The following is a 53,717-nucleotide window of genomic DNA, read 5'->3' as shown; positions in this document are numbered from 1 at the left end:
TCACCTCGGGGTGGCCGTGGCCCAGGATCATCGGACCCCAGGAGCCGATGTAGTCGGTGAACTGCTGGGCGTTCTCGTCCCAGAAATGCGCGCCCTGGGCGCGGCGCACGAAGCGCGGCGTGCCGCCCACGGCGTTGAAGGCGCGCACGGGTGAATTCACGCCGCCGGGGATCACGGCCTTGGCGCGTTCGAACAGGGGAATATTCAGGTCAGTGGTCATAGTGCAGAGAGCCTTGGCGAAACTGGCGAGATCCAAGCGCGGGACACCGAGCAAGGGCCGCCCCGCCGCGAGGGTGTCGTCCCCTTCCGCGCAGCGAGAGAGGGGAAGCGGCGCAGCCGCTCAGGGGTGGCTCATTTCAATGCTTGGTGTCATGGGGGGGCATCACGAAGCCTTCGATGGCTTGGGTGTCGGAGTCGAGTTCGGTGAGCGGCTCGGCGGCATCGGCGTCTTCGTCCTCGGGCTCGGGCTGGGCCCAGAACATGCGGTCCGGGATGAAGTGGCCCATGCCGGGGCGAAAGCCGCTGTCCAGGCTGCGGTCCAGGTACTCCAGCGCCTCCTGCGTGGCCAGCCCCAGGTCGTTGCCGCTGGCCACCAGGGCCGCCAGCGCGGCCGACAGGGTGTCGCCAGAGCCGGTGAAGGTGGCGTCGAACATCTCGTACTTGCTGTTGCCCAGCACGGACTGCGCCGTGGCCAGCACGTTGTCCACGAACTGGTCGGGCAGCGGGATGCCGGTGACCAGCACGTAGGGCACTTCCAGGGCCTCGGCCGCCATGGCGATGTCGCGCGCCGTGGGGCTGCGGCTGTTGCTCCAGTCGGGCAGCAGCCAGCGGCACAGCGTACTGTGGCTTCCAACCAACACCGAGGTTTGCGGCAGCACAAGCTCCTTGAGGGCGTCCATGTACTGGTCGAGCGGGTCTTCCTCCCACCACGACAGGTCCGGCATGTAGCAGACGATGGGGATGTCGGGATAGTCGGAGGCAATCTCGGCGATCGCTGCCAGGTTGCCCGGGCTACCCACGAAGCCGACCTTGATGGCGGACACGGGAATGTCCTCCAGCACGGCGCGCGCCTGCTCGGCCACGGCCTCGTCGTCAAAGGGGAAATGCTCGAAGATCTTGGCCGAATCGCGCGCGTAGGCACCCGTGACCACGGGCAGCGGATGACCGCCGACCGAGGCAATGGTGGCAATATCGGCCGACAGGCCACCCGCTCCGCTGGGGTCGCTGGCGTTGAAGACCAGCACGCAGACGGGAGCGGTTTCGTCCACCAATTCGGTGTCGGGACTGGGGGAGTTGGAGGGGTTCAATGCCATGGCTCTGCCCAGTTTGCGCCCCGCCAGCGAAGGCCGTGGCGGGTGGTTATGACTAGATACAATCGTTGCATTCTATGTGAAGGCCCTTTAAGCTGTGACCGACCCTAAAACTTGGATGTGCTTGATCTGCGGGTGGATCTATGACGAGGCGCAAGGCTGCCCCGAGCATGGCATCGCACCCCAGACGCGTTGGGATGACGTGCCCATGAACTGGACCTGTCCCGAATGCGGTGCACGTAAAGAAGACTTTGAGATGGTCGAAATCTGAGCGCGGGACCACCCGCGCCGACTCATACATTTCCGGGAGGTTTCTCAGTGACGACATCGGGCGCACCCTTGCGCGTACTCGTGGTGGATGACAGCAATACCATCCGCCGCAGCGCAGAAATCTTCCTCAAGCAAGGCGGGCACGAAGTGCTCCTGGCCGACGACGGCTTCGACGCGCTGTCCAAGGTCAACGACTACCAGCCCCAGCTGATCTTCTGCGACATCCTCATGCCCAAGCTGGACGGCTACCAGACCTGCGCCATCATCAAGCGCAATGCGCGCTTCGCTGATACGCCCGTGGTCATGCTCTCGTCCAAGGACGGCGTATTCGACAAGGCGCGCGGGCGCATGGTGGGCTGCCAGGACTACCTCACGAAACCCTTCACCAAAGACCAGCTGCTGCAGGCCGTGGAGCAGTTCGGCAAGCAAACCATAGGAGCACTTTGATGCCCATCCGCAAAGTCCTGGTCGTGGACGATTCCAAGACCGAACTGATGTTTCTGTCCGACATGCTGCAAAAGCAGGGACTGCAGGTACGCACGGCCGAGAACGGCGAGGAAGCCCTGCGCAGCCTGGCCGAAGATCGGCCCGACCTGATCCTGATGGACGTGGTCATGCCCGGCCAGAACGGCTTTCAGCTCACGCGCGCCATCACGCGCGACCCGCTGTACGCGGACCTGCCCATCATCATGTGCACCAGCAAGAATCAGGAAACCGACCGGGTCTGGGGCATGCGCCAGGGCGCACGTGACTACATCACCAAGCCGGTGGATGCAGGCGAGCTGCAGGCCAAGATCGCGGCGCTGAACTGACGCGGTGCGCTGCCCATGGCGAACCGTGAAGCACTGCGCGATCTGCAATCCCGTCTGGCCGGCCGCCTCCAGGCCGCACGCAGCGAAGGCGTCAAGGTGGCCGCCTGGCTGGCCGTACAGGCCGGCGGGCGCAACTACCTGATGCCGCTGGGTCAGTCCGGCGAAATCTTTCCCTGGGCCGGCGTGCAGCCCGTGCCCTATACAAAGCCCTGGTTCCTGGGCATTGCCAACCTGCGCGGCACCCTGGCCGGGGTGATCGACCTGGCCAGCCTGCTGGGCCACGGCGTGGCACGCAGCGAACCGGCGCTGGCCGAGTCCAGCCTGCTGGCCTTCAATGCCGCGCTGGAAGTGAACGCCTCCCTGCTCGTGGACCGCCTGCAGGGCCTGCGCAGCGCCGACGCCTTTGTGCGCACCGAGCCTGCGCCCGAGCAATCTCCCGCCTTTTTCGGCCCCGTGCATATCGATGAAGCGGGCCACCGCTGGCAGGAGCTGCAACTGCAGCGCCTGTCCCAAACCTCCGAGTTTCTGAGCATTCGCGCCTGAGTTTCTGAAGGTCGTCCCATGTCATTCTTGCAACGTCTTGCAAATCGCTTCCAACGCAAGCCGGCCGACGCCGGCTCGGGCGCGGACAACAGCATGCTCGGAGACACCGTCTCCCAGGATATGTACGCACTCGATGCGTCCATGACCGTGCAGGGCGCGCCCGACGCCATGCCGGGCGACGCCAGCGCAGCCCTGGACCAGGACATGGTGGTCCTGCCGCTGCTGGGCCGCGCGCCTGCCGCGCGCCACCAGCGCACGCTGTCCACCTTGCTGGGCGTGTCGGTGCTGGCCCTGGTGCTGGCTGCGGCCTGGGCCCTGCGCCAGGCCGACGGCTCGGCGCAGCAGCTGGCCGCCACCGGCCAGGCGCTGATGCAATCGCAGCGTCTGGCCAAGTCGGTTTCGCAGGCGCTGACAGGCGCGGCATCCTCCTTTGCGGACGTGCAGGACAGCGCCGGCGTGCTGGCGCGCAACGTGCGTGCCGTTGTCTCGGGCGACGACTCCCTGGGCGTGCGGCCGCTGGGCGGCGCCTATGCCGATGAACTGGGTCAGATCACGCCGCTGATGGAGCGTGCCGAGCAAAGCGCCAAGGTGGTGATGGACCAAAAGCAGATCCTGACCCAGGTCGGCGACGCGCTGCGCACCATCAACCGCCAGTCCTCGGATCTGCTGGAGATCGCCGAAACCATCTCCTCGCTCAAGCTGCAGCAGGGTGCCAGCCCGGCGGAAATCTCCGCCGCCGGCCAGCTCGTGATGCTGACCCAGCGTATCGGCAAGTCGGCCAACGAATTCCAGACTGCCGAAGGCGTGAGCCCCGAGGCGGTGTTCCTGCTGGGCAAGGACTTGAACTCGTTCAAGGAAATCTCCGAAAGCCTGCTGGGCGGCAGCAGCGAACTGCGCCTGCCTCCCACGCGCGACGCCCAGACCCGCGAGCAGATCGAGGCGCTGATCAAGCTCTACGAAGAGACCCGTAGCCAGGCCAGCGCCATTTTGGGCAACCTGCAGGGCCTGGTGTCCGCCCGCGAGGCCCAGACCGCCATCAATGCCGACAGCGAACCGCTGCGCCGCCATCTGGAAGATCTGCAGAACAAGCTGCAAAGCGGCGCCGGCATCGGCTCGCTGCCCATGGGCCTGCTGGCCCTGGCCACCGTGCTGGTGCTGCTGTGCGGCGTGGGCCTGTCCCGCGTGCAGCTGCTCGACAGCCGTCTGCGTCAGGAAGCTGCCGAACGCCGCCAGGAAGAGTCGCGCGTGCAGGAGCATGAAGCCAAGCGCATCAACGACGCCAACCAGGCCGCCATTTTGCGTTTGATGAACGAGCTGCAGTCGGTGGCCGAGGGCGATCTGACTCAGGAAGCCACCGTGACCGAGGACATCACCGGCGCCATCGCCGACTCGGTGAACTACACGGTGGAAGAGCTGCGTGCCCTGGTGGGCAGCGTGCAGAACACGGCAACGCGCGTGGCGCAGACCACGGCCGAGGTGGATGCCAACTCCACCGAGCTGCTGGCCGCATCCACCGAACAGCTGCGCGAGATCCGCGAAACCGGCCGCTCCGTGCTGGACATGGCCGGCCGCATCAACGAGGTCTCCACCCAGGCGCAGGAATCTGCCCAGGTGGCGCGCCAGTCGCTGGAAGCTGCGGACCTGGGCCTGAAGGCCGTGCAGAACGCCATCGGCGGCATGAACTCCATCCGCGACCAGATCCAGGAAACCTCCAAGCGCATCAAGCGGCTGGGCGAATCCTCGCAGGAGATCGGTGAAATCACCGAGCTGATTTCCGACATTACCGAGCAGACCAACGTGCTGGCGCTGAACGCCGCCATCCAGGCCGCATCGGCCGGTGAAGCCGGTCGCGGCTTCTCGGTGGTGGCCGAAGAAGTGCAGCGCCTGGCCGAACGCTCGGCCGACGCAACGCGCCAGATCGCGGCGCTGGTGAAGGCGATTCAGACCGATACCCAGGATGCCGTGGCCGCCATGGAGCGCTCCACCCAGGGTGTGGTCGAGGGGGCCCGCCTGTCCGACTCCGCCGGCACCGCGCTGACCGAGATCGACTCCGTGTCGCGCCATCTGGCCGAGCTGATCGAGCTGATCTCCTCGTCCACCTCGCGCGAAGCCGTTCTGGCCAACGACGTGGCCGAGAACATCCAGCACATTTTCGCGGTGACCGAGCAGACGGGCGAAGGCACGCGCACCACGGCACAGCAGGTGCGCGAACTCTCGCACATGGCCGAGGAACTGCGCCAGTCGGTGGCGCGTTTCAAGATTGCCTGACCCGGTCCAACATAGCTATGCACAGGCCCTAGGGGCTTGGGGAACTGTCCATGTCAGTGGTTGACGAATCGCAAACGGGCGCGGCGCAGGCCGCGCACACCGAACAGGACCTGGGCCCGCTGGCCTGGGTGCTCGATGAGCTGCGCAAGTCGCTGGAAGGGGCGAGCAAGGCGGTGGCCCGTTTCGTGCGCGATGCCGATGCGGCACGCGCCTCGGACCTGGAGGAGCTTGACACCTCGGCCCTGCGCATCGCCCGCCAGCAACTGCACCAGGCCTGCGGCGCCCTCGAAATGGTGGGCCTGGGCTCTCCGGCCCTGGTGCTGCGCGGCATGGAAAGCGCCGTGCAGCGCTTTGTGCAGCGCCCCGAGCTGTGCACCGACCAGGCTGCGGCCACGCTGGAGCGCGCCAGCTTCGCGCTCATCGAATACCTGGAGACCGTGCTGGCCGGCAAGACCGTCTCGGCCGTGGCCCTGTTTCCCCAATATCGCGACACCCAGGCGCTGGCCGGCAACGACAAGGTGCACCCGGCCGACCTGTGGCCTGCCGAGCGCCGCGCGCGCGAGCCCGAATGGGCGCGCCAGCCCGAGCCGCTGGCCTACGGCCCCGATGCCCGGGCCCTGCTCGACGGCGTGGTGCTGCGCATGGTCAAGAGCGACGACCGCGAGGCCGCCGCCCAGATGCGCGACCTGTGCCTGCGCTTTGCCGTGGGCCAGACCGAGGATGTCACCGCGCGCAGCTTCTGGAAGGTGGCGGCCGGCTTCTTCGACGCGCAGTCGCGCGGGATGATCGTGGTCGACCTGTACGTCAAGCGCATGGCCTCGCGCGTGCTCATGCAGTACGCGGCCATGGCCAAGGGCGACCGCACGCCGCCTGCACGGCTGCTGCAGGACCTGCTGTTCTTCTGCGCCCAGGCCCGCCCTGCCGAGCAGGCTGGCGCGGCCCTGCAGGCGGTGCGCCAGGCCTATGGCATGCAGGCCCAGCCCCAGGTGGACTACCAGCAGACACGCTTTGGCCGATACGACCCGGCGGTGCTGGTGCAGGCGCGCAAGCGCATCACCACGGCAGCCGATACCTGGTCCGCCCTTGCCGGCGGCGACCGTGCCCGCACCAAGACCGTGGTGGACCAGTTCGCCCAGGTGGCCGAATCCCTGGTCAAGCTGCACCCGGCCAGCCATGGCCTGGCGCGCATGCTGATCAAGGTGGCCGAAACCGTGGCCCGCATCGGCGAGCCGCCACCGGCCGAACTGGCCATGGAAGTGGCCACCTCCGTGCTCTACCTGCAGGCGGCCTTTGCCACCATGGACATGGGCGACGAGGAACTGGCCGAGCAGTCCGCCAACCTGGTCCAGCGCCTGGAGGAATCCCTGCAGGGCGCGCCCGCGCGTCCGCTGGAGCCCTGGATGGAGGAGCTGTACCGCCAGGCCAGCGACCACCAGACCATGGGCTCGGTCGTGGGCGAGCTGCGTGCCACGCTGGCCGAGGCCGAGCGGCACCTGGACCAGTATTTCCGCAATCCTGCCGATGCCACGGTGCTGGCACCCGTGTCGGGCCAGATGGCGCAGATGCGCGGCGTGCTGTCCGTGCTGGGCCTGGACCAGGCCACGCAGGCCATGCAGCGAATGCGCGAGACCGTGGAACGGCTGGTACTGGGTGAGATCGACGACGCGGAACGTCCCAAGGTGTTCGAGAAACTGGGCAACAGCCTGGGCGCCATGGGCTTTCTGATCGACATGCTGAGCTACCAGCGCAGCATGGCGCGCAAGCTCTTCGTCTATGACGAGGCCGAAGGCGGCCTGCGCATCCTCATGGGCCGACGTGGCCACCGGGCCGACGATGCGGGCAAGGCGCCCGAGCAACTGCCCGCCCTGGACACCGCCGCCGTGCCGCCGCAGCGCGAAGCCGTTGCCGTGGCCCAGCCGCTGCCCGTGCCGCAGGACGCCATCGCCGAGCCGGAATCTGCCGCGCCCTCCACGCCACCCCCGGCTCCCGTGGACATCGCGACCGAGCCGCTGGCGCAGCCCGCCGCCGCCGAGCAGGACGCGCTGGCCGATGCCGCGGAACTGGCGCAGTTCGCCAAGGCCCTCGAAGCACCGGCCGAGCCGGTCTTCCAGCTGGACCAGCCCCTGGCCGGGCCAGGGCCCGCAGCCGAATCTGCGCCTGAAACCGTCTCTGAATCCGTTTCTGCATCCGTGTCCGAGCCCGTGCCCCCGCCGGCCGGCCTGTCGGTCTCGGAAGAAGACTCGGACGACGAACTGCTGGGCATCTTCCTGGAAGAGGCCCGCGAGGTGGTGGACAACGGCCTGCAGGCCCTGCGCGCCCTGGCCGACGAGCCGGGCAACCTCAGCGAGCAGACCACGCTGCGCCGCGCCTTCCATACGCTCAAGGGCAGTTCGCGCATGGTGGGCCTGGATGAATTCGGCGAAGCCGGCTGGGCCATGGAGCAGATGCTCAACGCCTGGCTGGCCGAGCAAAAGGCCATGCCCCAGCCCATGCAGGAGCTGGCCAGCGATGCACTGCGCGCCTTTGGTGCCTGGGCCTCGGCCATAGAGCGCCACCAGGCCGACGCCTGGCAGGCCACGCCTTTCCGCGCTGCGGCCGATGCCATGCGCCTGGAAGGCCTGCGTGCCGACGTGGCCCTGGTGCCGCGCACACCGCGTGCCGATCCCCTCGCACAGCCCGGACCCGAACCCGCGCCCGAATCCACTACCGCCGCAATCGAGGAATTCGCGCCCGTGGCCCAGGAGCCGCAGGCAGAACACCTGGATGCGCCCGAGCAGGCCGCGCCCGCCCAGCCCGTCCAGCCCTCTGGCGAGCTGGACTTTGCGCTGGACTTCGACCTGCTGGAACCGGACCCCCAGCCTTCGGCCGCCGCGCCGCAGGAACCCCTGGAGACACTGACACCGCACGCCGCCGAGGCACCTGCCGAACTGGCCACCGACGCCGTCGAGGAACTGGACTTCGCGGCCTTCGAGGCCGCCATGCGCGACAGCGAGCAGGAAGCCCTGGCCGTCGTCGCGGGCGACCCGCCCGCGCTGCCCGAGGCCGCCGCCATCGAAGCCGAAGCCATCGAGGCCGACGCTGAAACTGAAGCACCGCACGCCGCCGTGCCGCTGGCGCCTTTCGAGGGGCTGGACCTGGATCTGGGCCTGACACCGGCAGCGGCACCCGCCGAAGCGATCGAGATGATCACGGTGCCAGAAGCGGTTGAAGCAGTCGAGGCACCCGAGGCGACCGAGGCGGGAACCCCGCAGGCGCCGCAGACCGCAGCCGTGGTCGATGCCGCCGAAGCAGCCGAAGCGTCCGGCGACGAGGATCTGTCCGGCATCGACGCCGATGGCTTCAAGGTCGTGGATGGCCTGCGCATCAGCGCGCCGCTGTACAACGTCTACCTCAACGAGGCCGACGAATGGTCGCGCCGCCTGGACCTGACGCTGCAGCAATGGGCGACCGAGCCCGGCGAGCCCGTGCCCGACGATGCCGTCGCCTTTGCGCATTCGCTGGCAGGAAGCTCGGCCACCGTGGGCTTCAAGGCCTTGTCGGACCTGGCGCGCCTGCTGGAACATACGCTGACCCATCTGCAGCCGCAGCGCTGTGGCACGCCCGACCAGATTGCCGCCTGCGTGGCGGCCTCCGACGAAGTGCAGCGCCTGCTGCACCAGTTCGCCGCCGGCTTCCTCAAGACGCCCCAGCCGGGCGTGGAAGAAGCCCTGCAGGCCCTGCTGGCGCTGGACATCGAAGCCGCAGACGCGCCGGACAGCCGCCTGGACGCGCTGCTGCCGCTGGAGCAGCGGGACCAACTGGAGCCTCATGACGCCAGCGATGGCACGGACGCCGTGCTCGACGCCGGTGCCCAGGCGCAGACATCGTCGGTGGCGCCCCTGGCCTACTCCATGCGTCCCCTGGTCAACGATGCGCGCCACGAAGCCGAGCTGCAGCGCCGCATCGACGAGGCCATCGCCCATGCCGTGGCCGTGGGCAGCGACCTGGACGATGACATCGATGCGCTGGACGAGGTCGATCCCGACCTGTTCCCCATCTTCGAGGAAGAGGCCATCGAGCTGCTGCCCCGCCTGGGCGCCGCGCTGCGCCGCTGGCATGGCCGGCCCTCGCTGGACGAGGCGCGCCACGAAACCCTGCGCGCCCTGCACACGCTCAAGGGCAGTGCCCGGCTGGCGGGCGCCATGCGCCTGGGCGAGATGGCCCACCGCCTTGAGTCTGCCGTGGAGCGGGTCGATGGCGAATCTCCGACCGCCGAGCAGATCGAGCCCTTGCTGGGCAGCTTCGACGCGCTGCAGGCCGGCTTCGACGTGCTGCGCGTGGCCGGTGAGCAGGCGCAGGAAGCGCCGCTGGACCTGGGCGATGAAATCTCCCACGCCGAGCCCGCAGCGGCTGCGGCCTCCGACGCATCGGCGGCGGCTGGATCACCGGCGGCCGCGGCCCCTGTGCCAGCGCCTGTCACTGCGCCGCTGCGCGCCGGTGCCCAGCAGACGGTGCGCGTGCGCGCCCAGCTGCTGGACCGACTGATCAGCCAGGCCGGCGAGGTGCTGATTGCGCGCTCGCGCGTCGATGCGCGCCTGGCCCAGGCCCGCGGCTCGCTGGACGAGCTGGCCGGCAACCTGGAGCGCCTGCGCATGCAGCTGCGCGACATCGAGGTCCAGGCCGAAAGCCAGATGCAGTCGCGCCTGGCCCTGTCCAAGGACTCGGCCGTGGGCTTCGACCCGCTGGAGTTCGACCGCTTCACGCGCGTGCAGGAACTCACCCGCATGATGGCCGAGTCGGTCAACGACGTGGCCACCGTGCAGCGCAACCTGCAGCGCGACATGGCCGGCGCCGAGGACGACCTGGTCGCCCAGGGCCGCCAGGCCCGCGAGTTGCAGCGCGACCTGCTGCGCACGCGCATGGTGGAGTTCGACTCCCTGGCCGAGCGCCTGTACGCCGTGGTCCGCCAGACCTCCAAGGAGATGGGCAAGCAGGTACGGCTGAACATCCTGGGTGGCACCATTGAAATGGACCGGGGCATGCTGGACCGCATGATGCCGGCCTTCGAGCACCTGCTGCGCAACTGCGTGGCCCACGGCATCGAGTCGCCAGAGCAGCGTGCCGCCGCCGGCAAGCCCGCCATGGGCACCATTGAAATCATCCTGAGCCAGGAGCGCAACGACGTGGCGCTGTCGGTGGAGGACGACGGCGCCGGCCTGAACCTGCAGCGCATCCGCGACAAGGCCGTGGCCCAGGGCCTGTGGCCCGAGGACCAGACGCTGACGGAGCAGGACGCCGGCCGCCTGATCTTCGAGCCCGGCTTCACCACGGCCACCGAGGTGACCGGCGTGGCCGGGCGCGGCATCGGCATGGACGTGGTGCGCTCCGAAGTCAACGCGCTGGGCGGCCGCATCGAAACCCACAGCGAGGCGGGCCGGGGCAGTGCCTTCCGCCTCGTGCTGCCGCTGACGACTGCCGTCACCCAGGTGGTCATGCTGCGCGCGGGCCAGTTGCTGGTCGGCGTGCCCGCCAGCCTGGTGGAAATCGTGCGCCGCGCGCCGCTGGAGCTGCTGCAGCAGGCCTATGCCAGCCACAGCTTCGAAGATGGCAGCGAGACCCTGCCTTTCTACTGGGCCGGCGCGCTGTGGCAGTCCTCGCTGCGCAGCGAGGAAACCGTGGGCCGCACCCGGCCCGTGGTCATCCTGCGCAGCGCGGCGCAGCGCATTGCGCTGCACGTGGATGAAGTGCTGGGCAACCAGGAAGTGGTGATCAAGAACCTCGGCCCCCAGCTGGCGCGTCTGCCCGGCCTGACCGGCATGTCGGTGCTGGCCTCGGGCGCCGTGGTGCAGATCTACAACCCCGTGGCGCTGGCCAACGTCTATGGCGACGAGGTGCGCGTCCGGACCGAAGAGGCCGAACGCGCGGCCGGCCAGGGCGACGGCGAGGCCGTGCTGGCCAGCGCGGGACCGGCCTCGGTGCCGCTGGTGCTGGTGGTGGACGACTCCATCACCGTGCGCCGCGTCACCCAGCGCCTGCTGCAGCGCGAAGGCTACCGCGTGGCCCTGGCGGCCGACGGCCTGCAGGCCATGGAGCGCCTGGCCGAGGAGCGCCCGACCCTGGTGCTGTCCGACATCGAGATGCCGCGCATGGATGGCTTCGACCTGCTGCGCAACATCCGCGCCGACGAGGCCATGCGCGACCTGCCCGTGGTCATGATCACCTCGCGCATCGCCCAGAAGCACCGCGAGATGGCGCGCCAGCTGGGCGCCAACCACTACCTGGGCAAGCCCTACTCTGACGAGGAACTGCTGGGCCTGATCCAGCACTACTCCCTGCAGGGCGGCAGCATCAGCGGCGGCCCGCTGGCGCCGCAGTCGCTGCAGGCGCAGCAGGTGGACAGCGAGCCCCTGGGCGAAGGGGCTTGAAGGCTGGCGGCCTGAGCAAAAAAAGAGCAGCATCCGCTGCTCTTTTTTTATTCCAGCAGGTCTTTCAGCCGGCCTGCTTGACCACGCCGTAGCGGGCCAGCGTGCGCTCGCGCGCGGCTGCGTGGTCCACCACGGGATGGGGGTAGTCCGTGCCCAGCACCACGCCGGCCTCGGCCAGCTCCAGCGGCCGGGCCTGCCAGGGCGCGTGGCGCAGCGCGGCGGGCAGGCGGGCCAGTTCGGGCACGTAGCGCTCGATGAAGCGCGCATCGGCATCGAACTTCTGGCTTTGCGTGATGGGGTTGAAGATGCGGAACCAGGGCTGGGCGTCGCAGCCCGTGGAGGCTGCCCATTGCCAGCCGCCGTTGTTGGCCGCCAGGTCGAAGTCGTTGAGCTGGCGCGCAAACCAGGCCTCGCCCCGGCGCCAGTCTATGCCCAGATCCTTGACCAGAAAGCTGGCTGCCACCATGCGCAGCCGGTTGTGCATGTAGCCCGTGGTGTTGAGCTGGCGCATGGCGGCATCCACCAGCGGATAGCCGGTGCGGCCCTCGCACCAGGCGGCGTACAGCGCATCGGCCTCGGGGCCGGTGTCCCACACGATGGCGTCGTAGGCGGGCTTGAAGCTGGCGTGCACCACGTGCGGATGGTGGGCCAGGATCTGGAAATAGAAGTCGCGCCAGATCAGCTCGGACAGCCAGGTGGCGGCTCCCTCGGCATCATGGGGCTGGCTCTGCGTCTGCTCCCAGGCCAGCCGTGCCAGGCGGCGGATGGAGACGGTGCCAAAGCGCAGGTGCACGCTCAGGTAGCTGGGCCCCTTGACGGCGGGAAAGTCGCGCGCCTGCTTGTAGCGCGGCAGGCGCGGCACAAAGTCGGCCAGCAGTTCCTCGGCGCCAGCGCAGCCCGTGGGCAGGCGCAGCCCGTCCAGTGTGCCGGCTTCAAAGCCCAGTTCGGCTGCCGTGGGCACGGGGCGCCGCTCACCTTCGGGGCGCGGGGCCAGGCGCTCGGGCAGGTCGCGCTCGCTGGGATAGGCGGACAGGAAGAAGGGCGTGATCTGGCGCAGCCAGGCGTTCTTGTACGGGGTGAACACCGAGAACGGCGCGCCGGCCTGGGTCAGCACCTCGTCGCGCGCAAAGACCATGTGGTCCTTGAAGCTGTGCAGGGCCACGCCCTCGGCTGCCAGGGCCTGGCGCACGCGGGCGTCGCGGGCCAGGGCGTCGGGCTCGTCGTCCCAGTTGCAGAACACGGCCTGGGCGCCGAGCTGCCGGGCCAGGTCCGGGATCTGCCCTGCGGGCTGGCCGCGGCGCACGATGAGGCCGGTGTCGGCGCGGCCCGAGGCCTCGCGCAGCGCATCGTCCAGGCCCGCCAGGCTCTGGCAGATGAATTCCACGCGCCGGTCTGCACGGGGCAGGGGGGCGAGGATGTCGTCGTCGAACACGAACACGCAATGCACCTGCCGACATTGGCGCAGCGCATGGTAGAGGGCGGCGTGATCGGCCAGGCGCAGGTCGCGCCGCAGCCAGACCAAGCCCACAGGGTAAGAAGGTGGCATGGATCGCCGGTAAAATCCGTGGTTATGTCTGCTGAAACTGCGCCTATCAATCTGACGCACCACTTCCTGATTGCCATGCCTGGCCTGGAAGACGAAGCGTTCTCGCGCAGTGTGATCTACCTGTGCGAACACAGCGAGCGCGGTGCGCTCGGTCTGATTATCAACAAGCCCTCGCAGCTTACGCTGGAAGGCTTGCTGGAAAAGGTGGATCTGGCCCTGGGCCGCGAGGACCTTCGCGGCAACCGTGTCTTCAACGGCGGGCCCGTCCAGACCGATCGCGGCTTTGTGCTGCACGACCCCATGGTCATCGAAGGCGCGCCCGACGACGAGTCCGCCTACGCCTCGACCATGACCATTCCCGGTGGCCTGGAGATGACCACCTCCAAGGACGTGCTCGAAGCCCTGTCCGACGGCGCAGGCCCCAAGCGCCTGCTGGTCACCCTGGGCTATGCGTCCTGGGGCGAGGGACAGCTGGAGTCGGAACTGGCCGAAAACGCCTGGCTCACGGTGGGCGCCGACGCCAACGTCATCTTCGACACCCCGGTCGATGACCGCTATGACCGCGCCCTGGGCCTGCTGGGCCTGCAGCGCTGGATGATCTCGCCCGAAGCGGGGCGCGCATGAGCCTGCCCGCTCCCGAGTCCCAGGCAGCAGCGGCAGCCGGCACAGCCGTGCCGCCCACCGTTCCCTCCCATTTCCAGAGTTTCGTGGCCTTCGACTTCGGAGCCAAGCGCACGGGCTGCGCCGTGGGCACGCGCATGCTGCGCTCGGCCAACCCGCTGCCCACCATCCGCGCCGAGGCCGGCGAGGCCCGCCTGGCCCAGGCCGGCGAGCGCATCAAGGAGTGGCAGCCCGATGCGCTGGTCATCGGCGTGCCCTACCACCCCGACGGCAATGCGCACGAGAACACGGCGCGGGCGAAGAAATTCGGCCGCCAGCTCAAGAGCCGCTTCGGCCTGCCTGTCTACGAGGTGGACGAGCGCTACAGCACCACCGAGGCCCTGGCCGGCGGCGCAAGGGATGCCGATGCGGCTTCGGCCTGCATCATTCTTGAACAGTTTTTGAGGAGTCTTCCATGAGTGAAACCATTGCGGGAGCCGGCAGCCTGGTGCTGGACGCCGAGGCCCTGTACCGCGAACTGCTGCGCGGCGTGCGCAGCCTCATGGGGCCCCAGACGCGCCTGGCCGGCATCACCTCGGGTGGCGCCTGGCTGGTGGAGCGGCTGCACAAGGACCTGAACCTGCCCGGCAACCCCAGCGTGCTGTCCTCGGCCCTGCACCGCGACGACTTCGCCCAGCGCGGCATGGCCACCAGCGCCCAGACCCAGATCGACTTTGAGGTCAACGGTGCCGACATCCTGGTGCTGGACGACGTGCTCTACACCGGCCGCACCGTGCGCGCCGTGCTCAACGAACTCTATGACTACGGCCGCCCGGCCTGCGTGCGCCTGGCGGTGCTGGTGGACCGGGGCGGGCGCGAGCTGCCCTTCCAGGCCGACTTTGCCGCGGCGCGCATCGCGCTGCCGGCCGACCGCCTGCTGTCGCTGGCGCGCGATGACGCCGGCGTCTTCCAATTCCGCATCCAAGAGGCCTGACCGTGCTGTACAAGCGCAATCCCCAGCTCAACAAGAACGGCGAACTGATCCACCTGCTGTCCACCGAAGGACTGTCCAAGGACATCCTGACCCACATCCTGGACACGGCGGCCAACTTCGTCAGCGTCAATGACCGAGAGGTCAAGAAGGTGCCGCTGCTGCGCGGCAAGAGCGTGTTCAACCTGTTCTTCGAGAACAGCACGCGCACGCGCACCACGTTCGAGATCGCGGCCAAGCGCCTGTCGGCCGACGTGTTCAACCTGGACATCGCGCGCAGCTCGGCCAGCAAGGGCGAGTCGCTGCTGGACACCATCGCCAACCTCTCGGCCATGGCCGCCGACATCTTCGTCGTGCGCCACAGCGAGTCGGGCGCGCCCTACCTCATCGCCCAGCATGTGGCGCCCCATGTCCACGTGGTCAATGCCGGCGACGGCCGCCACGCCCACCCCACGCAGGGGCTGCTGGACATGTACACCATCCGCCACTACAAGAAGGACTTCGCCAACCTGCGCGTGGCCATCGTGGGCGATGTGCTGCATTCGCGCGTGGCGCGCTCCGACATCCATGCGCTGACCACGCTGGGCGCGGCCGAAGTGCGCGTCGTCGGCCCGCGCACCCTGGTGCCGCCGGACCTGTCGCAGATGGGCGTGCGCGTCTTCCACACGCTGGAAGAGGGCATCCGGGACTGCGACGTGATCATCATGCTGCGCCTGCAAAACGAGCGCATGAGCGGCGCCCTGCTGCCATCCAGCCAGGAATACTTCAAGAGCTTCGGCCTCACGGCCGAGAAGCTGCGCCTGGCCAAGCCGGACGCCATCGTCATGCACCCGGGACCCATCAACCGCGGCGTGGAGATCGACTCCGAGGTCGTCGATGGCCCGCAGGCCGTGATCCTGTCGCAGGTCTCGTTCGGCATCGCCGTGCGCATGGCCGTCATGTCGATAGTGGCCGGCAACGAGGCTTGAAATGAAGCACCCCCTGAGCGACTGCGTCGCTTCCCCCTCTCTCGCTACGCGGGAGGGGGGCGTACGGGCAGCTGGCGACGCCCTCGCTGCAGGGCGGCCTTTGCTCGGCGTCCCTGAGATGGGCCATGCTTTTTCCATGCCCGGTGTCCTGGACTGAGTCCAGGCGCTTTTTGTGAATGCAAATGTTTTTGATCGCCGCAGGCCGCAGCCCATGCGCAGCCTGCGGTCTACGGGGTAGCAAACCATGAAGATACTCATACGCAACGGCCGGGTGATGGACCCCGCACGGGGCTTTGACCAGCAGGCCGACGTGGCCATCGATGGCGGCAAGGTGCTGGCCATCGGCAAGGCGCCCGAGGGATTTGCCGCAGAACGCGAGATCGATGCCGCCGGCTGCTGGGTGCTGCCGGGCCTGGTCGATCTGGCCGTGCGCCTGCGCGAGCCCGGCCACGAGCACGAGGGCATGCTGCAGTCCGAGATGGCCGCCTCGGTGGCCGGTGGCGTGACCAGCCTGGTCTGCCCGCCCGACACCGATCCCGTGCTCGACGAGCAGGGCCTGGTGGAGATGCTCAAGTTCCGCGCCGAGAAGCTGCACCAGTCGCGCCTGTTCCCGCTGGGCGCGCTGACGCTGGGCCTCAAGGGCGAGGTGCTGACCGAGATGGCCGAGCTGACCGAGTCCGGCTGCATCGGCTTCAGCCAGGCCGAAGTGCCCATGACCAGCACCCAGACCCTGCAGCGCGCGCTGGCGTATGCGGCCACCTACGGCTACACCGTGTGGCTGCGCCCGCAGGAGCTGTACCTGGGCAAGGGCGTGGCCGCCAGCGGCCCGCTGGCCACGCGCATGGGCCTGTCGGGCGTGCCCGTGGCGGCCGAGACGATTGCCCTGCACACCATCTTCGAGCTGATGCGCGGCACCCAGGCGCGCGTGCACCTGTGCCGCCTGTCCAGCGCCGCGGGCGTGGAACTGGTGCGCCGCGCCAAGGCCGAAGGCATGCAGGTCACGGCCGACGTGTCCATCAACTCGCTGCACCTGACCGATACCGACATCGGCTACTTCGACAGCAGCGCGCGTGTCACGCCGCCGCTGCGCCAGCAGCGCGACCGCGATGCGCTGTCTGCCGCGCTGGCCGACGGCACCATCGACGCCCTGGTCTCCGACCACACGCCCGTCGATGAGGACGCCAAGGTCCTGCCCTTTGCCGAGGCCGAGCCCGGCGCCACGGGCGTGGAACTGCTGCTGTCGCTGGCCGTCAAGTGGTCGCAGGAAGGCGGCGTGCCCCTGAGCCGCGCGCTGGCCGCCATCACGTCATCGCCCGTGCAGGTGCTGGGATCGGCGCTGGGCGAGCTGCAGGAACAGCTGGGCCGCCTGGCCGAGGGCGGCGTGGCCGACCTGTGCATCGTCGATCCGCAGGCGGCCTGGACCGTGAAGCCCCAGGAGCTGGCCAGCCAGGGCAAGAGCACGCCCTTCGGCGGCTACGAGCTGCCGGCCCGTGTGCGCTGCACGCTGGTCGATGGCCGCGTGGCATTCGAACGCCGCTGAAATGAAGCGCCCCCTGAGTCGCTTCGCGACTTCCCCCTCTCTACTCGCTACGCGAGGGAGGGGGACGACACCCTCGGTGCGGGGCGGCGCGGCCGGCTTAGGCCCTTCCTCGGTGTCCCTGAGATGGAGCGTGCCTGTTTCACGGGCATGGGCGTTGCCAAACGCGCTGAATGGCTGAAATGAAACGCTTGCGTAATGGAGGGCGCGCCACGCTGCGCGCAGCGCGCCTGTTCGGCCATGTGTGCAAGGGGCTGTGGATCGTGGCCCTGCGCTTTCCGCAGCTGCCCGAGGCGCGCCAGCACGCCCATGTGCAGGCCTGGGCCCTGCAGTTGCTGGCCCATGCGGGCGTGCGCCTGGAGATCCAGGGCGAGCCGCCGCGCCAGGGCCCCATGCTCATGGTCAGCAACCATATTTCCTGGCTCGACATTCCCGTGCTGCATGCGGCGCGGCACTGCCGCTTCATCTCCAAGTCCGACGTCAAGGGCTGGCCGCTGATCGGCACGCTGGCCACGGCTGCGGGCACGCTGTACATCGAGCGCACCTCGCGCCGCGATGCGCGGCGCATGGTGCAGAGCATGGAGGAATCCCTGCAGCGCCGCGAGATCCTGGCCATCTTCCCCGAAGGCACGACGGGCGACGGCCGCAAGCTGCTGCCCTTCCATGCCAATTTGCTGCAGGCGGCCGTGCAGATCGATGCGCCCGTGCTGCCCGTGGGCCTGCGCTTCATCGACGGCGCCACGGGCCAGATCAGCCACGCACCCAGCTACGAGGGCGATGAAACCCTGCTGGGCTCCATCTGGCGCACGCTGTGCGCCGACGACCTGGTGGCCGTCGTCCACTATGGCCAGCCTCAGACGGCCGAAGGCCGCGACCGCCGTGTCTGGGCCCAGGACCTGCATGCCGAGGTGGACCGGCTGCGCCAGGCCTGAACGCTGCCAGCGACATGACAGACACTCTCACGCTTCGGCTTCGGCCCTCGCGGCCTGATGACCTTCCGGCCCTGAATGCCGTTCTCTGGGCCACCTACGACAGCACCTGGAAGCCGCAGCTGACGGCGGACAAGGATGCGCGGTTCCGCGCCTCGGGCCGCACTGCGCAGTACGTGCAGTCGCGCGGCCACCTGTTCCGGGTGGCAGAGTGCGATGGCGTGGTGGCCGGCTTCGTGGACCGCGTGGATGACTTCATCGGCGCCCTGCATGTGCTGCCGGCCTGGCAGGGCCGCGGCGTGGGCCGTGCGCTGCTGGCCCATGCGGAGCAGGCCATGCGTGACGATGGCCACGCGCAGGTGCGGCTGGAGACCGACAGCTTCAACACCCAGGCCCTGGGCTTTTACACCGCGCAGGGCTACGCCACGCTGGACACCTATCCCGACGAGGAATGGGACTGCGGCCTGACCACGGTGCTCATGGGCAAGCCGCTGGCCTGAAAGGCCGCCCCCTAGTTGCTGTACGGCTGTCGCTCCAGCACCAGGTTGGCGAAGTCCTCCACCAGGTCGGCGCCCAGTTCCTCGATGGCGTCGTCCTCCTCGTCGAAGGCCCAGACCACGCGGATGTCCGTACCCTTTTTCCCGGCCTGGTCCAGCAGCGCGAACAGCGAGCGCAGGCCCATGGTGGAGGCGCTGTTGATGTACTGCAGCTTCATCTCGGCCACGAAACGAGGCGGCTGGCTGGCCTCGAAATACCGGCCCAGCATGGACAGGATGGGGTTGAAGAAGGGCAGCGGGTTTTCGGGATAGCACTCGCCTTCGATGCGCAAAAGCTGCTCGGCCGGCGAGAAGACCACTTCGGGCGTGACGGAGGTGCGTTCGGATTTCAGTGCTTGCATGGCGGCAGTTCGGTTCGTTGAAGGACGCCCGGCGTTCAGATCAGCGCCTTGACGTGGAAAACGGCATGGGGCGCGGTCTCGGCGGCGTCCTCCCCCGTGGCGATGTGGTACTGCAGCGGTGCCGAGGCGTCGCGCGCAATGGTCAGCCAGCCCAGGCCCGCGCCCCGGCTGATGTCGTCGCTGGCGCCGTGGTCCGTGTTGTGCAGCTGGGCCTTGTAGGCCGCCTTGATCTCGGGGTGGCTCATGGCGCGCACGGCGTCCAGCTTGGCGGCCAGGCGCGGCACATGCTCGCTGCGCACGGCGTTGCTGCAGGCGATCCAGAAGCGGGCGGCCGCCTGATCGGTCCCTGCCTCTTGGGCACAGGCCTGCGCATCGATGCGGCCCACGCCGATGGCGCCCTGTGCCACGGGTTCGCCGAGTGCCTGGTGGGGCACGGCGTCAGGCGCAGGCAGGGGTGCTGCGTAGTGCAGCACGTTCTGCGCCATTTCGATGAAGGTGGAAAACAGCTTGCGCTTGGCGCTGCTCGATCCGTCCTCGCTGGCCAGGCGGCTCTTGAGCGTGTCGGCCGCTGCCTGGATCACGTTGGGGTTGAAGGTGCCCGCGTAGTACAGCAGCAGGCCGTTGTGCTCGGCCTGGGCGCGCAGCTGCGCGAATTCGGCCGGGCTCATGGCTGCAGGGCCTGGTTGCGCCAGACCAGCAGCGACACATCGTCGCGGCGGCGCTGCGTGCCCTGCCATTGGGCGAAGACCTGCCGGAACTCGGCGCAGGCCTGGGCGGCGGGGCGGTCCTGCTGCTCATGCAGAAAGCGCGCCAGGCGCTTTCTGCCGTGGGCGATATGGCGCGGGCCGCCCAACTGGTCGATGACGCCGTCGGTGGCCACCATCAGCAGCGAGCCGGGCGCGACCTCCAGCACCTGCGTGCCCCAGGCCGCGTCGTCGGGCGTGGTCGCATAGCCTATGCCCAGCTTGTCGCCGACATGGATTTGCACCTGGGCTGCCTCCTGCAGGCCGGGCGGCGCCACCAGCAGGTCCAGCCGGGCCGATGCAAAGCGCAGTTGCGTGCCGCAGGGCGACTGCAGGAACAGCACGGCGTCCAGGCCGTCGCTGGAGGCCTTTTCGGCGGGCAGGCCATCGGCGGGCGCTGCCGGTGCGCCCCAGGCGGGCTGGACGTCGCGGCTGCGCTGCTGCAGCACGCGCTTGATGTAGCGGTTCATCTGGCCCAGCAGGGCGCCGGGATCGATGGCGGCACCGGCACCAGCAGGCGCCACGGCCTGTTCCAGGAAGGACAACGCAATCAGCGTCATGAAGGCGCCGGGCACGCCGTGGCCCGTGCAGTCGAACATGCAGCCCAGCAGGCCCTGCTGCGTGGCGCGGAAGAAATAGGCATCGCCGCCCACCACGTCGCGCGGCTCCCAGAGCAGGCCGTGGTCGGCCAGCCGGCTGGCGAGCACGCGGTCGGACTCGACCAGGTGCGAGCGCTGGATCAGGCTGGCGTAGTCGATGCTGGCCATGAGCTGGCGTGTCTTGTCGGCCTCGATGTCGGACATGGCGGCCATCAGCGCGTGGCCCGTGCCTATGCCTGCGTAGCGGCCTTCCTCCACGGTGATGAAGCCGTCCTTGAGCACGCGGCTGCCGCTGGCCAGCGCCTGCTGCACCAGCTGGTCGATGGGCAGGCCGGCCGCCACCACCATGGGCGCGGTGTCGGTGAAGACCATGCAGCTGCGGCGGCCGAACACGTCGCGCGCAAAGGGCCGCGCGTACTGCTCCATGAAGCGCTGGCGGTTGATCAGGCCCAGCGGCCGGTCAGCGGCCACCACGGCCAGGGTTTCGAGCAGGGGCTGCTCGCTAAACAGCCGGTGCACATCCTCGTTGCTGGCCTCGGGGGGGATCGGTGCCGTGGGCTGGCTGAGCTGGCCTGCGCGGGCCACAAGGCGCGGCGCGGCGGGCGCCGGGGCCAGCGCGGGAACGGGTGCAGGATCAGGTACGTGATCAGCTGCGGGGTGCTGCGTGGAGGAGGGGTCCAGAGCAAACATGGGTGGCCTTGAATTGTCACAAGATGTGACTGATTCTGGGTTTCACCCATGACCGTCGGATGACAAAAGCCCGGACGGCGCGGCATCGGCCGCCTGTTCAGGCAGCTGCGGCCTGCGGGGTGCCCTGTGTTTCTCGCGGGAAGGCGACCACGTGATTCATGTCCAGCCGTATGCCCACCCACTCGCCCACCGCATGGTCGTGGTGGCTGGGCACATGGGCCATCACGCTGTGGCCGCTGGCCAGCTCCAGCGTGTAGAGGAACTCCGAACCGCGAAACGCCTTGCGCAGGATGCGCGCCTGCACGGGCGAGGCATCGTCGTGCACCACATCGTCGGCGCGCAGCAGCACATCGCATTCGCCGCCCGGAAACTGCGCGGGCAGCGGGCAGGTGGCCGGATCGACCAGATCGCCCAGCGCCGTGCGCGCCACCACGCCTCCGGCCCCGGATGGCGCCAGCGTGGCCGGCACGAAGACGCCGTGGCCGATGAAGTCCGCCACGAAGCGCGTGGCAGGGCGGTGGTACAGCGAATAGGCATCGTCCCACTGCTGCAGCTGCCCCTGGTGGACCACGCCGATCATGTCGCCGATGGCAAAGGCCTCCAGCTGGTCGTGCGTGACGAACAGCGCCGTGGCGCCAGCGGCCTTGAGGATGCCGCGCACCTCGTGCGCCAGGCGCTCGCGCAGGTCCACGTCGAGGTTGGAGAACGGCTCGTCCAGCAGCATCAGCTGCGGGCTGGGCGCCAGTGCGCGCGCCAGCGCCACGCGCTGCTGCTGGCCGCCCGACAGCTCATGCGGAAAGCGCTGGGCGCTGCCGGCCAGGCCCACCAGCTCCAGCACCTCGGCCACACGCTCGGTCTGGCGTGCCTTGGGAAGATGGTGGATACCGAAGGCCACGTTGCGGCCCACGTTCAAATGGGGGAACAGCGCATAGTCCTGGAACACCATGCCGATGCGCCGCTGCTCGGGAGGGAGCGAGAAATCCGCGCTGCCCACGAGCTGGCCGTCGATGCGGATCTCGCCCCCGCTCACCGGCTCCAGGCCGGCCACCGCGCGCAGCAGCGTGGTCTTGCCGCAGCCCGAAGGGCCGATGAGCACGCCGATGTCGCCAGCGGCCAGGTTCAGCGTGACGCCTTGCACGGCGGGCCGGTCGCGGCCCGGGTAGCGCACCTCGAGTTGGGAGACGGTCAAAAACATGCGGCGATTGTAGAACCGCGCAAATGAATAGAATTCGCATTTGCATTGGCGGACCAGGGGCATGCCCCGGCCGCCGATTCCAGCAGACCGGAGGTGCGCCCGGTCGCGGCGCACGGGCCTGGCGGCCTGCAGGCAGCCGCGACGGCCGCACCGTTCCGCAGCCAGATCCTCCCCTCATCCTCTAGCCGAGACCTCCGCTTTGCGCCGTCTGTCGTCCGTACTCCGCTCCCTTCCCCTGCTCTTGCTGGCCCTGGTGCTGATGCTGCCCGTGCTGGCCGTGCTCGGCTCCTGGCTGCCCGTGGGGCAGGGCGATGCCCTGGCCGGCTCCATCCTGCGCGAGATGGCGGCCACCGTGCTGCCCGGCTACCTGTGGACCACGGTCTGGCTGGGCCTGCTGGTGGCGCTGGGTGCGGCCATCGTGGGCACGGGCACGGCGGCGGCCGTGACGCTGTTCGACTTCCGGGGCCGGCGCCAGCTGGAATGGCTGCTGCTGCTGCCGCTGGCCATGCCGGCCTATGTCACGGCCTATGCCTATACCGACTTCCTGCAGTTCAGCGGCCCGCTGCAGACCTGGCTGCGCAACACCTATGGCCTGGAAGGCCGGCTGCTGCCCGAGGTGCGCAGCCTGGGCGGCGCGGTCTGGGTCTTCATCTTCGCGCTCTATCCCTACGTCTACCTGCTTGCGCGCACCGCGCTGGGCGAGCGCGCCGCGCACCTGATGGAGGCCGCGCGCCTGATGGGCGCGCCGCTGTCGCGGCGCATCGGGTCGGTGGCACTGCCGCTGGCGCGCCCGGCCGTGGCCGCCGGCGTGGCCCTGGTGGTGATGGAGACGCTGGCCGACTTCGGTGTGGTCAGCTACTTCGGCATACCCACCTTCACCACGGGCATCTACAAGGCCTGGCTGTCCATGGACAACCGCATTGCCGCTGCGCAGCTGGCGACCTTCCTGCTGGTGCTGGTCGTGCTGCTGCTGCAGCTGGAGCTGCGCGCGCAGCGGCGCATGCGCTTCGTCACCGGCAGCACGGGCCGTGCCAGCTCGGCCGAGGCTCAGCCACTGCGCCTGCGCGGCTGGCGCTGCGCGCTGGCCTGGCTGGTGTGCCTGCTGCCCGTGCTCATGGGATTCGTGGCGCCCGTGTTCTTCATGCTGCGCCCGCTGGCTTCCGACTGGTCGGTCCTGCCCTGGGACCGCTTCCTCGACTGGGCCGCCAACAGCGTGCGCCTGGGTGTCATCACCTCGGTGCTGGCCGTGGTCATCGCCCTGGCCCTGGCGTTTGCCGTGCGCCGCAACAAGGAGTCGGCCGTCACGCGCGGCGTGGTGCAACTGGCCAGCCTGGGCTATGCGGTGCCGGGCGCCGTGGTCGTCGTCGGCCTGCTGCTGCCCGTGGGCTGGATCCAGCAGATGCGGCCCGAATGGGGCTTTGCCGGCCTGGTCACGGCCACCGCCGTGGGCATTGTCTGGGCCTACCTGGTGCGCTTTTGCGCCGTGGCCCTGCAGTCCATGCAAAGCGGCTATGCGCGCATCGCGCCCAGCCTGGACGACTCGGCCCGCATGCTGGGCACGGGCGCCTGGGGCATGCTGTCGCGCGTGCACTGGCCGCTGCTCAGGCGCTCCACGGCGGCGGCGGCGCTGCTGGTCTTCGTCGATGTGATGAAGGAGCTGCCCGCCACCATGGTGCTGCGCCCCTTCAACAGCGACACCCTGGCCGTCGTGGCCTACCAGCTCGCGCGCGACGAACGCCTGGGCGAGGCCGCCCTGCCGTCGCTGGCCCTGGTGCTGGTGGGCCTGATCCCCGTGATCATGCTCAGCCGCACGCTGCGCGCCGAGCGCCCGGGCACGGCCCGCTGAGCCTGCGCTGCCGGGCGCTGCAAAGCGCGGCCTGGCAAACCCCGCTACGCTCGCGCCATGCACGCCAGAGTCCTGCGCTATCTCGACGAAGTGGTCCGCCGCGGCTCCATCCGCAAGGCGGCCGAACATCTGCACGTGGCCCCCACGGCCGTCAACCGCCAGATCCTCGACCTGGAGGCCGAGCTGGGCACGCCCCTGTTCGAACGCATCCACAAGCGATTGCGTCTCACGCCCACGGGCGAGATGGTGCTGGCCCATGTGCGCGCCACGCTGCGCGAGCATGCGGCGCTGCGCGAGCGCATTGCCGAACTGCAGGGCGCGCGCAGCGGCGAGATCACCGTGGCCGCGACCACGGGGCTGGCCGGCTCGTTGCTGCCCTCGCTGGTGCATGAATTCCGCCAGCGCCACCCGGGCATCGTGGTGCGCATCATCGACCTGCCCCTGAGCGACATCGCGGCCGCCGTGGAAGGCGGCGACGCCGACCTGGGCCTGGCCTACGACCTGTCCGAACGCCCCGCGCTGCGCGCGCTGGCCACCAGCGAATGGCAGATCGGCGCCATCGTGCCGCCCCGGCATGCGCTGGCACGCCAATCGTCCGTGCTGCTCAGCGAGTGCATAGGCCATCCGCTCATCCTGCCCGCGCCGCCACTGTCCATCCGCGGGCTGCTGGACGAAGCCTTTGCGCGCAACGCCATCGAGGTCACGCCCGTGGCCGAATCCACCTCCATGGCCCTGATCCAGCGCCTGGTCATGCTGGGCGAGGGCATTGCCCTGCTCAATCCGCTGGACGTGATGGAGGAGCGCAGCCGCAATGCCCTGGTCTTCGTGCCTTTGCGCGATGCGCATCTGCGGCGGCAGACTCTGGTGCTGACCGGCCGGGCCAGGGGGCAGTTGAGTGCGGCGGGGGAGCTGATGGCCCAGTCCATCGGCCAGGCGTTGGCGAGGCTGTTTGCCGGGGGGAAGTGAGTCTTAGTCACTGTCCACTTTTTGTGGACACATCAAGCGGAATTCAGCGCTATCGGCAATGACTTCTCCTTCCTAGACTGGCGGCTTTTCCATGTCAAAGAAGAGAACGCCATGACCTTGATCGCCCTGAACGCCGATGTACTCGTCACCATGGATGCGCAGCGCCGCGAGATCCGCGATGGCGCCCTGGTGGCCGACGGCCCGGCCGTGCAATGGGTGGGCGCCACGGCCGAGCTGCCGCCGCAGTACCGGCGCATGGTGGACGACGGCACGGCCCAGGTGCTGGACATGCACGGCCGCGTGGTCATGCCGGGCCTGGTCAACACCCACCACCACATGTACCAGAGCCTCACGCGCGCCGTGCCGGCCGCGCAGGATGCGGAGCTGTTCTCGTGGCTCACCAACCTCTACATGCTGTGGTCGCACCTCACGCCGGAGATGATCCACGTCTCCACCCAGACCGCCATGGCCGAGCTGATGCTGTCCGGCTGCACCACCACCAGCGATCACCTGTACCTGTATCCGAATGGCGCTCGGCTGGATGACTCCATTGCCGCGGCGCAGCAGATGGGCATGCGCTTTCATGCGGCGCGCGGCTCCATGAGCCTGGGCCGCAGCAAGGGCGGCCTGCCGCCCGACGCGGTGGTGGAGGAAGAGGAGGCCATCCTGCGCGACAGCCTGCGCCTGATCCAGCAGTACCACGACAGCGCACGCCACTCCATGCTGCGCGTGGTGCTGGCGCCATGCTCGCCGTTCTCGGTGACGCGCGAGCTGATGCGCGAGTCCGCCGTGCTGGCGCGTGCGCACGGCGTGTCGCTGCACACCCACCTGGCCGAGAACGACAACGACGTCGCCTTCTCGCGCGAGAAATTCGGCCTCACTCCCGCGCAGTACGCCGAAAGCCTGGGCTGGGTCGGCCCCGATGTCTGGCATGCCCACTGCGTCAAGCTCGATGCCGAGGGCATCGCGCTGTTCGCGCGCACCGGTACGGGCGTGGCGCATTGCCCGTGCTCCAACATGCGCCTGGCCTCGGGCATTGCGCCCGTGCGCACCATGCGCGATGCGGGCGTGCCGGTGGGCCTGGGCGTGGACGGCAGCGCCTCCAACGACGGCGCCCACATGCTGGGCGAGGCACGCCAGGCCCTGCTGCTGCAGCGCGTGGGCCACGGCCCGGCCGCCATGGGTGCGCGCGAGGCGCTGGAGATCGCCACGCTGGGCGGCGCGCGCGTGCTGGGGCGCGACGACATCGGCGCGCTGGCGCCGGGCATGTCGGCAGACTTCGTGGCCTTCGACATGTCGGGCGTGGGTTACGCGGGCGCAGGCCATGACCCCGTGGCCGCGCTGGTGTTCTGCACGCCCACCGACGTGTCCACCAGCGTCATCAACGGCCGTGTCGTGGTCCGCGACGGCCACCTGCTCACGGCCGACCTGCCGCGCGTGCTGACCCGCCACCGCGAGCTGGCCCGCACGCTGTTCGAGCGCGCAGCGGGCCACTGACATAACCCTGCAGCGCGGCAGGCCGGCACCCAGGCCATCGCGGGTGCTGGCCTGCCGTCCTGCGCCATTCCCCCGAAGCACCTCCAGGAGGCTCGAAGACCCAGGCAGCACTTTCAGGACCCCCACCCTTTTCCGGCACCACTGCCCCGACATACATACAAGCGCCTCTGAAGAGGCCGACGGCCAGGACACAAGGAGACAAGACAATGGAACAACTGCTTTACAAGGTGGAAGACCGACCGCCAATGCTCATCACCACGGTCCTTCTGTCGCTGCAGCACCTGCTGGCGGCGCTGGGCGGCATCATCGCCGTGCCCCTGGTCTTCGGCGGGGCGCTCAAGCTGCCGGCCGACCAGATCGTGGCCCTGGTGAATGCAGCGCTGCTGGGCTCGGGCGTGGTCACCATCGTCCAGTGCAGGGGGGTGGGGCCCGTGGGCATACGGCTGCCCTGCGTCATGGGCACAAGCTTCGCCTTCGTGGGCGCGGGCATCAGCGTGGGGCTGGAGCATGGCGTGGCCGGCATCCTGGGCTCCTCGCTGGTAGGGTCGCTGGTGATGATCGTGGGCAGCTATTTCATGCCCGTGATCCGCCGCTTCTTTCCGCACACCGTGACCAGCGTGGTCGTGACCATGATCGGACTGTCGCTGACCCCCGTCGCCGTGGACTGGGCTGCGGGCGGCGTGGGCCGCAGCGACTACGGCGCGATCGGCCACCTGGCCATCGCCGGCTTCGTGCTGGTGCTGGTGATCGGCTTCGTGCAGTGGGGCAGGGGCATCGTCTCTGCCTCGGCCGTGGTGCTGGGCATCGCCTGCGGCTATGTGCTGTGCCTGGCGCTGGGCCTGATCGACTTCACCCAGGTGAGCGAGGCCGCGGTCTTCGCCATCCCGCAGCCGCTGACCTTCGGCATGACGTTCCCGGTGGCCGGCATCGTCGCCATGTCCATCGCCTTTCTGGTGACCATCGTCGAGACCACGGGCACCTTCATGGCCCTGGGTGCGGCCACGCAGACGCGCATCGACGGCAAGCGCCTGTCCAGCGGAATGCTGTGCGACGGCGTGGGCTCGGCCTTCGCCGCCGTGATGTCCAGCCCTCCGCTGTCCACCTTCGCCCAGAACGTGGGCGTGGTCTCGCTGACCGGCGTGGCCAGCCGCCATGTGGTCATGCTGACGGGCGTCATGCTGCTGCTGGCCGGTCTCTTCCCTGTGCTGGGTGCACTGGTGGTGACGATTCCGCAGCCCGTGCTCGGCGGCGCGGGGCTGATGATGTTTGCCATGATCATTTCGGCCGGCATCCGCATGCTCAGCGGCGCCGAGCACTCGCGGCGCGCCAGCCTGATCATCGCGGTCTCGCTGGGCTGCGGCCTGGCGGTCACGGTGCGCCCGGACCTGCTGGCCCGCATGCCTGCCTTCGTGCGCGAAGTCTTCGGCTCGGGCATAACCGTCGGCGCCCTGGTCGCGGTGGGGCTGAACCTGCTGCTGCCCGGCCGCGAGGTCGATGCCCATCCCGAGGAAGCCGTGGCCTGATGCGCATTTTCATGGGCCTACACTGCGGCCCATGAACACCACCGTACCCCGCACCGACATCACCATCTACCACAACAACCGCTGCAGCAACTCGCGCGGCGCGCTGGCCCTGCTGCGCGACAACGGCATAGAGCCGACCATCGTCGACTACATCGCCCAACCCCTGGACGCTGCACAACTGCAGGCCCTGGTCCGGCGGCTGGGCGTGCCCATGCGCGAGCTGCTGCGCAGCAAGGAAGCCGTCTACACCGAGCTGGGCCTGGGCGATGCATCCGTCAGCGATGAGCAGCTCATCGCCGCCGTGGCCGAGCACCCCGTGCTGCTCAACCGCCCCATCGTCGTCACGCCCAAGGGCGCGGCGCTGTGCCGCCCGCCGGAGAAGGTGCTGGCGCTGATCTGAGATGCACGGCGAGCGTTCTAAGCCTCGCCTAAGTCTTCCCCTTCAGACTTCTCCCCAACGCAGCAAGGAACGCTGCTTTTGAGGAAAGGTCTGCGATGAACAAGATTCTGTCCACTCCCCGCCGTCTGGTGCTGGCCCTGGTGGCCGCAGGTGCCATCGGCGCCCTGGGCGCCACGGGCGCCGGTCTGGTTGGTGTGGTGCATGGCGATGCGCGTGCCGCCACGTCGCTGTTTGCGCCTGCAGCACAGCCCGCTTCTCCCTCTTCTCCAGCTTCTCCCGCCGGCGCCGTGGTGGCTCCCAACTTTGCCGACATCACGGCGCGCAATGGCGCGGCCGTGGTCAACATCAGCGTGGTCGGCAGCTCGCGCGCCATGGGCGAGGACGGCGACGAAGCAGCAGCGCGCCAGGGCCAGGGCCAGCAGGGCGTGCCGGGCATGGACCCCAACGATCCGTTCTTTGAATTCTTCCGCCGCTTCGGCGTGCCCGGCATGCCGGGCATGGGCCAGCCCCAGCGCGATGTGCCCACGCGCGGCGAAGGCTCGGGCTTCATCGTCTCCAGCGACGGCCTGATCCTGACCAATGCCCACGTGGTGCGCGGCGCCAAGGAAGTGACCGTCAAGCTGACCGACCGGCGCGAGTTCAGCGCCAAGGTGCTGGGCGCCGATCCCAAGACCGACGTGGCCGTGCTGCGCATCGAGGCCAAGGGCCTGCCCACCGTATCGCTGGGCAAGACGGCCGATCTGCGCGTGGGCGACTGGGTGCTGGCCATTGGCTCGCCCTTCGGCTTCGAGAGCAGCGTGACGGCGGGTGTGGTCAGCGCCAAGGGCCGGACCCTGCCTGACGATTCCTTCGTGCCCTTCCTGCAGACCGATGTGGCCATCAACCCCGGCAACTCGGGCGGCCCGCTGTTCAATGCGCGCGGCGAGGTGGTGGGCATCAACAGCCAGATCTATTCGCGTTCTGGCGGCTACCAGGGCGTGTCCTTTGCCATTCCCATCGAGGTGGCCACGCGCGTGCAGCAGCAGATCGTGGCCACGGGCAAGGTGCAGCATGCGCGGCTGGGCGTGGCCGTGCAGGAGGTGAACCAGGCCTTTGCCGATTCCTTCAAGCTCGACCGTCCCGAAGGCGCCCTGGTGTCCAGCGTGGACAAGAGCGGCCCCGCGGCCAAGGCGGGCCTGGAGCCCGGCGACGTGGTACGCAAGATCGATGGCCAGCCCATCGTGGGCTCTGGCGATCTGCCGGCCTATGTGGGCCAGGCGCTGCCGGGCCAGAAGGTGGCGCTGGAGATCTGGCGCAACGGCGAGGCCCGCACGCTCAGCGCCGTGCTGGGCGATGCCGGCGACAAGGCCGCCAAGGTGGCCAAGGACAAGCCCGACGCCGGCAAGGGCAAGCTGGGCCTGGCCCTGCGCCCGCTGCAACCCGAGGAAAAGCAGCAGATCGGCGTGAAGGACGGCCTGGTCGTTGCCGATGCTGCAGGCCCGGCGGCCGAGGCCGGCATCACGCAGGGCGATGTGCTGCTGTCCATCAACGGCTCGCCGGCCGGTGATATCGAGGCCGTGCGTGCCGCCATGGCCAAGGCCGGCAAGACCGTGGCCGTGCTGATTTGGCGCGATGGCAACAGGATCTTTGTTCCCGTACGTCTCGGGTAAGCGAAAGGAGGTAAGGGACTGAAAGCACCTGCACACTGGATTGATCGCACAGCCCCGGCGCGAATGCGCCGGGGCTTATTGCATGGGGAAATCAACCGGCCAGTGGCCGGCGATTCCCGCATTCATGCGGCAATTTGATGGTTGTATTCTGTGAATTTGCGTCCTTTTGCGTTAGCGGTGTTTCAAATTGTGACGATTTGAGATAGAGCGAATACGCTTAGACTGCCGGCCCATCCAGGCGGGCGTGCACCGTTCTGGTTTCAGGAAGTAGCGCCCGCAAGGGCCCATGGAAAACAGGAAGGGCATGCTTTGAAGCAGGACTACAGCTTGCAGGTGGCGGGTTTGGGCGCGTCGTTCGGCGCGCGCGTCATCCTGGCTGAGGTGGACTTCACGCTGCCCACCCACGGCATCACGGCCCTGCTGGGCCCCAGCGGCTCGGGCAAGTCCACGCTGCTGCGCACGCTGGCCGATCTCAATGCCGCCAATCCGCGCTTTCGCCGCTGGGGCAGCGTGCGCTACGCGGGCCAGGAATGGACCAGCGCCATGCAGGCGCCGCGCCTGGTGCAGCAGCAGGCCCGGCTGATGATAGCCAGCACCTTCGACGCCATCGTCGAGCTGGCCCGGCCCCGCCTCAAGCTCGTGCCGCATGCACTGCGCGACTGGTGCCGCGCGCAGGTGCAGGCCTTCGGCTTTCCCGAGCTTGCGCTGATGTTCGACCAGCCGGCGCTGCAGCTGTCCCCCGTGCAGCAGCGTGCCGTGGCCATACTGCGCGAGGCGCTGGCCGAGCCGGCCCTGCTGATGGTGGACGAGCCCACGGCAGAGCTGGAGGGCTACGAGGCCTTTGTGCTGCTGGAACTGCTGCGCCAGGTGGCTCGGCGCACGGCCGTGCTGATGAGCACGCACCACCAGCAGCACGCACAGGCCGTGGCGCAGGACATGCTGTTGCTGGCCGGCGGCCGCATCGCCGAGGCGCAATCCATGGAAGCCTTTCAGCGTGCGCCGCTGTCGCTGGCGGGCCAGCAGTTCGTGCGCACCGGCAGCTGCGCCGTGGCCTCTCCCGATGCGCGGGCCGAAGACCTGGAAGAGGGCGTGTCCCTGCCCCCGCCGCTGCCTGCAGCGGCCTTGGCCGCGATCTCCGAGTTTCTGTCGGATGCAGTGGCCACCGAGCCTGCGTCCGAGCCCATGCCTGCACCTGAGCCTGCGCCTGCACCTGAGCCTGCGCCTGTGCCTGCGTCCATGCCTGCGTCCATGCCTGCGCCGGTACCCGCACCCGCACCGACACCCGCTGCCGCGGCCCGCCCACGCGCCGTCAATCCTGCCGTGCTGGTGGACTGGCAGCCGCTGGTGGCCGACCCGCAGGCCGTGCCTGCCAGCCGTGGACCCAGCGGCTTTGCCTGGCTGGTGCCGGGCCGGCTGGCCGGTGCGCCGCAGCCCGGCGTGGTGCAGTCCATGGACTTTGACCTGAAGGCCCTGCGCGGCTGCGGCGTCACCGTGCTGATCACGCTGACCGAAAACGACCTGCCGCAGGAGCCGCTGCAGCGCCATGGCCTGCGCAACCTGCACCTGCCGGTGCGCGACCACGAATCACCTTCGGTGGCCCAGATCCAGATGCTGCTGGCGCGCATGTCGGCCATGCTGCGCGCGGGCGAGGTGCTGGCCGTGCACTGCCTGGCCGGCCTGGGCCGCACGGGCACGGTGCTGGCCGCATGGCTGGTGCGCGAGGGACTGACTGCCGACGAGGCGCTGCGCCGCGTGCGCCTCATCGATGCCCAGTACGTGCAGTCCCAGGCCCAGGAGGACCTGCTGTATGCGTACGAAGTGGCACTGCTGCTGAAGATGGGCTGACCGATCACATCCATTCACAAAAAAGGAAAGCTGCAATGAGCCTGGATAACGTTTTGAGCGAGGTGGCCGGGTCCGTGCCCGAGTGCCTAGCCATCGGCTACGTGGATGCCGCCTCCGGCATGCTGCTGGCCATCCGCACGGTGGACTCGCATCCGCGCGAAGTCATCGACCTGGTGGCCGCCGCCACGGCCGACCTGTTCAACGGCCCCAATGTCTCGATGATCGAGAGCCTGTTCAAGAAGTCGCGCGGCCTCAAGGACGACGGCCACCACTACTTCCAGGAACTCATCGTCAACAGCGACAATCTCATCCACGTCTTCCTGCGCGGCAAACTCATGCCCGACTACGTGGCCGTCTTCGTCTGCCGCCGCACGGCCAACCTGGGCATGGCGCTGACCAAGGCCCGCATGGCCATGCCTAAGATTGAAGCGGCGGTGTAGCCGCCGCTCACCCCCTGAGTCGCCAACTGAGCCAGCCTTCCAGGGAGCTATTCTTCAACCATGCGCTTACTGCTTGTCGAAGATGACGCCATGATCGGCGAGGCCGTGCAGACCCTGCTGCGCGGCGAGGGCCATGCAGTGGACTGGGCCCATGACGGCCTGCAGGCCGATGCGGCCCTGTGCCCGGGACCGGGTGGCGGCCATGGCTATGACATGGTGCTGCTGGACCTGGGCCTGCCGGGGCAGGATGGCCTGCAGGTGCTGCGCCGCCTGCGCGGGCGCCGCGACCGCACGCCGGTGCTGGTGGCCACGGCGCGCGATGCCGTGCGCGACCGCATTGCGGGGCTGGATGCGGGGGCCGATGACTACGTGGTCAAACCCTACGACCTGGACGAGCTGCTCGCGCGCCTGCGCGCGCTGGCGCGCCGTGCCTCGGGCGGGTCCGACCCGCTGTACGAGCGCGAGGGCGTGCGGCTGAACCCCGCCACGCGCGAGGCCAGCGTCGAAGGCCGCGACGTGGTGCTCTCCGGCCGCGAATGGGCGGTGCTGGAGACGCTGCTGGCGCGCCCGGGCAGCACGCTGTCGCGCCAGCAGATCGAGGACAAGCTCTACGGCTGGGGCGACGAGGTCAGCAGCAATGCCATCGAGGTCTACATCCACGGCCTGCGCAAGAAGCTGGGCGCGGGGCTGATCCTCAATGTGCGCGGCGTGGGCTACATGGTGCCCAAGCCATGAAGGAGCCGGCTTCCTCTCTCATCGCCAGGGCGCGCGGACGCCTGCCCGGCGCACTGGGAACGCGGCTGCTCCTGTTCCTGGGGGCGGCCATCGTGCTCACCGCGCTGCTGCAGGGCCTGCTGGCCTACCGCAATGCGCTGCTGCAGACCGACACCCTGTTCGACTACCAGATGCAGCAGACCGCCTTTGCGCTGCGCGCCGGCCTGCCGGTGGATGCGCGCGGCAGGCCCCAGGGCACGCCGCCAGAGGATGAGAACCACGAATTCATCGTCCAGGTCTGGACCAACGAGGGCCTGCGCATTTTCGAATCCGCACTGGGTGCGGCCCTGCCGCAGATGGCCGTGCTGGGCTTTGCCGACGTGCCCGCGCGCGGCACGGTGTACCGCGTGTTCTCGCTGCAGACGCGCTCGCAGGTGATCCAGGTGGCGCAGGACATGCGCGTGCGCCGCACGCTGGCGCGCGATGCCGCATGGCAGAGCCTGCTGCCCATCGCCATGCTGGCGCCCGTGCTGGCGCTGGCCGTATGGTGGGTGGTGCGCAGCTCGCTGGCGCCCGTGCAGCGCGTGCGCCGCGAACTGGCCACGCGCCGCCCGCAGGACCTGGCCCCCGTGCCTGCCGAGGGCCTGCCCGACGAGGTGCGGCCCCTGGTGGCCGAGCTCAATGCGCTGCTGCAGCGCGTGGGCCGGGCCTTCGAGGCGCAGCAGCACTTCGTGGCCGATGCCGCGCACGAGCTGCGCTCGCCGCTGGCCGCGCTCAAGCTGCAACTGGTGGCCTTGCAGCGCGCGCCCGATGCTGCAGCGCATGACGAGGCCGTGCAGCGCCTGTCGGCCGGCATAGACCGGGCCACGCGGCTCGTCGAACAATTGTTGACATTGGCGCGGCAGGAAGCCCAAGGCACGGCACAAGGCATGCAGGGGCAGCACGACGCTGCCACGGCCGCACCTGCGGACGTGGACCTGCGCGAGGTGGTGGAGCAGGCCCTGGCAGACCAGGCCGTGGCCGCCCAGCAGCACGGCCTGGACATGGGCCTGAGCGAGTCCCCGCAGCTGCGGCAGTCCTTTGCCGTGGCGGGCGATGCACAGGCCTTGCAGATGCTGGTGCGCAACCTGCTGGACAACGCCATCAAGTACGTGCCGAAAGGTGGCCGCGTCGATGTGGGCTGGCGCAGCGATGCCCAGGGGCGCGCGCTCGTGGTCGAGGACTCCGGCCCCGGTATTGCCGAAGGCGAGCGTGAGCAGGTGCTGCGGCGCTTTGTGCGCGGGCCTTCTGCGGGTTTCGCGGGTGCCGCGGGTTCCGCAGGCCCGCAATCGCAGGGCAGCGGACTGGGCCTGGCCATCGTGCAGACCATTGCCCAGCGGCATGGTGCACGCCTGCTGCTCGACCGTTCGCCCACGCTGGGCGGCCTGCGCGTGCAGGTGATATGGCCGCCTGTGTCGGGCCGCTGACATCGGCCGTGGCGCGCAGACGTATCGACGTGTAGCGCGGCAGGAATGCTTCCCGCTTGCGTCCGGCCGGGTCACAATCCCCAAATTGGTGCCAGCCTGCCTGCCTTGCCATTGCCTCCTCAGGCGCGCGGGCAGTCTGCTTCCGTAGTCATTTCGAGAGGTATTTCATGGAGTCCCTTGTCCAGCGCCTGTCCCAGTCCGTGACCCAGGCGCATTCGTTGGAAGAGTTGACGCGGCCTTTGCTGCAAATGCTCGAAGAGAGCACGCATCTGGAGTCCACCTATCTCACCACCATCAACGAAGAACAGGGCCAGCAGCGCGTGCTCTATGCCCGCAACGCGAGCGAGATGCAGATTCCGGAGGGCCTGGTCGTTCCCTGGGGCGACACGCTGTGCAAGCGCGCCCTGGACGAGGGCCGCATGTACACACCCGATGTCGGTGCCTGCTGGGGCGACTCCGAGGCCGCGCGTGAGCTGGGCATCCGCACCTACGCCAGCGCGCCGGTGCGCTTTTCCGACGGCCAGCTCTACGGCACTCTGTGCGCGGCCAGCAAGTCCTCCCAGGCGTTGAGCACCGAGGCCGAAGGCCTGCTGCGCCTGTTCGCCAACCTCATAGCCGAGCGCGTGGAGCGCGAGCAACTCATCGCCAGCCTGAGCCGGACCAACCGGGAGCTGGCCGCGCTGGCCTTGCTGGACCCGCTGACCGGCCTGCCCAACCGGCGCTGCCTGACCGATGAGCTGGGCCGGCTCATCGCACGGTGCGCGCGCAGCCAGGAATGCGTGGTGATCGGCTTCATCGACCTGGACCGCTTCAAGAGCGTGAACGACGAGCATGGCCATGAGGCCGGCGACGCACTGCTGCGCGCCATGGGCGAACGCCTGTCCTCCCATCTGCGCAGCGCCGACATGCTGGCGCGCTTTGGCGGCGACGAGTTCGTCTTCATCGGCGTGGGGCCTTTGTTCGGCAGCGAGGCTGACGACGTGGCGCATGACCTGCAGCGGCGCCTGTCGGATGCCTCGGCCTTCCAGGTCGAGCTGCCCGATGGCAAGACACTGGATTACGGCGGCGCCAGCGTGGGCGTGGTCTGCCTGCGTCCTGACTCCATCGATGCCGACGACGCGCTGCAAAAGGCCGACGCGGCCATGTACCGCGTGAAGATGGATCGCAACCGCAAGGCCAGGGCCTCCACCCTGCATTGATCGAGCTGGAGGCCCTGGCCCTGCGGCCAAGGACTCTTGCTGCTTTGCTCTTCTTTCTTCGCTTCTCCTCGCGCGCTCTTTTTTGTTTCTCTCTCAGCCCGCCGCCAGCACGGGCTGGCGGCGCTGCAGTTCCACGGCAGCATGCTGATGATGGCCGGGTGCCGCGTCCAGCTTGAAGGCGCCCACCGTGCGCACCAGATCACCGGCCTGGCCGCGCAGGCTGGAGGCGGCAGCGGCCATCTCCTCCACCAGTGCCGAGTTCTGCTGGGTCGCCTGGTCCATCTGCGTGACCGCCTGGCCGATCTGCGCCACGCCCGAGCTTTGTTCTGAACTGGCGGCGCTGATCTCGCCCATCAGGTCCGTCACGCGGCGGATGGCCTCCACCACCTCGGCCATGGTCGTGCCCGCCTGGTCGGCCAGCGCGCTGCCGTTGTGCACGCGGCTGGCGCTGTCGGTGATCAGTTGCTTGATCTGCTTGGCGGCCTCGGCGCTGCGGCTGGCCAGGCCGCGCACCTCGGTGGCCACCACGGCAAAGCCCCGGCCCTGCTCGCCCGCGCGCGCGGCCTCCACGGCCGCGTTCAGCGCCAGGATGTTGGTCTGGAAGGCAATGCCGTCGATCACATTGATGATGTCGGCGATCTGCCGGCTGGAATCGCTGATGCCGCGCATGGTATCGACCACCTGCCGCACGACCTCGCCGCCCTGTGCTGCCACGGTGGAGGCGCCCAGCGCCAGCTGGTTGGCCATCTGCGCGTTGTCGGCGTTCTGGCGCACGGTGGAGCTGAGCTGCTCCATGGAGGCGGCGGTTTGCTGCAGGGCGCTGGCCTGGCTTTCGGTGCGCGAGGACAGGTCCTGGTTGGCCTGCGCGATCTGCCCGCTGGCCGCCGCCACGCTGACCGATCCCTGGTGCACCTGGCGCACCACGCCGCGCAGCCCCTCCTGCATGGTCTGCAGCGCGCGCAGCAGCATGGACACCTCGTCCTTGCCGCGCACATCGATGTGCCGCGTCAAATCGCCCGCCGCCACGGCATCGGCCGTATGGATGGCCAGGCGCAGCGACCGCGCCATGTTGCGGATGATGGACCAGCCCAGCAGCACCCCCAGCAGCACGCCCGCGATGATGGAGCCCACGGCCACGGCAAAGATCACCTGGTAGAGCGACTGCGCGGCGTCGTACTCCTCCTTGGCGACGCGGGTCTGCAGCGCGGTCAGCTGCACGATCACATTACGCAGCGGCGCGTACAGCGCCTCGTCCTTGTCGATCAGCAGCTGCCGGGCCAGCTCCAGGTCACCGGACTGCAGCGCCTGCTGGGCCGGCTTCAGAAAGCCCTGCAGGAACAGCGCGCGCACGGCCTCGAAGCGGTCGGCCAGCTGAGCCTCTTCCTCGGTCAGCCGGGTCTGGCGGAACGAGGCCCAGGCCTTGTTCACGTCGTTGATGTTGGTCTGTATCTCCTGCTGCTTTTGCTGCGTGTATTCGGGCAGGTGCACGGCAATGGCGCCCGAGACTGCATGGCGGTTGCGCAGCAGCAGGCGCTGCACTTCCAGCAGATCGCCCAGCGCGACAAGGCGCTCTTCATAGACCACCTTGAATCGGCGGTTGGACTCGCTGATTCCATATAGCCCAAAAGCGCCGATCACGATCATGAGCAGTGAGAGAAAACCAATCAAGGCGGTCAGGCGAGTCGATAACTTGAAATTATTCATACTGCGTCCTTTGCATGCATTGCGGATGGTGGGTGGGTACTTGCGCTCTCATGCCGCCCCGTGATTGCACACATTTCTCACGAAGGGCCTGCTAGTGAAAATGAAATTTCATTCACACAAGAATGCCCGGTCTACACAAAGGCGCGCAGATATACGGAAACGGCAATGCGGGCTTGCCTGCAGGCCCATGCGGGCAATGGCGCTCCATGTTGTATTGATTTTCAAACTTTTTGTTACAAACTATAGTATGAATCGAATGGACCAGGCAATACCCGTTTTTCAGGCGTTGGCCCTGGCCTGATAGTGGTTCTCTGTTGATTGCAAATCCATGAAAAATACAGGCGGCAACGGCCCTGGCAACGGCTGCGGCGCGGAACGGCCCGCCTAGAATCCGCGTTTGCGCATGGCCCCTGGCCCGGCTTCACGAAAGAGATCCATGAAACCCAAAACCCTGGCCGGCGCGCTGGCCGCCCTCTGCGTGGCCGCGGCCGGACTGCTCTACGCATCGCCCTACATCGCCCTGCACCAGATCGGCAAGGCCGTGGAGCGCCGCGATGCCCAGGCCCTGTCCGGCTACGTGGACTTCCCCGCGCTGCGCGAAAGCATCAAGGGCCAGATGATGGCCAGGCTGCAGTCCCAGATGGGCGGCTCGGGCGACAGCGCCTCCAACCCCCTTGCCGGCTTTGGCCAGCAACTGGCCCAGGGCCTGGTCGGCCAGTTCACCGAGGCGCTGGTGTCGCCCGATGGCGTCATGCTCATGCTGGAAAAAGGCAAGCCCGGCAAACCCACGGACGTGGCCGCCGCAGGCGTGGGCGTGGACACCCAGGGCGGGCCGCCGCGCAAGGACTATTCCGTGCAGTACCAGGGCTGGTCCAAGGTCTTCGTGCACCCGCGCGGGGAGCCGGGCGGCTTCATCTTCATGCGCGAAGGCCTGATGGGGTGGAAGCTGGTGGCCGTGAAGATGGATTGAGGGGCGCGCCGGCCGGTCGGCTTCACGGCATCCAGACACCCTGCGCGGGTGCAGGGTTGTTGAGGCGTCGCTGGATAAGGTCCGCCTCCTGCCGCAGCAAGGCCGCCAGCTGCGGCCAGCGTTCCTTGGGCATGCGATGGTTGACGGCCGAGATGCTGAGCGAACCCAGCGGCCGGCCATCAGCGGTACACAGTGGCATGGCCACTGCGCTCACGCCCAGAGTCACCCAGTTGCCGCAGACTGCGTAGCCACGCTCGCGGCTTTGGGCCAGAAGCATGCGCATGGTGTCCATGTCCATGCGGTTGTAGCGTGCCAGCCTGGGTCCGGCCGCCTGGATGAGCGACTCGGCCTCCCCATCGGACAGGCGCAGCAGTATCGCCAGTCCTGCGGCGCCCACGCCCAACGGACGGCGGCTGCCAACGTCCAGTGTCAGCACACGTATGGGCGACAGGCCCTCGCGCCTGTCCAGGCAGACGGCATCGAAGCCGCTGCGCAGCGTCAGATAGCAGGTGTCCTGCGTCTCGGCCTGCAATCTGTCCATGGATTCACCGCACAGTCCCCGGATGTCGCAATGCTCGGCTGCCGCCAGCCCCAGTTCGAAAGCCAGTGGGCCCAGCCGGTAGAGCTTGGTCTGCACGTTGCAGGCCACCATGCCCGACTCGGTGAGATGGCGCAGCAGCCGCAGTGTGGTTGGATGCGGCAGCCCGGTCATCCTGGACAGTTCACTCAGTGGAAATCCACGGCGGCTGGGTGCAGAAAGCGCCTTCAGGATAGCAATGGATCTGCCCAGTGACTTGGCTGTGTCTCTGGCGGTACTGTGGGGTGTTGCAGTCATTTTTACTGTGTGAACATTTGGATGGAGCACCGAAGGCGATTTTCATAAAGTCCAAACGCGATTTGCAAGCTTTTGACTGGAAGGAAAACCCCATGGCTGCCCGTTTCCCCGGCTACGTCCCCGCAGGTGTCATCCCGGCGGCGCTCATGCCCTTCAATGAAGACCTGTCCATCGATGAGACCTCGCTGCGCAGGCACATGCGCGACCTCGCCGCCGTGCGCGGCATCTCGGCCCTGTGCGTCAACGGCGTCTCCCAGGAGGTGCCAGGCCTGACGCTGGACGAACAGCGCCGCGCGCTGGACCTCATGGCCGACGAGGTCGGCGACCGCATCCCCCTCATGCATGGCGTCTACGCGCACGGCCCGCTCGATGCCGCGCAGATCGCCCGCCAGGCCGAGGCCGGCGGCGCCTCCTGCCTTCTGGTCTTTCCGCCCGCCGTCTTCGCACGCGGCGCGGCCATGCTGCCGCAGATGACCCTGGGACACTACAAGGCCATCGCCGACGCCACCGACCTGCCGCTGATCGTCTTCCAGTACGAAACCGCCACCGGCATGGCTCATCCGCTGGACACCCTGGTACGGCTGGCCGAGGAAGTGCCCTCGGTCAAAGCCATCAAGGACCGCAGCAACAACCCCGTGGAGCATGAGCGCAACATCCGCGTGCTGCAGTCTCTGCCCCGGCCGGTGAACGTGCTCACCACCCACAGCGCCTGGCTCATGCCATCGCTCACCCTGGGCTGCAAGGGCATTCTTTCCGGCTCGGGCAGCGTGCATGCCGACCTGCATGTGGCGCTGTGGGAGGCCGTGCAGGCCGGCGACCTGGCCGCGGCGCGCACCATCAACGACAGCATCCATCCCCTGTCCAGTTGCTTCTACAGTGCCCCCATGCTGGACATGCACACCCGCATGAAGGAAGCCCTGGTCCTGCTGGGCCGCCTGCCCAGCAGCCGCGTGCGCCTGCCCTGGGTGGACCTGGGCGATGCCGAGCGCCAGCGCGTGCGCCAGGCATTGGTGAGCGCCGGCCTGATCTGAACAAGGCGCTGCCGCAAGCGCGGCAGGCCGCAACTGTGCAAGAACCCAAGGAGACACACCATGGACCGAGATCATTCCACCGGCCGGCAACACGGGACAGGGCTGCGCCGCTTCTGGCACGCATGTGCCGCCCTGGCATTGACCCTGGCCGGGCCGGCGCTGGCCTTTCCCGGCAAGACCGTCACCATCGTCGTGCCCTTCACCCCGGGCGGCGCCGTGGACATCGTGGCGCGCACCGTGGCCGTGGGCCTGTCCGAGGCCTGGCAGCAGCCCGTGGTGGTGGAAAACAAGCCGGGCGCGGGCGGCGCCATCGGCATACAGGCCGTGGCCCGCGCGGTGCCTGATGGCCATGTGTTGCTGCTGGGCTCCGTGGGCCCGCTGACCATCAACCCCGGCCTGGGCCCCGTGGGCTACGACGTGGGCAAGGACCTCGCGCCCGTGGTGCTACTGGCCAAGACCCCGGCCGTGCTCGTGACCCGTCCCACGTCGCCTGCCGGCGATGTGCGGCAGTTCGTGCATTGGGCCAGGTCCGCGCCTGCGCCGCTGAACTACGGCTCGGCGGGCAACGGCAACATCACCCATCTGGTCAGCGAGTATTTTCTGGGCAGCGCCGGCCTCAAGGCTATCCATGTGCCCTACAAGGGCAGTGCGCCGGCCATCACCGACCTGCTTGGTGGCCAACTGGACTTTCTCTTCGACGTCGTGCCCACGGCCCTGCCGCACATCCGTGCGGGCAAGTTCAGGCCGCTGGCCGTCACCACCAACGTACGCTCACCCGTGCTGCCCGAGGTCCCCACGCTGCAGGAACTGGGCTACCGGGACTTCGACGTCAGCTCGTGGTTTGCGCTGCTGGCCCCAGCCGGCACGCCTGGGGCCGTGATCGAGCAGATCAATGCGGCCGTGAACCAGGTGCTGGATGCCGACAGAACGCGCGAGCGCCTCTCTGCCATGGGCGCCAACGTGGCAGGCGGCACGCCCGTCGAATTGGGCCGGTTCATGGGGGCAGAGACGCAGCGCTGGCGCAAGCTCATCGACGACAAGGGCATCAAGGCCCAATGACGGGCCGCACGGTGGCAAAGCAAGCCTCAGCCTTGATGCAGCACCTTCATCACATGGCGCTTGCCCAGCCGCAACGCGCGGGCATCGGCCTCTGGCTGCGTGTCGCAGGGCTGGTCATCGGTGACGGCCCCCAGGGACTTGCCGCTGGCCACCTCCAGCAGGGTGGCGTGCGGCAGCCAGGCGCCAGGCCAGGCCTCGCTGGGAAGTGATGCGGGCGTGATCCGCACGCCCATGTAGAGAAGGCTGTCCATGGCCTGCCGGGTCCGTTCGGATCAGCCTGCCAGGGGCGGGCGGGGCAGGGCCAGCCACTGCTGGACGGCGGGGTGCTGCCACTGCCGGCGCGCATAGGCGGCCAGCGGCGCGGGCACGGCATCGCCGTTGAGCACCAGGCGGTTGAGCATCAGCGCCAGATCCACATCGGCAATCGACCACGGGCCGGCAATGTGGTCATCCTCCGAGCGGATGAAGGCTCCCGCCACCGAAAACAGCTTGCGCGCCGCAGCCTGGCCCGCATCCGACAGCGGCGTGGGCGTGGGGCGGTAGAACACCACTTCGGTGCTGCGCTCCGAGCGCAAGGCCATCAGATCGCTGCGCAGCCAGGCCTGGACCTGGCGCACACGGGCGCGCGCCTGCGCATCCTGGGGGTAGAGCGGGGCGCCGCCAAAGCGGTCCTGCAGATACTCGGAAATCGCCGACGACTCCGACAGGCTGAAATCGCCATCCACCAGCGTGGGCACCCGTGCCGTCAGTGACGCGGCCACATAGTCCGCCCCGGTGTTCTGTCCCGCCGAAAGGTCCAGCGTGCGCAACTCGAAGTCGATGGCCTTGACCTTCAGCGCAACGAACACGGACATGGCATAGGGAGAGGCGAATTGCGAATCGGCGTACAGCAGCATGAGGGCCTTTCGGGAGACTGCATCAGTGATTGGGGCACTGATGGTAGCCGAGTGCCCGGGCCCGTCCGTCACGCGTTGGGGGGATCGCCGCAGATACGGCCCATGCCTCTTTCAAAGACATTGCGCACGTCGCGAAAGGTCTGCGAAGCCCATCCGTCGCGGTGCTCGCCATGCAGGGCGGCGGCCACGAAAACGATCTGCGTCAGCTGCGAAATGCGCGCCGCCATGCCGTGCGCCACGATATGGGCCTCCGTGTCCTGGCGATCCGCCGTCCGCATCTGCGCCTGCGGCAGCTGATGGGCCTCGTAGCTGGCACGGCGCACCAGCTCGCAGCACACACAAGCCGTGCTGGACAGAGCGAAAAGCGGTAGATACCATTGGTGATTACCAATCAAGGAGCCCGCCATGGACACCGCACGCCTTTTCCAATCCGGCCGCAGTCAAGCCGTGCGGCTGCCCAAGGAGTACCGTTTCACGGGCACTGAAGTCGTGGTGAAGCACTTCGGCAACGGCGTGTTGCTGCTGCCCGCAGACGACCCTTGGCAAACACTGCAAGCCGGGCTGGCTGAGTTTGAACCGGGCTTTGTGCTCGAGCGCGAGCAGCCTGATGCCCAGCAGCGGGACGAGATCAGCCCATGATCCTGCTCGACACCAACATCTGCATCTACATCATCAATGCCAAGCCCCCGGAAGTGCTGGCGCGCTTTCAGCAGTACCGCATGGGAGAGGTGGGACTGTGCAGCGTGGCGGCTGCCGAACTGGCCTTTGGCGTGGCCAAAAGCGGCTCGGCCCGTAACCGCCTGGCCCTGGAGATGTTTCTTGCCCCGCTCACCATCCTCCCGTTTGACGAGGCGGCCGTGTGGGCCTATGGCGACCTGCGGGCCGATCTGGAGCGTCGAGGCAGTCCCATCGGCGCGCTTGACACCATGATCGCCGCCCACGCCCTGAGCCAGAGGGCGCTGCTGGTGACCAACAACACCCGCGAATTCGCCAAGGTGCCCGGCCTGCAGTTGGATAACTGGGCTGTCGCTACCTGATTCCCTGGGTAAATCCGATCCTAGTGCCTGCTGTATGAGCGCAAGCAGCTATCAAATGTGAAGTAATCGATATCTTTTCATCGAAACCCGGCTACCCAGTTCGCGCCTCTGGACAGCGCCTGCATGCATGCTGGCCGGCCGGCTCGCACTGATCCTGGATCGAACGCAAAAAGCCCCTCGGCACCTTTCTGGTGCCGAGGGGCTTTTCTTGTTTCTACACCGCCTGTGTCCCCGGCATGTCCCCGGGGGCCAAGTGCAATTCGCAAGCCATTGATACAGAAGCAATTCAATGGTCCCTCCGACAGGAATCGAACCCATTAAAGCCAGAGTTCCGCTTAATTCGGCTGTATTTGCATACAGCCTTCCCTCTGGGGAATTAAGTGGAACTTTGCCGAACTCGCAGATCATGTCCCAGTCTGTGTCCCAGCTTTGGGCTTGCTGGCGCTGATGAACGAGTCCAGCTTTCGCTGCTCGGCGCCCTTGTCCGCACCGTCGATCCACTTCGAGTAGGTGCGCAGGAACATCTCAATGCCGTGCCCCATCTGCCGGGCCGCGTAGGCCGGCGTCACGCCCGCCATCAGCATCATGGTCGCGTAGGTGTGGCGCGTCTGGCGAGCGTCCCTGTGCCGGATTCCGGATACCTTCATCGCAGGCTTCCACCATGAATCCAAGGGCATATCGGTGTTCTCCAGATCTCCGCCTGCCACGGTGAGAAACACCCGTCCGCCAGCCAGCTGCGAAACCTTCCGCTGGCGCTCCAGCGCATCGCGGGCGCGGCTAGGCAGCTCTACCTTGCGGACCTCGCTCGTCTTCGTACCCTTCACTCGCCCGCGTGTCAGCGCTGAATCGACCATCACAGTGCCTGATCGCAAATCCACCTTTGACCAGGTGAGAGCGATCAGTTCGGACGGGCGCAGGCCGCTGAAGAACGCGAACTCGAAGTAATTCCTGGCGGCCTCCGCCTTCATCTTGCCCAGCAGCACCTCCACCTCATCAAGCGTGAATGGGTCCGGCTCGGGCTTTTGGCGCCGGCGCATCTCAATGGATTCGTGCAGCGGCTCGGTCAGAATCTTGGCCTTGTAGCCGTACTCCAGCACCTGGCGCAGCACGCTGGCCACGTTGTTGAACGTTTTCGGGTTCGCGGGCAGCCTGGCCAGCAGGCGTTTGAGGGAACGGAAGGTGAAATTCCCAACAAGATCCCGCCGAACGCCGTCGAAGTGATAGCTATCAATGGTCTGCTGATAGCTGTGGATGGTGCTGTGCTGCAGCTCTGGCTTCTTCACATCCAGCCATTCCCCGAACAACTGTCCCACCGTCATGCTCGGCACATCAGCGCGGGCGCGTGGGCTGTCTGGGAAGTAGTCGCCAAGCACAAAGGTGCCGCGCTCGATCTTCCCCAGGATCTCGGCCCGCATGCGCTCGGCGTATCGGATGTTTGCGGGCGTGGGCTGCAGCTCCAGGCGCTCACGGCCGAAGCCGTGGGCACGGAGGTCGATCTGCAGGTACTTGTCGCGAACGATCACGCCAGGCATGTGTATTCGGCACTCTTGCGCCGTCCTCGCTGGCTGGGTGAGCTGGGCCGCTCATCAATGAATTCATCCAGAGCCTGGCTATCGATCATCTTGCGGCCTTCAAACCATTTCCAGAGGCGACCTTCTGGCCATTTGCCAGAGGATCCGGTGCGCTCGTGGAAATAGGTCACAGGCAGCCCTGTGAGATCTGACGCTCGTTCAAAAGTGACCCACCTGGTCATGCTGCTGGCCCTCCTGTTGGTTGTTGCTCAGCCTGCAGGCGCTCCAGCACTGAGCGTTCGATGAGCATCGCAAAGGCCTGCAGGCGCTGCAGGGCGGTCTCCTTTTTGAAGCCCGACGGCGGCACCCACACGCCGGCCTGCCGGGCCATGTGTTCCAGACTGCCGGGCTCTCCCGTCTCCTGGCGCCGAGGCTTGGCGTTGGCGCTGGCTGCCTTGCGCTTCGGCGCCGGCGTGGGCGGTTCCGGTGCGGCTTGTTCGTCCAGGGCCTTCACCAGCAGCGAGGCCTGCTCGTCGTCCGCCGTCTTCTCGAAGGCGGATGGCACGTCCACCGGCCCCTTGCAGTAGCTGTCCTGTTCGGGGTCGTAGATCAGCATGTCGTGATCGCACGCGATCATGAGCTGGGTGTGGATGTTGCGCCCGTCCTCGGGCTCCACGAACTTGGCGGCCACGTCGGCCAGGGTCAGGCTGGCGCCGGGATGCAGCGCGAGGAAGCCCAGCACGCGCGCGGCCAGACTCTCGGGGTTTGGGCGGTAGGTCATCGCTGATCACCGCCTTTCTCAGCACATGGAATCGCCCCTGGCGCTGCCGTCAGCATGGCATTCCACACTCGCAAAAAGTCGGGCCACTCTGTGTGCAGCCAGTCTTCGTGTGGACCATGATCTCCATCTGCCTGTTGCGCGGCGCGGCGCATAGCTTCGTCTGGCGTAGTCGGCACAACGGCGCGACCAGAAGAGACGGCGGAGCTTTGACGAAGGGCCTCAAGCTCTGCTCTCATTTGGTCTATTTGCTCGCCCTGGTCCCATATAGCTTGGTCGCGAAGGCTGATTCCGTCCTCTCCGTTGACTGGATCCAGTTCGAGCTTGCACTCCAGTGCGGCGACCTTGGCGCGCAGCTGCTCGACTTCGCTGGCGCTGGCCTTCGACTTATCCGTGGTGGCCGCCGTGATCCGCTTCTTGCCCTTGGCCTGGGCCTGCTGCAGCTGCTCGCTCAGCACTGCCGCGGCCTTGTCGCCGTGCTTGCGTGCGGCTTTGGCGGCGCGGGTGGCCGACACCTGGCCAGCCTTCACCATCTCGCGCACTGGGCTCGGCGCGTTGCCCAGGGCCAGCAGATCCTGCACATGCTGCGCGGAGCGGCCGACCTTTTTGGCGATCTGCGCGGGCGTCCAGCCAAAGGCCTTCAGCCGCTTGTACCCCTCGGCGATCTCGGCCGGAGTCAGCGGCTTGTTGGCGGCGCTGGTGATGATGCGCGCGATGCGGTCTTCTTCGTTGCCCTCGAAGAGCACGACATGGATCCAGGCCTCGCCATCCTTGGGGCTGCGCAGCGGGGCGCCTCGGTCCAGGGCGCGGCCGATGGCGGCATGCCGGCGATGGCCGTCCACAATCCACATGCCTCCGTCGTCACGGGGCCGGACTTCGAGAGGCGGATACTTCCCGCTATCAATGATGTGCTGAGCCAGGGCCTCGATGCTCTCTTCGAGCTCGTCGTCCTGCTGGCGCAGGTTGAAGCCGGGTTCGACATGCAGGCTCTCATACCGCACATGCACGGCGTCTGCCCGCTTTGCCTCTTTCGATTCGAGCATCTTGCGCACGGAGTTGGTCATGCTGCGCCTCCATCCTTGGCTACTGCCTGGGCTGCGCGAACCTGCTGCAGGATGTCTTCGACCTTGTAGCGGGCCGAATCGCTGATCGTGCTCTCGCCCATGCCGATCTCGACCACGTCCATCTCCACCGCCTCAAGCGCTTTGATCAAGGCCTTGTTCTCTGCGTCCAGGCGGCGCAGCTCGGCAGCTGCTTCATCAATCGGGCTCCCGTTGCCAGCGGGTAGCCATCGCCCCTGCTCCAGCAAGTCCGCTAGGCGCAGCGCCTCGGTCTGTTTCTCGGTATTGGTCATGGTGTTCCTATCGGGCGCGCAGCAGTGCTGGGCGCGTGGGGGTGTTGGGGATGTGGCCGACGACAACAGGGAAGGGCCAGCAGACTGAGGCGCGCACGCGCTGGGCATCGATGGCCTCCAGGCGCTCGGGGCTCAGCACCAGTCGGACCTCGATCAGCAGGCCCTCGGCGCAGCGCTTGGCCACGATGTACTTGCGGCCAGCGCTGGCGCTGCGTGAGCAGCCTCGGTGCACCTTGCTGCCGTCGGCGTCGTAGGTGCACATGCCTCGGCCGTTGCCAGCCTGGCCTGGCAGCTGCTGGCGCATGACCAGGCCAGCCGCAATCAGGGCCTGGGCCTGGCCCACGTAGACGGCCATGCGGTACTCCACATGGCGCAGCACGCCGGGGAAGACTTCGGTTTGCTCAGGCGTCACCATCTCGCGAGGCCTCCAGCAGTTCCCCGCCGGCGATGTGCATCGCGCGCTCAAGGAGATAGGCGGCGGAATGCAGCATGATGTCGTCGTCATTGACTTTGTAGACAACCTCAAGTGCGGCGCCAATTCGCACGCCCATAGCAGGCAGTGGACCAGTGATCAGGTCGCCTCTTGTGCCTGGCCCCATCTCATCGCCTTCCGCTTCGGATTTTTGGTAGTACATGGCTACCAAATCGCTGATGCCGAGCACCAAGTCGCTATCTGAATGCTTGGCATAGAACTCCAGGACGGCCTTTGCACATCCCATCCAGCACATCGCATCGAAGTGCGTGTCTTCGATTTCCTTTTCTGTCGGTTCGACGGGGTGCTCCCCCGCTTCTGGGGCCGCTTTACGTCAGTGAATACGATCTGCTCAGGCGCATCCCCCGTCACCTGGCTAAGTGCGGCGGCAGCTGTCGCTATGAACGCCGTGCGCGCTGCTGATTCCGTGTCGCCCGGGACGAGACGCGCGGCATTGATGCACGCCGCAACGTCATAGGCTGCAGACTCGTGCTCCTCCTTGTTCGCCGTCGATGCCTGCAGCGCTATGCCAGATCCAATCCGGAGCAGGCGGTCTGATTCGCCGCTGAATCCATGGGGCTCATCGGTCCTGCTCGCTTCATGCAGGGCTTGGGAGGCCATCCGGAACAGCGCGCAGCTTTCCTCGAAGGTGGGCGCGGACGCATGGACTGCAGGCGTTGCTGTGGGCGATGATGCGACCGCGCCGGCCTGGCGGCGGGCCTTAGGCTTTTCGGCAACGGCGTTCATGCTTGGGCTCCCAGGTCGTGGAAGTTGGGGCCACCGTGCCAGCGGCCAATGTCTCCGATCACAGAGTCGCCCACGGCATGATCTGCCACGCTGCCGATGCTTGTGGTGATGGACTGAGCTGCACTGATCAGGTTGCTCCGCTCCCACTCGCCATCGCTCGTCAAGGCCATTGCAAGGATGCTGCCCAGCGTGGCCATATTTCCCGCGACGACTTCCAGCACAGCAGCCAGCTGCGCACGCGAGAACGTGACGCCCACCTCCTGCGCCGCTTCTGGATCCCTGCGGATGGGCGGAGTCGGGCGGTCGCGATACGGCTTTGCGCCCGCGTAGGTCGTCATGGCTCGCAACTCGCCGAGGTCATGTTTGGCTTTTGCGTATGCAACGCACAGCCGCCCAGAAAAGTCCTCTGCGTGGTCGATCAGCATCGAAACGAAGGCGGCTTCGCCAGCCGAGGTGCATGCGTCGGGGTTGAACTGCTCCCGGGCGAGCTCCAGATTGTTGTTGATGTGGCTGAGCATGTCCGCCATGCTGCTGGCGTCCAGCCCCTTTACGTCGTCCACTTCATAGACGTCTGGCTCCTCCAGGTGCCCCAGGAGCACGCCGGCACGGTCCATATGCGGGCACCGATAGCGCTCGACAGAGCCGCAGTGCGTGGTGTTCAGCACCGCGTAGAACAGCGATGCAGCCGCTTTTCGAGCCAGGGCATCGGCCTCGGTGGTGGCAACGTCCGAGCGGCTTTCTGGCGCCGGCTTCTGAGTCGCTCGCGGGGTCGCGGTTTTGCGAGCGGGTGCTAACGTGGCATCATTCGACATGTGAAATGTCCTCACGGTTGGTAGCTGCGGGGTTTTTCATCGAAGCCCGGGCGCTCTCACCTGCCTGGGCTTCACCTTTTGTGGACCGCCGTTTTCGTGGCGGCGGATCCTGCGAACTCTCTGCGGCCTTCTTTTCGGCGCGGCGCTTGCGGGCTTCTTCCAATCGCTCTTGCCGCTCGTACTGCTTCCACATGTCTATGGTGCGGAAGGCCACTTCGCGATGCAGATGACGCAGCGAGTGATGCACGCGGCCATGTCCAGCGAAGGCGAGTTCCGATGCATCCCAGGCGTCCTGCCTGGCGTAGTTGGCGATGTTGCTCAGGTTGATGGCCTGCTCCAGAACGGCGCGGATCATCATTGCTTCCGCCGTAATGCGGAACATATTTGTGCCTTGCAGCGCGATGGCTCGATCCAGCATGCTCCGCAGACTTGGCAGCTCCCATCCTTCAAAGGTGGCTGGCAGCAGCCCCATGGGGTAGGGGCGAGGGATGGGGCGGTCCATCACAGCAGCGCTCCCTGCGGATTGGTTGCTGGAGCGGGCTTTGTCGCCTGCTGATGCCCTGGCGCAGGCTTGGGCCTTTCCATATCCATGTGATGCTTGATGGCCTCGATGCCGGCATCGTTGTAGACGAACGTCTCAACCTGCTTTGATGAGTGCCGGGACTTATCAAGCTGATACCTTCCGTACTCATCGGTTTTCAGGCCGTGCGCGTTCGCGATGCGGCCAACCATCTGAGCGCTGATGCCCAGCTTCTCCCCGACCTTCTCCGCTGAGTGGGTCTTGTGCTCCACATGCGGCAGCGCCAGGATTTCAGTTCCAGCGACGGGGTTGATGACCTTGGCGAAAACCACTTGGCGCGATTGTTCGCTCAGGCTCGGAAACTGGGCCACGATGCGCTCAGCCGTCTTGGTCGCAAGGTCCAGGGCGCGGGCTCGGCGGAACTCAGGCAGCCCACTCTGGCTTGCCGCCTTCTCCGGTGCGGGCTCGGCAATAGAGTAGCTGCCCGTCTTCCGGATACTGGGCAGGACTTCGCCGCTGACCCATTTCTGCATCGGCAAGGCATCAGGCTTGTCCGAGCGCCCAAGGAAGAAGTACAAGCCGGATTCCAGAAGGGTCACCATCTGCTGCGGCCCACCAGGGGTATTAATCGGCTTAACCCCCTTCCACTCTTCGGGGACGTGCGCGATGACATTCGATTGCCATGTGTAGCCGAGTGCCTCCGCAACATCTTTGGCAACGACCTCAAAGCTGCCGGCGCCGTCGTCGATGACTCGCAGACTTGCCTTCTGAAACAGATAGGGCGTTATGCCACTCATGTTGCTGCTCCTTTTGCTGGCTGAGATATGGATCGCGCGTATGCGTCCTCCAGGATCCGGTTGGCGATCCAGCCCTGGCTGCGCTCTTGATCGGCGGCTTGTTGCACGATCCACGCCTTGACTTCGGGGCGAACCTTGTGCTGTATCCAGCCACCAGACTTCGGGGTATCCTCTGTACGACTCATCTATTACTCCTTCATGCTTTTCGGGCTCTAGCGATTGAATGGTATGTACATCGCAGAACTTTCGCAAGTAGTTTGAAGTACATTTTTATGAACGCAGAAGAAACGTTTGCCAGTCGGCTTATCCGGGCCCGCGAGGGCGCTGTCCTCACGCAGGAGGAGCTGGCCCAACAGTGCGACATCACGCAAACCCAGATCTCCCGGTATGAGCGGGGTAATGCCATGCCTCGCCCTGCAACCTTGCGCGTTCTGGCGGGCGCCCTTGGCGTGTCGCCGGAGTGGCTGGCCCAGGGCGAGGGGCGCGCGAAGCAGATGCGCATCTCGCTTGACGGCAACGGGTCTGGGAAGTTGGTGCTGAACCTGAATGCCGATCCTGTGACCCGAGATCATTTCCTTGCTCTCGCGGAGGAGGCAGGGGAGACGCCCGAGGATTTCCTTGTCCGCATCATCCGGGAGCATCTGCAGCAACAAAAAGCGACGATGAGCGATGCGAAACCGTTCGGCGAGAAGCCCTCGGATAGTGAGTTTCTGCGCATGGTTCAGCGGCTGGAAGAGCTGGAGGCGCGTGTGGACAGCGCGATTCCCAAGTTGAAAGGTGACGGCAAGTCTGTGCAGGTGGTGTCCGTGCCGATTGGTAAGCCCAAGCCCTGACCCCGGGTGCCCACGAAATTCGTCGCCGGCTGGCGCGGCCCAGCTTCCCCGACGATTTCGGGGAACCCCAGCCGTATGCAAAACGTACGCTTGGTCCGTTGCCTGCTGCTGGCAGTTCCGACGAATTTCGTCGGAACCCACTTCGGATGTTTTGCGTACGAAGACTGCGATGGGGTGGCGGAACACCACCCTGCGCGCGTCCGAAACCCGTCCTCGTTTGCAACCCGAAATGATCGGGTCGCAAATGCTCTGAACCGTGGTGGAAATCGCCATGGTTGCCTCACTGCACCGGGAACACCGGACCGTCGTACAGGTCGTCGGGATCGATCTCGACCTGTGCGAGAAAGCGGTCCACTTCCTCGATACTGACCCCGTGGGCTGCGGCCAGTTGCTCCTTCGAGTAGACCGGCGAACCATCCGCCTTGACGTGCGTGGCCTTGGGGATGAGGCCCAGTTCGTCAGCCTTGGCTTCCATCTCCGCGCGCAGATCCTTCGGCGCGTACCGGAGCATCTTGGCGTACAGGTGGGCATGCTCCGGCTTGTGGATCGCGTCCTCACCTTCCTCTGAAGCGATGCGCTTCAGTTCGTTGCCAGCGGCCCAGAAGCGAGGGTCGATGCCATCAGGACCGGGGCGCAGGAGGCGCGGATTGGTCTCGGGCTCATGCTGGCCCGGGTTCCGCGTGGCTGTCACCAATGGGTGACTCAGCTCTGCGTCCTTTGCCATGCCAATAGCCTCTTGCATGATCTGTAAGTGCAGGTCGTCTGGGATCAGGTCCATGGCCTCCTGCACCAGATTCGCCAGACGCGGATTGGGCGTGTTGCGACGCATGAGCGCCCAGACCGTGGAGGTGTGCTTGAAGCCGCGCTGCTCGGCTTCCTGGAGGAAGCGCTCGACCAGGCGCATGGCGTTCGTGCGGCCTTGTGGCGTGGTCTCGGTCGGGTCGCCGAAGATGGCGCCGCCAGCGATCAGCACGCAGCCACCGAGGTTGACGATGTACTGCTCTCCATCGGGGTGCAGCTTGAACATGGGGTTCTTGGGCATGGGTTTCCTTCTGACGGGTTACAGGTGCTGGCGCTGGGATGCGCGGTGGTTGCGCCAGAGCAGGCCGAGGGCCCAGTTCACGGCTTGGGGGAGGCTGGCGCCGGCCCGACGGCGCATGGCCACCAAGCGGAAGAGGCAGGCGAGTTTGCTGGTCATCGTTCACTCCAACAGGTTGAGGAATGGATGCCAGTGGCACCCCTTCGCAACACCTCGCGGGCGGGAGTTCATCCCTGGACCTGCCCGCTGCATCCTGTTGGGCTTACCGGCTTCGTATCGCTTGCCGAGGTCTTGGTGCGTTGTGTTGCGTTGAGGTGGATACTAGATGCGCTAGTTTATGTTGTCAATAGTTGCGCTAGTTTTTGAGAGTTTTCTGTCAGGCGCAAAAAAGCCCCGTCGTGCGGGGCTTGGCGAGGGGCGCTGAAATGTGCGGTCGGAACGACTGTCAATCCTTCTTCGCCGGCTCCTTGGGGTCGGGCTTCAAGGAGCCAAAGTCTGAAATCTTTGGAGCTGTCTTCTTGAGTTCCTTTAGCAGGTCCTGCTCGTTCACCCTCCACACGGTACCGTCAGCAAGGCGAGCACTACGGACGTAGGCGATGGCCGTGAAGACGTCTTCCTCCGTATAGCTGATGATCCCATCGTTGCCGAAGTCTCCAGGCGCCAGTGGCGTCCAGTCGATGCTGTTTTTCCCGTTGACCACCCATCTACTGCCGAGCCTCCGGTTGTTGAAAGGGTCATATTTCAGGATTACTAGCTCGAAGGCAATCACTGGCTGTTGTCCAATGTTCTTCCATGAGGCATCGACAACAAATTGCTCGCGGCGCGAATCATCACGATTCGCAAATGACATCCCCGTTATCTCAATATTAGGCGATAGGTTTATTATGTGCGCAACTCGGTCCTTGTAGTTCTGGGCGGCAAGAGCACTAGCGCCAAAGCTGGCTACAGTGATAAATGTAGAAAATGTGCGTCGATCCATTAGTCCTCCATAATATTTAAAATCTAATATCACCTGATCGAATTCAGTTGCCTTACGCTTCCAAAGAGAAGAATCGCTTGGAGCAAAGTATGCGTGTCAGTCGCTCCACGCTGCTGCTGGCGCAGAGCTCTGCTGCTTGCCGTCGCGGCCTGTCAAGGTGATTTCAGCGCCGTTCCGCTTCCAACACACCACGTTGGCAACTCCGCCAGAGGGCTGGCCTGCCTTCCGAATCTCGACGGTGTTCCAGCCTGAGCATGCGCCGCCGATAGAAGAGGGCATATCAAGCGCGACGTACACCGTCTCAGAGTCCACCTTGAACCGCCCGGTATACGGCTTGCTGGCCGACTCAGGAGAGCAACTCGTGAGCAGGGCGAGCGCTGCTGCCGCAATCAGAACCTTCGTCATTCCCGCTCCTTTAAATTGAGTGGCAAGTCCATCTTGTGCGACCAATGATCTCGAAGTCCTCGTCTTCACGAAGGATTCGGGGTGGATATG

At 67.1% G+C, this 53,717-nt stretch carries 58 protein-coding genes (2 of these 58 only partly in view); 30 read left to right on the top strand and 28 right to left on the bottom strand.

Going from position 1 to position 53,717, the window contains the following annotated elements; genetic code table 11:
* Both hemL and thiD read right to left on the bottom strand, forming a co-directional pair.
* A protein-coding gene (gene hemL, locus ACFPFG_RS13115) for a glutamate-1-semialdehyde 2,1-aminomutase (protein WP_013804032.1) crosses the window boundary here: on the bottom strand, positions 1-220 show its 5' end (the start). It extends 1,079 nt beyond the left edge of the window; only the first 220 of its 1,299 coding nucleotides appear in the window; the start codon lies at positions 218-220; its stop codon lies beyond the left edge, outside the window.
* 136 nt (positions 221-356) lie between these two features.
* Positions 357-1,313, bottom strand: a complete 957-nt coding sequence (thiD, locus tag ACFPFG_RS13110) for a bifunctional hydroxymethylpyrimidine kinase/phosphomethylpyrimidine kinase (protein ID WP_197957313.1) — start codon at positions 1,311-1,313, stop codon at positions 357-359.
* A gap of 115 nt (positions 1,314-1,428) precedes the next feature.
* Between thiD and ACFPFG_RS13105 the strand changes: the two genes are divergently transcribed.
* From ACFPFG_RS13105 to ACFPFG_RS13080, 6 genes are read left to right on the top strand one after another with little or no spacing between them, the layout of a single operon-like run.
* Positions 1,429-1,581, top strand: coding sequence for a rubredoxin (locus tag ACFPFG_RS13105; protein ID WP_013804031.1), 153 nt, complete (start codon positions 1,429-1,431; stop codon positions 1,579-1,581).
* A 47-nt stretch (positions 1,582-1,628) separates the two neighbouring features.
* Positions 1,629-2,027, top strand: a complete 399-nt coding sequence (locus ACFPFG_RS13100; RefSeq protein WP_016447937.1) for a response regulator — start codon at positions 1,629-1,631, stop codon at positions 2,025-2,027.
* A complete protein-coding gene (locus tag ACFPFG_RS13095) occupies positions 2,027-2,392 on the top strand; it encodes a response regulator (RefSeq protein ID WP_013804030.1) in 366 nt (121 codons plus the stop codon). Before ACFPFG_RS13100 ends, ACFPFG_RS13095 begins: the two co-directional genes overlap by 1 nt.
* Positions 2,393-2,407: 15 nt before the next feature.
* Entirely contained in the window at positions 2,408-2,935 is a 528-nt protein-coding gene (locus ACFPFG_RS13090) for a chemotaxis protein CheW (RefSeq protein WP_012203503.1), read from the top strand.
* An 18-nt stretch (positions 2,936-2,953) separates the two neighbouring features.
* Positions 2,954-5,203, top strand: a complete 2,250-nt coding sequence (locus tag ACFPFG_RS13085) for a methyl-accepting chemotaxis protein (RefSeq protein WP_183019088.1) — start codon at positions 2,954-2,956, stop codon at positions 5,201-5,203.
* Between the two features lie 50 nt (positions 5,204-5,253).
* Positions 5,254-11,607, top strand: a complete 6,354-nt coding sequence (locus ACFPFG_RS13080; RefSeq protein ID WP_380106931.1) for an Hpt domain-containing protein — start codon at positions 5,254-5,256, stop codon at positions 11,605-11,607.
* Between the two features lie 64 nt (positions 11,608-11,671).
* On the opposite strand, the gene ACFPFG_RS13075 is transcribed toward ACFPFG_RS13080, so the two are convergent.
* Positions 11,672-13,153: a cryptochrome/photolyase family protein gene (locus ACFPFG_RS13075; protein ID WP_380106929.1), complete on the bottom strand. Its 1,482-nt coding sequence runs from the start codon at positions 13,151-13,153 to the stop codon at positions 11,672-11,674.
* Between the two features lie 24 nt (positions 13,154-13,177).
* Here ACFPFG_RS13075 and ACFPFG_RS13070 point away from each other — a divergent pair, with 24 nt between their 5' ends.
* From ACFPFG_RS13070 to ACFPFG_RS13040, 7 genes are all read left to right on the top strand, one after another.
* The gene (locus tag ACFPFG_RS13070) at positions 13,178-13,777 is read left to right on the top strand and encodes a YqgE/AlgH family protein (protein WP_012203507.1); all 600 of its coding nucleotides are present in this window, start codon (positions 13,178-13,180) and stop codon (positions 13,775-13,777) included.
* On the top strand, positions 13,774-14,232 hold the full coding sequence (gene ruvX, locus ACFPFG_RS13065) for a Holliday junction resolvase RuvX (RefSeq protein WP_012203508.1): 459 nt from the start codon (positions 13,774-13,776) through the stop codon (positions 14,230-14,232). Before ACFPFG_RS13070 ends, ruvX begins: the two co-directional genes overlap by 4 nt.
* Entirely contained in the window at positions 14,229-14,747 is a 519-nt protein-coding gene (gene pyrR, locus ACFPFG_RS13060) for a bifunctional pyr operon transcriptional regulator/uracil phosphoribosyltransferase PyrR (protein WP_183020373.1), read from the top strand. Before ruvX ends, pyrR begins: the two co-directional genes overlap by 4 nt.
* A gap of 2 nt (positions 14,748-14,749) precedes the next feature.
* Positions 14,750-15,712: an aspartate carbamoyltransferase catalytic subunit gene (locus tag ACFPFG_RS13055; RefSeq protein ID WP_013804026.1), complete on the top strand. Its 963-nt coding sequence runs from the start codon at positions 14,750-14,752 to the stop codon at positions 15,710-15,712.
* Positions 15,713-15,956: 244 nt separating this feature from the next.
* Positions 15,957-17,252: a dihydroorotase gene (locus tag ACFPFG_RS13050; protein ID WP_312377833.1), complete on the top strand. Its 1,296-nt coding sequence runs from the start codon at positions 15,957-15,959 to the stop codon at positions 17,250-17,252.
* A gap of 179 nt (positions 17,253-17,431) precedes the next feature.
* A complete protein-coding gene (locus tag ACFPFG_RS13045; protein WP_043824190.1) occupies positions 17,432-18,181 on the top strand; it encodes a lysophospholipid acyltransferase family protein in 750 nt (249 codons plus the stop codon).
* Between the two features lie 14 nt (positions 18,182-18,195).
* A complete protein-coding gene (locus tag ACFPFG_RS13040; RefSeq protein ID WP_183020376.1) occupies positions 18,196-18,678 on the top strand; it encodes a GNAT family N-acetyltransferase in 483 nt (160 codons plus the stop codon).
* A gap of 11 nt (positions 18,679-18,689) precedes the next feature.
* On the opposite strand, the gene ACFPFG_RS13035 is transcribed toward ACFPFG_RS13040, so the two are convergent.
* The 4 genes from ACFPFG_RS13035 to ACFPFG_RS13020 form a co-directional block, all read right to left on the bottom strand.
* Positions 18,690-19,076, bottom strand: coding sequence for a DUF1987 domain-containing protein (locus ACFPFG_RS13035; RefSeq protein ID WP_183020377.1), 387 nt, complete (start codon positions 19,074-19,076; stop codon positions 18,690-18,692).
* Positions 19,077-19,111: 35 nt separating this feature from the next.
* The gene (locus ACFPFG_RS13030; protein ID WP_380106925.1) at positions 19,112-19,744 is read right to left on the bottom strand and encodes a SiaB family protein kinase; all 633 of its coding nucleotides are present in this window, start codon (positions 19,742-19,744) and stop codon (positions 19,112-19,114) included.
* Positions 19,741-21,108 (bottom strand): SpoIIE family protein phosphatase, encoded by a 1,368-nt coding sequence (locus ACFPFG_RS13025; RefSeq protein ID WP_380106923.1) that lies wholly within the window; start codon positions 21,106-21,108, stop codon positions 19,741-19,743. Before ACFPFG_RS13025 ends, ACFPFG_RS13030 begins: the two co-directional genes overlap by 4 nt.
* A gap of 97 nt (positions 21,109-21,205) precedes the next feature.
* Positions 21,206-22,303, bottom strand: coding sequence for an ABC transporter ATP-binding protein (locus tag ACFPFG_RS13020; RefSeq protein WP_183020380.1), 1,098 nt, complete (start codon positions 22,301-22,303; stop codon positions 21,206-21,208).
* 199 nt (positions 22,304-22,502) lie between these two features.
* Between ACFPFG_RS13020 and ACFPFG_RS13015 the strand changes: the two genes are divergently transcribed.
* The 11 genes from ACFPFG_RS13015 (at position 22,503) to ACFPFG_RS12965 (ending at position 35,848) form a co-directional block, all read left to right on the top strand.
* Positions 22,503-24,149, top strand: a complete 1,647-nt coding sequence (locus ACFPFG_RS13015; RefSeq protein WP_380106920.1) for an ABC transporter permease — start codon at positions 22,503-22,505, stop codon at positions 24,147-24,149.
* Positions 24,150-24,206: 57 nt separating this feature from the next.
* Positions 24,207-25,115 carry a LysR family transcriptional regulator gene (locus tag ACFPFG_RS13010; RefSeq protein ID WP_312377842.1) on the top strand — a complete coding sequence of 303 codons (909 nt, stop codon included), beginning with the start codon at positions 24,207-24,209 and terminating at the stop codon, positions 25,113-25,115.
* Positions 25,116-25,226: 111 nt separating this feature from the next.
* Positions 25,227-26,612 (top strand): 8-oxoguanine deaminase, encoded by a 1,386-nt coding sequence (locus ACFPFG_RS13005; protein ID WP_197957305.1) that lies wholly within the window; start codon positions 25,227-25,229, stop codon positions 26,610-26,612.
* Between the two features lie 206 nt (positions 26,613-26,818).
* Entirely contained in the window at positions 26,819-28,135 is a 1,317-nt protein-coding gene (locus ACFPFG_RS13000; RefSeq protein ID WP_013804016.1) for a nucleobase:cation symporter-2 family protein, read from the top strand.
* Between the two features lie 31 nt (positions 28,136-28,166).
* Positions 28,167-28,535, top strand: a complete 369-nt coding sequence (gene arsC, locus ACFPFG_RS12995; RefSeq protein WP_183020383.1) for an arsenate reductase (glutaredoxin) — start codon at positions 28,167-28,169, stop codon at positions 28,533-28,535.
* Between the two features lie 95 nt (positions 28,536-28,630).
* A complete protein-coding gene (locus ACFPFG_RS12990; RefSeq protein WP_380106916.1) occupies positions 28,631-30,184 on the top strand; it encodes a Do family serine endopeptidase in 1,554 nt (517 codons plus the stop codon).
* A gap of 309 nt (positions 30,185-30,493) precedes the next feature.
* Entirely contained in the window at positions 30,494-32,029 is a 1,536-nt protein-coding gene (locus ACFPFG_RS12985) for a phosphatase domain-containing putative toxin (RefSeq protein ID WP_380106914.1), read from the top strand.
* Between the two features lie 35 nt (positions 32,030-32,064).
* On the top strand, positions 32,065-32,469 hold the full coding sequence (locus tag ACFPFG_RS12980) for a hypothetical protein (RefSeq protein ID WP_012203525.1): 405 nt from the start codon (positions 32,065-32,067) through the stop codon (positions 32,467-32,469).
* Positions 32,470-32,529: 60 nt separating this feature from the next.
* A complete protein-coding gene (locus ACFPFG_RS12975) occupies positions 32,530-33,204 on the top strand; it encodes a response regulator (RefSeq protein WP_183020386.1) in 675 nt (224 codons plus the stop codon).
* A complete protein-coding gene (locus ACFPFG_RS12970; RefSeq protein ID WP_380106911.1) occupies positions 33,201-34,649 on the top strand; it encodes an ATP-binding protein in 1,449 nt (482 codons plus the stop codon). The genes ACFPFG_RS12975 and ACFPFG_RS12970 overlap by 4 nt, the downstream gene beginning before the upstream one ends.
* A gap of 167 nt (positions 34,650-34,816) precedes the next feature.
* A complete protein-coding gene (locus tag ACFPFG_RS12965; RefSeq protein WP_183020388.1) occupies positions 34,817-35,848 on the top strand; it encodes a GGDEF domain-containing protein in 1,032 nt (343 codons plus the stop codon).
* 93 nt (positions 35,849-35,941) lie between these two features.
* Here ACFPFG_RS12965 and ACFPFG_RS12960 read toward each other — a convergent pair whose 3' ends face one another.
* The gene (locus ACFPFG_RS12960) at positions 35,942-37,552 is read right to left on the bottom strand and encodes a methyl-accepting chemotaxis protein (RefSeq protein WP_183020389.1); all 1,611 of its coding nucleotides are present in this window, start codon (positions 37,550-37,552) and stop codon (positions 35,942-35,944) included.
* Between the two features lie 436 nt (positions 37,553-37,988).
* On the opposite strand from ACFPFG_RS12960, the gene ACFPFG_RS12955 reads away from it, so the two are divergent.
* Positions 37,989-38,522 carry a DUF2939 domain-containing protein gene (locus tag ACFPFG_RS12955; protein ID WP_183020390.1) on the top strand — a complete coding sequence of 178 codons (534 nt, stop codon included), beginning with the start codon at positions 37,989-37,991 and terminating at the stop codon, positions 38,520-38,522.
* Between the two features lie 22 nt (positions 38,523-38,544).
* On the opposite strand, the gene ACFPFG_RS12950 is transcribed toward ACFPFG_RS12955, so the two are convergent.
* Positions 38,545-39,357: an IclR family transcriptional regulator gene (locus ACFPFG_RS12950; protein ID WP_312377852.1), complete on the bottom strand. Its 813-nt coding sequence runs from the start codon at positions 39,355-39,357 to the stop codon at positions 38,545-38,547.
* 92 nt (positions 39,358-39,449) lie between these two features.
* On the opposite strand from ACFPFG_RS12950, the gene ACFPFG_RS12945 reads away from it, so the two are divergent.
* Positions 39,450-40,388 carry a dihydrodipicolinate synthase family protein gene (locus ACFPFG_RS12945; protein ID WP_183020392.1) on the top strand — a complete coding sequence of 313 codons (939 nt, stop codon included), beginning with the start codon at positions 39,450-39,452 and terminating at the stop codon, positions 40,386-40,388.
* A 60-nt stretch (positions 40,389-40,448) separates the two neighbouring features.
* Positions 40,449-41,447 carry a Bug family tripartite tricarboxylate transporter substrate binding protein gene (locus ACFPFG_RS12940; RefSeq protein ID WP_380106907.1) on the top strand — a complete coding sequence of 333 codons (999 nt, stop codon included), beginning with the start codon at positions 40,449-40,451 and terminating at the stop codon, positions 41,445-41,447.
* Between the two features lie 26 nt (positions 41,448-41,473).
* Here the strand turns inward: ACFPFG_RS12940 and ACFPFG_RS12935 are convergent, their stop codons facing one another.
* The 3 genes from ACFPFG_RS12935 to ACFPFG_RS12925 all read right to left on the bottom strand — a co-directional run bounded on the left by ACFPFG_RS12935 (position 41,474) and on the right by ACFPFG_RS12925 (position 42,750).
* Positions 41,474-41,698: a hypothetical protein gene (locus ACFPFG_RS12935; RefSeq protein WP_183020393.1), complete on the bottom strand. Its 225-nt coding sequence runs from the start codon at positions 41,696-41,698 to the stop codon at positions 41,474-41,476.
* Positions 41,699-41,719: 21 nt separating this feature from the next.
* Complete coding sequence (yfcF, locus tag ACFPFG_RS12930) at positions 41,720-42,343, bottom strand: glutathione transferase (RefSeq protein WP_197957301.1); 624 nt, start codon at positions 42,341-42,343, stop codon at positions 41,720-41,722.
* A 68-nt stretch (positions 42,344-42,411) separates the two neighbouring features.
* Positions 42,412-42,750 (bottom strand): hypothetical protein, encoded by a 339-nt coding sequence (locus tag ACFPFG_RS12925; RefSeq protein WP_259649253.1) that lies wholly within the window; start codon positions 42,748-42,750, stop codon positions 42,412-42,414.
* Here ACFPFG_RS12925 and ACFPFG_RS12920 point away from each other — a divergent pair.
* Together ACFPFG_RS12920 and vapC are read left to right on the top strand one after the other, a co-directional pair.
* Positions 42,749-42,982 (top strand): antitoxin, encoded by a 234-nt coding sequence (locus ACFPFG_RS12920; protein WP_043824440.1) that lies wholly within the window; start codon positions 42,749-42,751, stop codon positions 42,980-42,982. The two genes, ACFPFG_RS12925 and ACFPFG_RS12920, sit on opposite strands and share 2 nt — an antisense overlap.
* Positions 42,979-43,380: a type II toxin-antitoxin system tRNA(fMet)-specific endonuclease VapC gene (gene vapC / locus ACFPFG_RS12915; protein WP_183020395.1), complete on the top strand. Its 402-nt coding sequence runs from the start codon at positions 42,979-42,981 to the stop codon at positions 43,378-43,380. Before ACFPFG_RS12920 ends, vapC begins: the two co-directional genes overlap by 4 nt.
* Positions 43,381-43,784: 404 nt before the next feature.
* On the opposite strand, the gene ACFPFG_RS12910 is transcribed toward vapC, so the two are convergent.
* The 11 genes from ACFPFG_RS12910 to ACFPFG_RS12860 form a co-directional block, all read right to left on the bottom strand.
* Entirely contained in the window at positions 43,785-44,912 is a 1,128-nt protein-coding gene (locus tag ACFPFG_RS12910; RefSeq protein ID WP_380106904.1) for an Arm DNA-binding domain-containing protein, read from the bottom strand.
* Entirely contained in the window at positions 44,900-45,133 is a 234-nt protein-coding gene (locus ACFPFG_RS12905) for a hypothetical protein (RefSeq protein WP_380106902.1), read from the bottom strand. Before ACFPFG_RS12905 ends, ACFPFG_RS12910 begins: the two co-directional genes overlap by 13 nt.
* Positions 45,130-45,672: a hypothetical protein gene (locus ACFPFG_RS12900; protein ID WP_380106900.1), complete on the bottom strand. Its 543-nt coding sequence runs from the start codon at positions 45,670-45,672 to the stop codon at positions 45,130-45,132. The genes ACFPFG_RS12905 and ACFPFG_RS12900 overlap by 4 nt, the downstream gene beginning before the upstream one ends.
* The gene (locus ACFPFG_RS12895; RefSeq protein ID WP_380106898.1) at positions 45,669-46,733 is read right to left on the bottom strand and encodes a ParB/RepB/Spo0J family partition protein; all 1,065 of its coding nucleotides are present in this window, start codon (positions 46,731-46,733) and stop codon (positions 45,669-45,671) included. Before ACFPFG_RS12895 ends, ACFPFG_RS12900 begins: the two co-directional genes overlap by 4 nt.
* The gene (locus tag ACFPFG_RS12890) at positions 46,730-47,023 is read right to left on the bottom strand and encodes a hypothetical protein (RefSeq protein WP_380106896.1); all 294 of its coding nucleotides are present in this window, start codon (positions 47,021-47,023) and stop codon (positions 46,730-46,732) included. Before ACFPFG_RS12890 ends, ACFPFG_RS12895 begins: the two co-directional genes overlap by 4 nt.
* Before the next feature lie 7 nt (positions 47,024-47,030).
* Entirely contained in the window at positions 47,031-47,438 is a 408-nt protein-coding gene (locus ACFPFG_RS12885) for a hypothetical protein (protein WP_198129287.1), read from the bottom strand.
* Positions 47,425-47,742 carry a hypothetical protein gene (locus ACFPFG_RS12880; protein WP_380106894.1) on the bottom strand — a complete coding sequence of 106 codons (318 nt, stop codon included), beginning with the start codon at positions 47,740-47,742 and terminating at the stop codon, positions 47,425-47,427. Before ACFPFG_RS12880 ends, ACFPFG_RS12885 begins: the two co-directional genes overlap by 14 nt.
* 496 nt (positions 47,743-48,238) lie before the next feature.
* The gene (locus ACFPFG_RS12875; RefSeq protein WP_198129285.1) at positions 48,239-49,054 is read right to left on the bottom strand and encodes a hypothetical protein; all 816 of its coding nucleotides are present in this window, start codon (positions 49,052-49,054) and stop codon (positions 48,239-48,241) included.
* Complete coding sequence (locus ACFPFG_RS12870) at positions 49,044-49,556, bottom strand: hypothetical protein (protein ID WP_380106892.1); 513 nt, start codon at positions 49,554-49,556, stop codon at positions 49,044-49,046. Before ACFPFG_RS12870 ends, ACFPFG_RS12875 begins: the two co-directional genes overlap by 11 nt.
* Positions 49,556-50,371 (bottom strand): BRO-N domain-containing protein, encoded by an 816-nt coding sequence (locus ACFPFG_RS12865; protein ID WP_380106890.1) that lies wholly within the window; start codon positions 50,369-50,371, stop codon positions 49,556-49,558. The genes ACFPFG_RS12870 and ACFPFG_RS12865 overlap by 1 nt, the downstream gene beginning before the upstream one ends.
* A complete protein-coding gene (locus tag ACFPFG_RS12860) occupies positions 50,368-50,556 on the bottom strand; it encodes a hypothetical protein (protein WP_380106888.1) in 189 nt (62 codons plus the stop codon). Before ACFPFG_RS12860 ends, ACFPFG_RS12865 begins: the two co-directional genes overlap by 4 nt.
* Before the next feature lie 87 nt (positions 50,557-50,643).
* Between ACFPFG_RS12860 and ACFPFG_RS12855 the strand changes: the two genes are divergently transcribed.
* Positions 50,644-51,204, top strand: coding sequence for a helix-turn-helix domain-containing protein (locus ACFPFG_RS12855; RefSeq protein WP_380106886.1), 561 nt, complete (start codon positions 50,644-50,646; stop codon positions 51,202-51,204).
* A gap of 280 nt (positions 51,205-51,484) precedes the next feature.
* On the opposite strand, the gene ACFPFG_RS12850 is transcribed toward ACFPFG_RS12855, so the two are convergent.
* The 5 genes from ACFPFG_RS12850 to ACFPFG_RS12830 form a co-directional block, all read right to left on the bottom strand.
* Positions 51,485-52,246: a hypothetical protein gene (locus ACFPFG_RS12850; RefSeq protein WP_380106884.1), complete on the bottom strand. Its 762-nt coding sequence runs from the start codon at positions 52,244-52,246 to the stop codon at positions 51,485-51,487.
* An 18-nt stretch (positions 52,247-52,264) separates the two neighbouring features.
* Complete coding sequence (locus ACFPFG_RS12845) at positions 52,265-52,402, bottom strand: hypothetical protein (protein ID WP_380106882.1); 138 nt, start codon at positions 52,400-52,402, stop codon at positions 52,265-52,267.
* A gap of 286 nt (positions 52,403-52,688) precedes the next feature.
* Entirely contained in the window at positions 52,689-53,222 is a 534-nt protein-coding gene (locus ACFPFG_RS12840) for a hypothetical protein (RefSeq protein WP_016447886.1), read from the bottom strand.
* A 96-nt stretch (positions 53,223-53,318) separates the two neighbouring features.
* Positions 53,319-53,627 carry a hypothetical protein gene (locus tag ACFPFG_RS12835; RefSeq protein WP_016447885.1) on the bottom strand — a complete coding sequence of 103 codons (309 nt, stop codon included), beginning with the start codon at positions 53,625-53,627 and terminating at the stop codon, positions 53,319-53,321.
* Between the two features lie 10 nt (positions 53,628-53,637).
* Positions 53,638-53,717, bottom strand: the final stretch of a protein-coding gene (locus ACFPFG_RS12830) for a S24 family peptidase (RefSeq protein WP_016447884.1). The gene runs 628 nt beyond the window's last position; 80 of the gene's 708 nt are visible here — the last part of the coding sequence; its start codon lies off the right edge, out of view — the gene reads right to left on this strand; the stop codon is at positions 53,638-53,640.

Source organism: Delftia deserti (genome assembly GCF_042653485.1).
GTDB lineage: Bacteria > Pseudomonadota > Gammaproteobacteria > Burkholderiales > Burkholderiaceae_C > Comamonas > Comamonas acidovorans.
The sequence above is the reverse complement of the archived record's forward strand: the minus strand, read 5'-3'. Positions and strand labels throughout refer to the sequence as shown.

Excerpts from the sequence above, each read along its gene's own strand:
- thiD (WP_197957313.1), bottom strand. The coding sequence starts at position 1,313 with ATGGCATTGAACCCCTCCAACTCCCCCAGTCCCGACACCGAATTGGTG.
- ACFPFG_RS13105 (WP_013804031.1), top strand. The coding sequence starts at position 1,429 with ATGTGCTTGATCTGCGGGTGGATCTATGACGAGGCGCAAGGCTGCCCC.
- ACFPFG_RS13095 (WP_013804030.1), top strand. The coding sequence starts at position 2,027 with ATGCCCATCCGCAAAGTCCTGGTCGTGGACGATTCCAAGACCGAACTG.
- ACFPFG_RS13090 (WP_012203503.1), top strand. The coding sequence starts at position 2,408 with ATGGCGAACCGTGAAGCACTGCGCGATCTGCAATCCCGTCTGGCCGGC.
- ACFPFG_RS13085 (WP_183019088.1), top strand. The coding sequence starts at position 2,954 with ATGTCATTCTTGCAACGTCTTGCAAATCGCTTCCAACGCAAGCCGGCC.
- ACFPFG_RS13080 (WP_380106931.1), top strand. The coding sequence starts at position 5,254 with ATGTCAGTGGTTGACGAATCGCAAACGGGCGCGGCGCAGGCCGCGCAC.
- ACFPFG_RS13075 (WP_380106929.1), bottom strand. The coding sequence starts at position 13,153 with ATGCCACCTTCTTACCCTGTGGGCTTGGTCTGGCTGCGGCGCGACCTG.
- ACFPFG_RS13070 (WP_012203507.1), top strand. The coding sequence starts at position 13,178 with ATGTCTGCTGAAACTGCGCCTATCAATCTGACGCACCACTTCCTGATT.
- ruvX (WP_012203508.1), top strand. The coding sequence starts at position 13,774 with ATGAGCCTGCCCGCTCCCGAGTCCCAGGCAGCAGCGGCAGCCGGCACA.
- pyrR (WP_183020373.1), top strand. The coding sequence starts at position 14,229 with ATGAGTGAAACCATTGCGGGAGCCGGCAGCCTGGTGCTGGACGCCGAG.
- ACFPFG_RS13050 (WP_312377833.1), top strand. The coding sequence starts at position 15,957 with ATGAAGATACTCATACGCAACGGCCGGGTGATGGACCCCGCACGGGGC.
- ACFPFG_RS13045 (WP_043824190.1), top strand. The coding sequence starts at position 17,432 with ATGAAACGCTTGCGTAATGGAGGGCGCGCCACGCTGCGCGCAGCGCGC.
- ACFPFG_RS13040 (WP_183020376.1), top strand. The coding sequence starts at position 18,196 with ATGACAGACACTCTCACGCTTCGGCTTCGGCCCTCGCGGCCTGATGAC.
- ACFPFG_RS13035 (WP_183020377.1), bottom strand. The coding sequence starts at position 19,076 with ATGCAAGCACTGAAATCCGAACGCACCTCCGTCACGCCCGAAGTGGTC.
- ACFPFG_RS13030 (WP_380106925.1), bottom strand. The coding sequence starts at position 19,744 with ATGAGCCCGGCCGAATTCGCGCAGCTGCGCGCCCAGGCCGAGCACAAC.
- ACFPFG_RS13025 (WP_380106923.1), bottom strand. The coding sequence starts at position 21,108 with ATGTTTGCTCTGGACCCCTCCTCCACGCAGCACCCCGCAGCTGATCAC.
- ACFPFG_RS13020 (WP_183020380.1), bottom strand. The coding sequence starts at position 22,303 with ATGTTTTTGACCGTCTCCCAACTCGAGGTGCGCTACCCGGGCCGCGAC.
- ACFPFG_RS13010 (WP_312377842.1), top strand. The coding sequence starts at position 24,207 with ATGCACGCCAGAGTCCTGCGCTATCTCGACGAAGTGGTCCGCCGCGGC.
- ACFPFG_RS13005 (WP_197957305.1), top strand. The coding sequence starts at position 25,227 with ATGACCTTGATCGCCCTGAACGCCGATGTACTCGTCACCATGGATGCG.
- ACFPFG_RS13000 (WP_013804016.1), top strand. The coding sequence starts at position 26,819 with ATGGAACAACTGCTTTACAAGGTGGAAGACCGACCGCCAATGCTCATC.
- arsC (WP_183020383.1), top strand. The coding sequence starts at position 28,167 with ATGAACACCACCGTACCCCGCACCGACATCACCATCTACCACAACAAC.
- ACFPFG_RS12990 (WP_380106916.1), top strand. The coding sequence starts at position 28,631 with ATGAACAAGATTCTGTCCACTCCCCGCCGTCTGGTGCTGGCCCTGGTG.
- ACFPFG_RS12980 (WP_012203525.1), top strand. The coding sequence starts at position 32,065 with ATGAGCCTGGATAACGTTTTGAGCGAGGTGGCCGGGTCCGTGCCCGAG.
- ACFPFG_RS12975 (WP_183020386.1), top strand. The coding sequence starts at position 32,530 with ATGCGCTTACTGCTTGTCGAAGATGACGCCATGATCGGCGAGGCCGTG.
- ACFPFG_RS12970 (WP_380106911.1), top strand. The coding sequence starts at position 33,201 with ATGAAGGAGCCGGCTTCCTCTCTCATCGCCAGGGCGCGCGGACGCCTG.
- ACFPFG_RS12965 (WP_183020388.1), top strand. The coding sequence starts at position 34,817 with ATGGAGTCCCTTGTCCAGCGCCTGTCCCAGTCCGTGACCCAGGCGCAT.
- ACFPFG_RS12960 (WP_183020389.1), bottom strand. The coding sequence starts at position 37,552 with ATGAATAATTTCAAGTTATCGACTCGCCTGACCGCCTTGATTGGTTTT.
- ACFPFG_RS12955 (WP_183020390.1), top strand. The coding sequence starts at position 37,989 with ATGAAACCCAAAACCCTGGCCGGCGCGCTGGCCGCCCTCTGCGTGGCC.
- ACFPFG_RS12950 (WP_312377852.1), bottom strand. The coding sequence starts at position 39,357 with ATGACTGCAACACCCCACAGTACCGCCAGAGACACAGCCAAGTCACTG.
- ACFPFG_RS12945 (WP_183020392.1), top strand. The coding sequence starts at position 39,450 with ATGGCTGCCCGTTTCCCCGGCTACGTCCCCGCAGGTGTCATCCCGGCG.
- ACFPFG_RS12940 (WP_380106907.1), top strand. The coding sequence starts at position 40,449 with ATGGACCGAGATCATTCCACCGGCCGGCAACACGGGACAGGGCTGCGC.
- ACFPFG_RS12935 (WP_183020393.1), bottom strand. The coding sequence starts at position 41,698 with ATGGACAGCCTTCTCTACATGGGCGTGCGGATCACGCCCGCATCACTT.
- yfcF (WP_197957301.1), bottom strand. The coding sequence starts at position 42,343 with ATGCTGCTGTACGCCGATTCGCAATTCGCCTCTCCCTATGCCATGTCC.
- ACFPFG_RS12920 (WP_043824440.1), top strand. The coding sequence starts at position 42,749 with ATGGACACCGCACGCCTTTTCCAATCCGGCCGCAGTCAAGCCGTGCGG.
- ACFPFG_RS12925 (WP_259649253.1), bottom strand. The coding sequence starts at position 42,750 with ATGGCGGGCTCCTTGATTGGTAATCACCAATGGTATCTACCGCTTTTC.
- vapC (WP_183020395.1), top strand. The coding sequence starts at position 42,979 with ATGATCCTGCTCGACACCAACATCTGCATCTACATCATCAATGCCAAG.
- ACFPFG_RS12910 (WP_380106904.1), bottom strand. The coding sequence starts at position 44,912 with ATGCCTGGCGTGATCGTTCGCGACAAGTACCTGCAGATCGACCTCCGT.
- ACFPFG_RS12905 (WP_380106902.1), bottom strand. The coding sequence starts at position 45,133 with ATGACCAGGTGGGTCACTTTTGAACGAGCGTCAGATCTCACAGGGCTG.
- ACFPFG_RS12900 (WP_380106900.1), bottom strand. The coding sequence starts at position 45,672 with ATGACCTACCGCCCAAACCCCGAGAGTCTGGCCGCGCGCGTGCTGGGC.
- ACFPFG_RS12895 (WP_380106898.1), bottom strand. The coding sequence starts at position 46,733 with ATGACCAACTCCGTGCGCAAGATGCTCGAATCGAAAGAGGCAAAGCGG.
- ACFPFG_RS12890 (WP_380106896.1), bottom strand. The coding sequence starts at position 47,023 with ATGACCAATACCGAGAAACAGACCGAGGCGCTGCGCCTAGCGGACTTG.
- ACFPFG_RS12885 (WP_198129287.1), bottom strand. The coding sequence starts at position 47,438 with ATGGTGACGCCTGAGCAAACCGAAGTCTTCCCCGGCGTGCTGCGCCAT.
- ACFPFG_RS12880 (WP_380106894.1), bottom strand. The coding sequence starts at position 47,742 with ATGGGATGTGCAAAGGCCGTCCTGGAGTTCTATGCCAAGCATTCAGAT.
- ACFPFG_RS12875 (WP_198129285.1), bottom strand. The coding sequence starts at position 49,054 with ATGTCGAATGATGCCACGTTAGCACCCGCTCGCAAAACCGCGACCCCG.
- ACFPFG_RS12870 (WP_380106892.1), bottom strand. The coding sequence starts at position 49,556 with ATGGACCGCCCCATCCCTCGCCCCTACCCCATGGGGCTGCTGCCAGCC.
- ACFPFG_RS12865 (WP_380106890.1), bottom strand. The coding sequence starts at position 50,371 with ATGAGTGGCATAACGCCCTATCTGTTTCAGAAGGCAAGTCTGCGAGTC.
- ACFPFG_RS12860 (WP_380106888.1), bottom strand. The coding sequence starts at position 50,556 with ATGAGTCGTACAGAGGATACCCCGAAGTCTGGTGGCTGGATACAGCAC.
- ACFPFG_RS12855 (WP_380106886.1), top strand. The coding sequence starts at position 50,644 with ATGAACGCAGAAGAAACGTTTGCCAGTCGGCTTATCCGGGCCCGCGAG.
- ACFPFG_RS12850 (WP_380106884.1), bottom strand. The coding sequence starts at position 52,246 with ATGCCCAAGAACCCCATGTTCAAGCTGCACCCCGATGGAGAGCAGTAC.
- ACFPFG_RS12845 (WP_380106882.1), bottom strand. The coding sequence starts at position 52,402 with ATGACCAGCAAACTCGCCTGCCTCTTCCGCTTGGTGGCCATGCGCCGT.
- ACFPFG_RS12840 (WP_016447886.1), bottom strand. The coding sequence starts at position 53,222 with ATGGATCGACGCACATTTTCTACATTTATCACTGTAGCCAGCTTTGGC.
- ACFPFG_RS12835 (WP_016447885.1), bottom strand. The coding sequence starts at position 53,627 with ATGACGAAGGTTCTGATTGCGGCAGCAGCGCTCGCCCTGCTCACGAGT.